This window comes from Kocuria himachalensis (genome assembly GCF_054784195.1).
The window spans coordinates 1-57671 of the sequence record NZ_BAAGPL010000015.1 but is presented as its reverse complement, the minus strand read 5'-3'; the positions used below and the strand labels follow the sequence as shown (position 1 = coordinate 57671).

At 73.2% G+C, this 57671-nt stretch carries 53 protein-coding genes; 44 read left to right on the top strand and 9 right to left on the bottom strand.

What is annotated here, in order from left to right:
* From dapA to miaA, 11 genes are all read left to right on the top strand, one after another.
* Positions 1-957: a 4-hydroxy-tetrahydrodipicolinate synthase gene (dapA, locus tag ACYVM4_RS09525; protein WP_460668364.1), complete on the top strand. Its 957-nt coding sequence runs from the start codon at positions 1-3 to the stop codon at positions 955-957.
* Between the two features lie 13 nt (positions 958-970).
* Positions 971-2662 carry a ribonuclease J gene (locus ACYVM4_RS09520; protein WP_368820651.1) on the top strand — a complete coding sequence of 564 codons (1692 nt, stop codon included), beginning with the start codon at positions 971-973 and terminating at the stop codon, positions 2660-2662.
* A gap of 62 nt (positions 2663-2724) precedes the next feature.
* A complete protein-coding gene (locus ACYVM4_RS09515; RefSeq protein WP_460668363.1) occupies positions 2725-5724 on the top strand; it encodes an FtsK/SpoIIIE family DNA translocase in 3000 nt (999 codons plus the stop codon).
* A 37-nt stretch (positions 5725-5761) separates the two neighbouring features.
* Entirely contained in the window at positions 5762-6367 is a 606-nt protein-coding gene (gene pgsA / locus ACYVM4_RS09510) for a CDP-diacylglycerol--glycerol-3-phosphate 3-phosphatidyltransferase (protein ID WP_368832012.1), read from the top strand.
* The gene (locus ACYVM4_RS09505; RefSeq protein ID WP_460668362.1) at positions 6364-6858 is read left to right on the top strand and encodes a CinA family protein; all 495 of its coding nucleotides are present in this window, start codon (positions 6364-6366) and stop codon (positions 6856-6858) included. Before pgsA ends, ACYVM4_RS09505 begins: the two co-directional genes overlap by 4 nt.
* A 163-nt stretch (positions 6859-7021) precedes the next feature.
* Entirely contained in the window at positions 7022-7453 is a 432-nt protein-coding gene (locus tag ACYVM4_RS09500; protein WP_017832912.1) for a helix-turn-helix domain-containing protein, read from the top strand.
* Positions 7454-7607: 154 nt separating this feature from the next.
* Positions 7608-7829 carry a DUF3046 domain-containing protein gene (locus tag ACYVM4_RS09495; protein WP_368820647.1) on the top strand — a complete coding sequence of 74 codons (222 nt, stop codon included), beginning with the start codon at positions 7608-7610 and terminating at the stop codon, positions 7827-7829.
* A 232-nt stretch (positions 7830-8061) separates the two neighbouring features.
* Positions 8062-9174, top strand: coding sequence for a recombinase RecA (gene recA / locus ACYVM4_RS09490; RefSeq protein ID WP_368820646.1), 1113 nt, complete (start codon positions 8062-8064; stop codon positions 9172-9174).
* Between the two features lie 8 nt (positions 9175-9182).
* Entirely contained in the window at positions 9183-9815 is a 633-nt protein-coding gene (locus ACYVM4_RS09485) for a regulatory protein RecX (protein WP_460668361.1), read from the top strand.
* A gap of 29 nt (positions 9816-9844) precedes the next feature.
* Positions 9845-11368, top strand: coding sequence for a tRNA (N6-isopentenyl adenosine(37)-C2)-methylthiotransferase MiaB (gene miaB, locus ACYVM4_RS09480; protein WP_460668570.1), 1524 nt, complete (start codon positions 9845-9847; stop codon positions 11366-11368).
* Positions 11365-12288, top strand: coding sequence for a tRNA (adenosine(37)-N6)-dimethylallyltransferase MiaA (miaA, locus tag ACYVM4_RS09475; protein WP_460668360.1), 924 nt, complete (start codon positions 11365-11367; stop codon positions 12286-12288). Before miaB ends, miaA begins: the two co-directional genes overlap by 4 nt.
* Before the next feature lie 168 nt (positions 12289-12456).
* Here the strand turns inward: miaA and ACYVM4_RS09470 are convergent, their stop codons facing one another.
* Entirely contained in the window at positions 12457-13236 is a 780-nt protein-coding gene (locus tag ACYVM4_RS09470; RefSeq protein ID WP_460668359.1) for an LssY C-terminal domain-containing protein, read from the bottom strand.
* Positions 13237-13478: 242 nt separating this feature from the next.
* Between ACYVM4_RS09470 and dapF the strand changes: the two genes are divergently transcribed.
* Positions 13479-14447, top strand: coding sequence for a diaminopimelate epimerase (gene dapF, locus ACYVM4_RS09465; protein ID WP_460668358.1), 969 nt, complete (start codon positions 13479-13481; stop codon positions 14445-14447).
* Between the two features lie 60 nt (positions 14448-14507).
* Here dapF and ACYVM4_RS09460 read toward each other — a convergent pair whose 3' ends face one another.
* Positions 14508-15170 carry a class I SAM-dependent methyltransferase gene (locus tag ACYVM4_RS09460; protein WP_460668357.1) on the bottom strand — a complete coding sequence of 221 codons (663 nt, stop codon included), beginning with the start codon at positions 15168-15170 and terminating at the stop codon, positions 14508-14510.
* A 112-nt stretch (positions 15171-15282) separates the two neighbouring features.
* Here ACYVM4_RS09460 and hflX point away from each other — a divergent pair, with 112 nt between their 5' ends.
* A complete protein-coding gene (hflX, locus tag ACYVM4_RS09455) occupies positions 15283-16911 on the top strand; it encodes a GTPase HflX (RefSeq protein ID WP_460668356.1) in 1629 nt (542 codons plus the stop codon).
* 4 nt (positions 16912-16915) lie between these two features.
* Complete coding sequence (locus tag ACYVM4_RS09450) at positions 16916-18994, top strand: ATP-dependent DNA helicase (RefSeq protein ID WP_460668355.1); 2079 nt, start codon at positions 16916-16918, stop codon at positions 18992-18994.
* 97 nt (positions 18995-19091) lie between these two features.
* On the opposite strand, the gene lexA is transcribed toward ACYVM4_RS09450, so the two are convergent.
* Positions 19092-19871 carry a transcriptional repressor LexA gene (lexA, locus tag ACYVM4_RS09445; RefSeq protein WP_438612803.1) on the bottom strand — a complete coding sequence of 260 codons (780 nt, stop codon included), beginning with the start codon at positions 19869-19871 and terminating at the stop codon, positions 19092-19094.
* 344 nt (positions 19872-20215) lie between these two features.
* On the opposite strand from lexA, the gene ACYVM4_RS09440 reads away from it, so the two are divergent.
* From ACYVM4_RS09440 to ACYVM4_RS09410, 7 genes are all read left to right on the top strand, one after another.
* On the top strand, positions 20216-20644 hold the full coding sequence (locus ACYVM4_RS09440) for a LysM peptidoglycan-binding domain-containing protein (protein WP_368820638.1): 429 nt from the start codon (positions 20216-20218) through the stop codon (positions 20642-20644).
* A 114-nt stretch (positions 20645-20758) separates the two neighbouring features.
* Positions 20759-21862, top strand: a complete 1104-nt coding sequence (locus tag ACYVM4_RS09435; protein ID WP_460668354.1) for a histidinol-phosphate transaminase — start codon at positions 20759-20761, stop codon at positions 21860-21862.
* A gap of 137 nt (positions 21863-21999) precedes the next feature.
* Entirely contained in the window at positions 22000-22623 is a 624-nt protein-coding gene (gene hisB, locus ACYVM4_RS09430) for an imidazoleglycerol-phosphate dehydratase HisB (protein WP_368820636.1), read from the top strand.
* Positions 22620-23387: an imidazole glycerol phosphate synthase subunit HisH gene (hisH, locus tag ACYVM4_RS09425; RefSeq protein ID WP_368820635.1), complete on the top strand. Its 768-nt coding sequence runs from the start codon at positions 22620-22622 to the stop codon at positions 23385-23387. Before hisB ends, hisH begins: the two co-directional genes overlap by 4 nt.
* A complete protein-coding gene (locus tag ACYVM4_RS09420) occupies positions 23384-23545 on the top strand; it encodes a hypothetical protein (RefSeq protein ID WP_368820634.1) in 162 nt (53 codons plus the stop codon). The genes hisH and ACYVM4_RS09420 overlap by 4 nt, the downstream gene beginning before the upstream one ends.
* 43 nt (positions 23546-23588) lie before the next feature.
* Positions 23589-24341, top strand: coding sequence for a bifunctional 1-(5-phosphoribosyl)-5-((5-phosphoribosylamino)methylideneamino)imidazole-4-carboxamide isomerase/phosphoribosylanthranilate isomerase PriA (gene priA / locus ACYVM4_RS09415; protein ID WP_368820632.1), 753 nt, complete (start codon positions 23589-23591; stop codon positions 24339-24341).
* Complete coding sequence (locus tag ACYVM4_RS09410; RefSeq protein WP_460668353.1) at positions 24338-25192, top strand: SseB family protein; 855 nt, start codon at positions 24338-24340, stop codon at positions 25190-25192. The genes priA and ACYVM4_RS09410 overlap by 4 nt, the downstream gene beginning before the upstream one ends.
* A gap of 45 nt (positions 25193-25237) precedes the next feature.
* Here the strand turns inward: ACYVM4_RS09410 and ACYVM4_RS09405 are convergent, their stop codons facing one another.
* Positions 25238-25648, bottom strand: coding sequence for a DUF1844 domain-containing protein (locus ACYVM4_RS09405; RefSeq protein ID WP_368820628.1), 411 nt, complete (start codon positions 25646-25648; stop codon positions 25238-25240).
* A 105-nt stretch (positions 25649-25753) separates the two neighbouring features.
* Between ACYVM4_RS09405 and ACYVM4_RS09400 the strand changes: the two genes are divergently transcribed.
* From ACYVM4_RS09400 to ACYVM4_RS09375, 6 genes are all read left to right on the top strand, one after another.
* Positions 25754-26050, top strand: coding sequence for a DUF503 domain-containing protein (locus ACYVM4_RS09400; protein ID WP_368820626.1), 297 nt, complete (start codon positions 25754-25756; stop codon positions 26048-26050).
* A 335-nt stretch (positions 26051-26385) separates the two neighbouring features.
* A complete protein-coding gene (gene infC, locus ACYVM4_RS09395; RefSeq protein WP_460668569.1) occupies positions 26386-27399 on the top strand; it encodes a translation initiation factor IF-3 in 1014 nt (337 codons plus the stop codon).
* Between the two features lie 157 nt (positions 27400-27556).
* On the top strand, positions 27557-27751 hold the full coding sequence (gene rpmI / locus ACYVM4_RS09390) for a 50S ribosomal protein L35 (protein WP_017832891.1): 195 nt from the start codon (positions 27557-27559) through the stop codon (positions 27749-27751).
* Between the two features lie 94 nt (positions 27752-27845).
* Entirely contained in the window at positions 27846-28235 is a 390-nt protein-coding gene (rplT, locus tag ACYVM4_RS09385; protein WP_368820624.1) for a 50S ribosomal protein L20, read from the top strand.
* 14 nt (positions 28236-28249) lie between these two features.
* The gene (locus ACYVM4_RS09380; protein ID WP_460668352.1) at positions 28250-29164 is read left to right on the top strand and encodes a TrmH family RNA methyltransferase; all 915 of its coding nucleotides are present in this window, start codon (positions 28250-28252) and stop codon (positions 29162-29164) included.
* Between the two features lie 4 nt (positions 29165-29168).
* Positions 29169-29630, top strand: a complete 462-nt coding sequence (locus ACYVM4_RS09375; RefSeq protein WP_368820620.1) for a (deoxy)nucleoside triphosphate pyrophosphohydrolase — start codon at positions 29169-29171, stop codon at positions 29628-29630.
* A 52-nt stretch (positions 29631-29682) separates the two neighbouring features.
* On the opposite strand, the gene ACYVM4_RS09370 is transcribed toward ACYVM4_RS09375, so the two are convergent.
* Entirely contained in the window at positions 29683-30123 is a 441-nt protein-coding gene (locus tag ACYVM4_RS09370) for a hypothetical protein (RefSeq protein WP_368820618.1), read from the bottom strand.
* Between the two features lie 288 nt (positions 30124-30411).
* Between ACYVM4_RS09370 and pheS the strand changes: the two genes are divergently transcribed.
* The 3 genes from pheS (at position 30412) to ACYVM4_RS09355 (ending at position 34863) form a co-directional block, all read left to right on the top strand.
* Complete coding sequence (gene pheS / locus ACYVM4_RS09365) at positions 30412-31482, top strand: phenylalanine--tRNA ligase subunit alpha (RefSeq protein WP_460668351.1); 1071 nt, start codon at positions 30412-30414, stop codon at positions 31480-31482.
* A gap of 4 nt (positions 31483-31486) precedes the next feature.
* Positions 31487-34039: a phenylalanine--tRNA ligase subunit beta gene (gene pheT, locus ACYVM4_RS09360; RefSeq protein ID WP_460668350.1), complete on the top strand. Its 2553-nt coding sequence runs from the start codon at positions 31487-31489 to the stop codon at positions 34037-34039.
* Positions 34040-34233: 194 nt separating this feature from the next.
* Complete coding sequence (locus ACYVM4_RS09355) at positions 34234-34863, top strand: hypothetical protein (RefSeq protein ID WP_460668349.1); 630 nt, start codon at positions 34234-34236, stop codon at positions 34861-34863.
* A 90-nt stretch (positions 34864-34953) separates the two neighbouring features.
* Here the strand turns inward: ACYVM4_RS09355 and ACYVM4_RS09350 are convergent, their stop codons facing one another.
* Both ACYVM4_RS09350 and ACYVM4_RS09345 read right to left on the bottom strand, forming a co-directional pair.
* A complete protein-coding gene (locus ACYVM4_RS09350) occupies positions 34954-36321 on the bottom strand; it encodes a M1 family metallopeptidase (RefSeq protein ID WP_460668348.1) in 1368 nt (455 codons plus the stop codon).
* Complete coding sequence (locus ACYVM4_RS09345) at positions 36318-37286, bottom strand: quinone oxidoreductase family protein (RefSeq protein ID WP_460668347.1); 969 nt, start codon at positions 37284-37286, stop codon at positions 36318-36320. The genes ACYVM4_RS09350 and ACYVM4_RS09345 overlap by 4 nt, the downstream gene beginning before the upstream one ends.
* 330 nt (positions 37287-37616) lie before the next feature.
* Between ACYVM4_RS09345 and argC the strand changes: the two genes are divergently transcribed.
* From argC to ACYVM4_RS09310, 7 genes are all read left to right on the top strand, one after another.
* Positions 37617-38666, top strand: a complete 1050-nt coding sequence (gene argC, locus ACYVM4_RS09340) for an N-acetyl-gamma-glutamyl-phosphate reductase (protein WP_368820606.1) — start codon at positions 37617-37619, stop codon at positions 38664-38666.
* On the top strand, positions 38663-39877 hold the full coding sequence (argJ, locus tag ACYVM4_RS09335) for a bifunctional glutamate N-acetyltransferase/amino-acid acetyltransferase ArgJ (protein WP_460668346.1): 1215 nt from the start codon (positions 38663-38665) through the stop codon (positions 39875-39877). Before argC ends, argJ begins: the two co-directional genes overlap by 4 nt.
* A 46-nt stretch (positions 39878-39923) precedes the next feature.
* Positions 39924-40853 (top strand): acetylglutamate kinase, encoded by a 930-nt coding sequence (gene argB / locus ACYVM4_RS09330; protein ID WP_368820603.1) that lies wholly within the window; start codon positions 39924-39926, stop codon positions 40851-40853.
* The gene (locus ACYVM4_RS09325) at positions 40850-42178 is read left to right on the top strand and encodes an acetylornithine transaminase (protein WP_460668345.1); all 1329 of its coding nucleotides are present in this window, start codon (positions 40850-40852) and stop codon (positions 42176-42178) included. The genes argB and ACYVM4_RS09325 overlap by 4 nt, the downstream gene beginning before the upstream one ends.
* A gap of 8 nt (positions 42179-42186) precedes the next feature.
* Positions 42187-43155 (top strand): ornithine carbamoyltransferase, encoded by a 969-nt coding sequence (gene argF / locus ACYVM4_RS09320; protein ID WP_460668344.1) that lies wholly within the window; start codon positions 42187-42189, stop codon positions 43153-43155.
* Positions 43152-43646 carry an arginine repressor gene (locus ACYVM4_RS09315; protein WP_460668343.1) on the top strand — a complete coding sequence of 165 codons (495 nt, stop codon included), beginning with the start codon at positions 43152-43154 and terminating at the stop codon, positions 43644-43646. The genes argF and ACYVM4_RS09315 overlap by 4 nt, the downstream gene beginning before the upstream one ends.
* 108 nt (positions 43647-43754) lie before the next feature.
* Positions 43755-45083: an AMP-binding protein gene (locus tag ACYVM4_RS09310; protein ID WP_460668342.1), complete on the top strand. Its 1329-nt coding sequence runs from the start codon at positions 43755-43757 to the stop codon at positions 45081-45083.
* Between the two features lie 33 nt (positions 45084-45116).
* Here the strand turns inward: ACYVM4_RS09310 and ACYVM4_RS09305 are convergent, their stop codons facing one another.
* Positions 45117-45560 carry an ankyrin repeat domain-containing protein gene (locus ACYVM4_RS09305; RefSeq protein WP_460668341.1) on the bottom strand — a complete coding sequence of 148 codons (444 nt, stop codon included), beginning with the start codon at positions 45558-45560 and terminating at the stop codon, positions 45117-45119.
* Between the two features lie 195 nt (positions 45561-45755).
* Between ACYVM4_RS09305 and ACYVM4_RS09300 the strand changes: the two genes are divergently transcribed.
* Complete coding sequence (locus tag ACYVM4_RS09300) at positions 45756-47276, top strand: long-chain-fatty-acid--CoA ligase (protein ID WP_460668340.1); 1521 nt, start codon at positions 45756-45758, stop codon at positions 47274-47276.
* 129 nt (positions 47277-47405) lie between these two features.
* Here the strand turns inward: ACYVM4_RS09300 and ACYVM4_RS09295 are convergent, their stop codons facing one another.
* Positions 47406-49082, bottom strand: coding sequence for a catalase (locus ACYVM4_RS09295; protein WP_368820591.1), 1677 nt, complete (start codon positions 49080-49082; stop codon positions 47406-47408).
* 353 nt (positions 49083-49435) lie between these two features.
* On the opposite strand from ACYVM4_RS09295, the gene ACYVM4_RS09290 reads away from it, so the two are divergent.
* The 6 genes from ACYVM4_RS09290 to tyrS all read left to right on the top strand — a co-directional run bounded on the left by ACYVM4_RS09290 (position 49436) and on the right by tyrS (position 57216).
* Positions 49436-50647: an argininosuccinate synthase gene (locus ACYVM4_RS09290; RefSeq protein ID WP_460668339.1), complete on the top strand. Its 1212-nt coding sequence runs from the start codon at positions 49436-49438 to the stop codon at positions 50645-50647.
* A gap of 123 nt (positions 50648-50770) precedes the next feature.
* Positions 50771-52219 carry an argininosuccinate lyase gene (argH, locus tag ACYVM4_RS09285; RefSeq protein ID WP_460668338.1) on the top strand — a complete coding sequence of 483 codons (1449 nt, stop codon included), beginning with the start codon at positions 50771-50773 and terminating at the stop codon, positions 52217-52219.
* Positions 52216-52899: a DNA-3-methyladenine glycosylase gene (locus tag ACYVM4_RS09280; RefSeq protein WP_460668337.1), complete on the top strand. Its 684-nt coding sequence runs from the start codon at positions 52216-52218 to the stop codon at positions 52897-52899. The genes argH and ACYVM4_RS09280 overlap by 4 nt, the downstream gene beginning before the upstream one ends.
* Before the next feature lie 54 nt (positions 52900-52953).
* Positions 52954-53460, top strand: coding sequence for an adenine phosphoribosyltransferase (locus ACYVM4_RS09275; protein ID WP_197412660.1), 507 nt, complete (start codon positions 52954-52956; stop codon positions 53458-53460).
* A gap of 119 nt (positions 53461-53579) precedes the next feature.
* Positions 53580-55838, top strand: coding sequence for a HelD family protein (locus tag ACYVM4_RS09270; RefSeq protein ID WP_460668336.1), 2259 nt, complete (start codon positions 53580-53582; stop codon positions 55836-55838).
* A gap of 67 nt (positions 55839-55905) precedes the next feature.
* Positions 55906-57216, top strand: a complete 1311-nt coding sequence (gene tyrS / locus ACYVM4_RS09265) for a tyrosine--tRNA ligase (RefSeq protein WP_460668335.1) — start codon at positions 55906-55908, stop codon at positions 57214-57216.
* The last annotated feature ends 455 nt before the right edge of the window (positions 57217-57671 follow it).

Genomic DNA, 57671 nt, shown 5'->3' with positions numbered 1-57671 from the left:
ATGACTGCCAACGCCTCGCCCTCCTCCGCCGACCTCCCCGCGACCCGGTCCGAGCCCCTGTTCGGGACGCTGCTCACCGCGATGATCACCGTCTTCGCCGAGGACGGCTCCGTGGACCTGGACGCCACCTCGGCCATGGCCGAGCAGCTCGTCGACGACGGCTGCGACGGCCTCGTGGTCTGCGGCACCACGGGCGAGTACTCCACCATGACCGACGAGGAGAACCTCTCCGTGTTCCGCGCCGTCAAGGACGCCGTCGGCTCCCGCGTGCCCCTGCTGGCGGGCACCGGCTCCAACGACACCGAGCACTCCCGCTACCTCTCCCGCGCGGCCGAGAAGCTCGGCATGGACGGGCTGCTCATCGTCACCCCGTACTACAACAAGCCCTCCCAGGCCGGCGTCGAGGCCCACTTCCGCAGCCTCGCCGACTCCGTGGACCTGCCGATCATGCTCTACGACATCCCCGGCCGCGCCGGCATCCCGATCGCCACCGAGACCCTGATCTCCCTGGCTGGGCACCCCAACATCGTGGCCGTCAAGGACGCCAAGGCCGACCTGGTCGCCGCGACCCGGGTGCTGGCCGAGACCGACCTGCTCTACTACTCGGGCGACGACGGCCTGACCCTGCCCTGGATGGCCATCGGCGCCGCCGGGCTCATCGGCGTCACCACCCACGTGGCCACCGCCCGGTACCGCGAGCTCGTCGACGCGATCCGCGCCCAGGACCTCGGCACGGCCCAGCGGATCAACGCGGAGCTCGAGCCCGTGGTCCGCGCCACCATGACCCGCGCCCCCGGCGCCGTCGCGGCGAAGACGATCCTCAGGTGGCAGGGCCGGCTGCCGCACAACACCGTGCGACTCCCGCACGTCCCGCCCACGGAGGCCGAGGCCGCCCTGATCCGCGCGGACCTGCAGGGCTCGGTCATCTCCGACACCCTCCTCGAGACCATAGACTGACGAAAGGGGTCCCATGACCCAGTGGCACACCGACCTGTCGGCTCCCCCCGCCCTCGGCAAGGACGTCCTGCGCGTCGTCCCGCTGGGCGGGCTGGGCGAGGTCGGCCGGAACATGACGGTGTTCGAGATCAACGGGCAGCTGCTCGTGGTCGACTGCGGCGTGCTCTTCCCCGAGGAGACCCAGCCGGGCGTGGACCTCATCCTCCCGGACATCAACCACATCGTCGACCGGCTCGACGACGTCGTGGCCGTGGTGCTGACCCACGGCCACGAGGACCACATCGGCGCCGTCCCGTACCTGCTCAAGCGCCGCCCCGACATCCCCGTGATCGGCTCCCGGCTGACGCTCGCGCTCATCGAGGCGAAGCTCCAGGAGCACCGGATCAAGCCCTACACCATGGCGGTGCGCGAGGGGCAGGTCGAGCGGCTCGGCGAGTTCGAGTGCGAGTTCGTGGCCGTCAACCACTCGATCCCCGACGCCCTCGCGGTGTTCCTGCGCACGAAGGCCGGCACCGTCCTGCACACCGGCGACTTCAAGATGGACCAGCTGCCGCTGGACGGCCGGATCACCGACCTGCGCCACTTCGCCCGGCTGGGCGAGGAGGGCGTGGACCTGTTCCTCACCGACTCCACCAACGCCGAGGTCCCCGGGTTCACCCCCACGGAGAAGCACATCGGCCCCGTCCTCGCGGACGTGATCGGGCGCGCGCCCAAGCGCGTGGTCGTGGCGTCCTTCTCGTCGCACGTCCACCGCGTGCAGCAGGTGCTCGACGCCGCCGCCGAGCACGGGCGCAAGGTCGCGTTCATGGGCCGGTCCATGGTGCGCAACATGACCATCGCCGAGAAACTGGGCTACCTCGAGGTCCCGCCGGACACCCTGGTCGACCAGAAGCGGATCGACGACCACGCGGACTCGCAGCTGGTCATCATGTGCACCGGGTCGCAGGGGGAGCCGATGGCCGCCCTGTCCCGCATGGCCAACGGCGACCACAAGGTCCAGCTCACCGAGGGCGACACCGTGATCCTCGCGTCGTCGCTCATCCCCGGCAACGAGAACTCGGTCTTCCGGATCATCAACGGGCTCATGCGGCTGGGCGCCACCGTGGTCCACAAGGGCACCGCCAAGGTGCACGTCTCCGGGCACGCCGCCGCGGGCGAGCTGCTGTACTGCTACAACATCGTGGAGCCGGGGTACGTCATGCCGGTGCACGGCGAGGTCCGGCACCTCATCGCCAACGGCAAGCTCGCCGAGGAGACCGGCGTGCCCACCGACCACGTGCTCCTGGCCGAGGGCGGCACCGTGGTGGACCTGGCCGACGGCGAGGCGCGGATCACCGGCCAGGTCGAGTGCGGCTACGTCTATGTGGACGGCTCCTCCGTGGGCACCATCACCGACGCCGACCTCAAGGACCGGCTCGTGCTGGCCGAGGAGGGTTTCATCTCCGTCATCACCGTGGTGAACCGGGACACCGGCAAGGTCGTCACCGGCCCGGACGTGCACGCCCGCGGCGTGGCGGAGGACGACAGCGTGTTCGACGAGATCAAGCCGAAGATCACGGCCGCGCTCGAGGACGCCATCAACCACTCCGGCAAGAACCACACCACCCAGCAGCTCCAGCAGGTGGTGCGCCGCACGATCGGCTCGTGGGTCAGCCGCCGGCTGCGCCGCAAGCCCATGATCGTCCCGGTCGTCATCGAGGCCTGAGCACCCGGTCTCCCCCCGTGCGGCACCGCGGACGGGGGGAGGCCGTGGTCTACCCTGGGAGCATGGCGACTCGTACTTCCCCCGCCCGCAAGGGCGCCTCGACGTCGCGTGGCAAGAACAGCACGTCTTCTGCGCGGTCGTCGGGATCCAGCCGGTCCACCTCCACCCGCCGTCCGTCGACCGCCGGACGGGGCCCCTCGGCGCCCGCCGAGAGCTCCCCGCGCGTGCTGCACGGGCTGGGCGCCGCCCTGGCGTGGTGCGCCCGCGCCGTCGGGGGCGTCTGGACGGCCCTCGCCCACGTGGTCGGCGGCGCCGTGCGCCGCATGGGCACCCTGCGCACCGACGTGCCCGCGGAGTCCCTGCGGGACGGCGGCGCCCTGTTCCTGCTGCTGCTCGGCCTGCTCGCCGCGGCCGTCGAGTGGTGGAACCTGCCCGGCGCGTCCGCGCCGTGGCTGGCGGTCCCCGCGTCCGCGGTGCACGAGGTCCTCGCCGGGACCTTCGGCTGGACGGCCCTGGTGCTGCCGCTGCCCCTCGTGGGCTTCGCCCTGCGCCGCTTCCGCCACCCCGAGGACACCTCGGCCAACAACCGCATCGCCATCGGGCTGGGCGCCGCCGTCGTCGCGGGCTCCGGCCTGGCGCACGTGCTCCTCGGTCAGCCGTCCCCGAGCCAGGGCCAGGAGGCGCTGCGGAGCGCCGGCGGCTACGTGGGCTTCCTCGCCGCCGACCCGCTGAGCGCCCTCATCACCCCGGTCGGCGCCGGCGCCATCTTCGTCGCCGCCCTGTTCCTGTCGGTGCTCGTGGTCACCGCGACCCCCGTCAACCTCATCCTGCCCCGCCTGCGGCAGGGCTACTGGCGGCTCATGGGCCAGGACGGCCCGGTCTCCGCGACCGACGTCTCCGCCGCCCGGCACGACCGCTCCTATCTCGACGAGCACTCCGCGCGCGCCGAGGCGGCCAAGACCCGCCGCGAGAAGCGCCGCGAGCGCAAGGCGGCCGAGGCCGAGCGCCGCGCCCTCGACGGCTACCGCGGGGACGAGGCCTTCGAGCGCGCCGTCGTCGACGAGGAGGCCGCCGACGGCCAGGCGCCCACCCGCGTCTTCGACGTCGACTCCGCGCGCGCCGCCCGGCAGCGCGCCGCCGCGGCGCGGACCGCGGCAGGGGCTGCGGCCGGGCCCGCCGATCCTGCCGCCGTCCCGGCCACCGTCGAGGGGGAGGGCAGCGACGTCCTGCGGCCGGGTCAGAAGCGCCCCACCCAGGAGCAGCTCGCCGCCCGCCGGCTCCGCCGGGAGCAGGGTCTCGAGCCGGCCGCGGACACCGCCGCGGGCTCCGGCTCCCCGGCGCTCGAGGACGTGGCCGCCGAGCCCACCGGCTCCACGTCCGTCACCGCCCGCACCCACACCCCCGAGTCGCCCATCCCCGCCCGCGCGGAGCAGCTCAAGCTCGAGGGCGACATCGCCTACTCCCTGCCCGCGCCCGGCGCGCTCGTGCAGGGGCCGCCGCCGAAGGAGCGCTCCGAGGCCAACGACGCCGTGGTCGCCTCCCTGACGAGCGTGCTGGAGCAGTTCAACGTGGACGCCGTGGTCACCGGCTTCTCCCGCGGGCCCACCGTCACCCGGTACGAGATCGAGCTGGGCTCCGGCACCAAGGTCGAGCGCGTCACGGCGCTGTCCAAGAACATCGCCTACGCCGTGGCCTCCGCGGACGTGCGGATCCTCTCGCCGATCCCCGGCCGGTCCGCGATCGGCATCGAGATCCCGAACACCGACCGCGAGACCGTCTCCCTGGGCGACGTCTTGCGCTCGCACAACGCCCGCAAGACGGAGCACCCCATGGTGATGGGCGTGGGCAAGGACGTCGAGGGCGGCTACGTGGTGGCCAACCTCGCGAAGATGCCGCACCTGCTCGTCGCCGGCGCCACTGGAGCGGGCAAGTCGAGCTTCGTGAACTCGATGATCGTCTCGCTCCTGATGCGGGCCACCCCGGACGAGGTGCGGATGGTCATGGTCGACCCCAAGCGGGTCGAGCTCACCGCCTACGAGGGCGTGCCCCACCTGATCACCCCCATCATCACGAACCCCAAGAAGGCGGCCGAGGCGCTGCAGTGGGTCGTGCGGGAGATGGACGCCCGCTACGACGACCTCTCGCACTACGGGTACAAGCACGTCGACGACTTCAACAAGGCCGTGCGCAACGGCAAGGTCCAGCCCGAGCCCGGCTCGAAGCGGGTGATCCGGCCGTACCCGTACCTGCTCGTGATCGTCGACGAGCTCGCGGACCTGATGATGGTCGCCCCGCGCGACGTCGAGGACGCGATCGTGCGGATCACCCAGCTCGCCCGCGCCGCCGGCATCCACCTGGTGCTCGCCACCCAGCGGCCCTCCGTGGACGTGGTCACCGGCCTGATCAAGGCCAACGTGCCCTCCCGGATGGCGTTCGCGACGTCCTCGGTCACCGACTCCCGCGTGGTCCTGGACCAGCCGGGCGCGGAGAAGCTCATCGGCCAGGGCGACGCCCTGTTCCTGCCCATGGGCGCCTCCAAGCCGATGCGCGTGCAGGGCGCGTGGGTGACCGAGTCGGAGATCCACGAGGTCGTCGACCACGTCAAGGGCCAGATGAAGGCACACTACCGCCAGGACGTGGTGCAGGACGCCCCCAAGAAGACCATCGACGAGGACATCGGGGACGACCTCGACGTCCTGCTGCAGGCCACCGAGCTCGTGGTGACCACCCAGTTCGGGTCCACCTCCATGCTCCAGCGCAAGCTGCGCGTCGGCTTCGCCAAGGCCGGCCGGCTCATGGACCTGCTGGAGTCCCGCGGCGTCGTCGGCCCCTCGGAGGGGTCCAAGGCGCGGGACGTGCTCGTCAAGCCCGACGACCTCGCCGCGACCCTCGCCGTGCTCCGGGGCGAGGACCCGCCCGCGCCGCAGGGCGGGTCCGGCGGATCGGTCGACTACGGCGAGGACCCGGTCGAGGCGTCGCTGGCCCGGACCGCGACCGACCACGGCGACGGCGCCGAGGACCCCGAGGGCTCCGAGGACGCCTGGCAGCTGACCGGCCGCTGAGCCGACCCCGTCCCACCCACCAGGAAGTGAGCACCCGATGAGCCCCGCGGAACCGGCGTCCAACCTCAACCTGCCGAACGCGCTGACCGCCCTGCGCATCGTGCTGGTGCCCTTCTTCGTCTGGTTCCTGTGGGCGGGGGGGACCCAGGGGGAGGACTCCCTGGGCATGCGGTGGGCCGCCCTCGCGGTCTTCGCGGTCGCGATGTACACGGACAAGCTCGACGGCGACATCGCCCGGGCGCGCGGGCTGATCACGAGCTTCGGCAAGATCGCCGACCCGATCGCGGACAAGCTGCTGACGGGTGCCGCGTTCGTGGTGCTCTCGATGCTCGGCGAGCTGTGGTGGTGGGTGACCGTGGTGATCCTCGTCCGGGAGTGGGGGATCACGCTCCTGCGCTTCGTCGTCATCCGCTACGGGGTCATGGCCGCCTCGAAGGGCGGCAAGCTCAAGACCGTCCTGCAGACCGTGGCGCTCCTGCTCCTGCTCCTGCCGCTGGTGCCGCTGGTGGGCGCGTGGTGGCCGTGGCTGGGCTGGATCGCGATGGGCGCGGCCCTCGTGGTCACGGTCGTGACCGGCGTGGACTACGTCGTCAAGGCGGTGCAGCTGCGCCGCCGGGCCCTGGCCGAGCGGGACGCGGCGTGACGGGGCCGCAGCCGGCCGCCCGGACGCTCGTCGAGGAGGCCGTCTGCCGGTCGCTCACCGTCGCGACCGCGGAGTCCCTCACGGGGGGCGCCCTGGCCGCCGCCGTCGTCGACGTGCCGGGGGCCTCGGGCTGCTTCGAGGGCGCGGTCGTGTCCTACTCGAACCGGGTCAAGACCGAGGTCCTCGGCGTCCCGGCCCGGCTGCTCGCCGAGCGGGGCTCCGTCGACCCGGACGTCGCGGTCGCCATGGCGGAGGGCGCCCGCCGCCGCCTGGGCACGGACTGGGCCGTCTCCACGACCGGCGTCGCCGGCCCCGAGCCGCACGACGGCAAGCCCGTGGGCACGGTCTACCTGGGCATCGCGGGCCCGGGCGGTTCCACCGTCCACGAGCTGGCCGCGGCGGGGGACCGGGCCGCGATCCGGGCGGCCGCCGTGCACGCCGCTCTGGAGCGGCTCACCGCCGCGCTGGTGCTCCCAGCCAACTCCCAGTGAAAAATCGCCACCTGCGGGGAAGAATGGAACCGTCAGCGGGGTTAGCAATGATCGCAGGCTCGAGTTGAGCCGATCGAAGTCAAGATGTCGACCGGCCGGCGCCGGGACACCGTCCGCAGCAGGCGGTGAAGCTGCCGTACACACGAGGAGACAAGCGATTCACATGACCAAGCAACCCGTGTCCGTCAATGGCGTCGTCCGTTGGAAGGACGTGGGCCTCGACGAGGACGACAGCACCGAGACGAAGGACATGAAGATGGGTGTACTCCGCCAGGAGATCGGTGAGGTTCTGCGCAGCGTCCGCCAGCGCCAGGGACGTACCCTCCGAGAGGTCTCCCACAGCGCCCGCGTCTCCCTCGGCTACCTCAGCGAGGTGGAGCGCGGCCAGAAGGAGGCCTCCTCCGAGCTGCTCGCCTCGATCTGCGCCGCTCTCGACATCCCGATGTCCCAGATGCTGCGCGAGGTCGCGGACCGCCTGGCCTACGCCGAGGGCCTCCTGGTCCCGGACACGGTGCCCAGCGATCTCACCGAGCAGTACTCGCGGGAGTTCGGCCGCGTCAACGGCGGCGAGGCCGCCGCGGCCGGCGCCCGCTGATCCGCCCGGGCGGCCCGCCGCCCGCCCACGACGTCCCGGAGGGCTCGTCGGTCCCAGGACCGCCGGGCCCTCCGGCCTGTGCCGGGCCGGTCGCGCGGATGGCAGGATGGACGGGCACGACCGCCCGCCGGTGGCACGACGAAGGAGGACGCGGATGAGGCTGAGCAGCTTCTGGCAGCTCATGGCCGACGAGTTCGGCGCGGGCTACAGCAAGGTCCTGGCCCGGGACCTGGTGCTCGGCGAGCTCGACCACCGCACGGCCGCCGAGGCCCTCGAGGCCGGCGTCGACCCGCGGGCCGTGTGGTTCGCCCTCTGCCGGGCCCAGGACGTTCCCGAGTCCCGCTGGTGGGGCGCCGACCGCCCGCCCCGGGACTGACGTGCGCCCGATTCCCGGCGTGCCCGTGGACCCGGGGCCGCTTCGAAGGTATATTCGAAGGCGCGGGGCGGACTGCACAGCCCGGCCCGCCCTGGGGCGGTGATCCCCGCTCCTCCCCAGACCCCGAGCGAAGCCTTACGGTGTCCGACCCCGGCGATACCGTGGAACACGAAACGACCAGCAACAACGGTTCCGGCCGCACCGGCGGAACCCCCCGAACACGAGGTGGACCATGGCAGCCAAGGGCAGCAACAAACAGAGCGCCGACCAGCAGTTCGGCAGCGACCGCGAGAAGGCTCTCGAGACCGTCCTCGCGCAGATCGACAAGAACTACGGCAAGGGATCGGTCATGCGCCTGGGCGACCGCCCGGCGACCAAGATCGAGACCATCCCCACCGGCTCCATCGCGATGGACGTCGCGCTGGGCATCGGCGGGTTCCCGCGCGGTCGCGTCGTGGAGATCTACGGCCCGGAGTCCTCCGGCAAGACGACCGTGGCGCTGCACGCGGTGGCCAACGTGCAGAAAGCCGGTGGGATTGCCGCCTTCATCGACGCCGAGCACGCTCTCGACCCCTCCTACGCCGAGAAGCTCGGCGTGGACACCGACAGCCTCCTGGTCTCGCAGCCGGACACCGGTGAGCAGGCCCTGGAGATCATGGACATGCTCGTGGGCTCCGGGTCCATCGACATCATCGTCATCGACTCGGTGGCGGCCCTGGTGCCCAAGGCCGAGATCGAGGGGGAGATGGGCGACAGCCACGTGGGTCTGCAGGCGCGCCTCATGAGCCAGGCGCTGCGCAAGATCACCGGCCGGCTCTCCCACTCGAACACCACCGCGATCTTCATCAACCAGCTGCGCGAGAAGATCGGCGTGTTCTTCGGCAGCCCCGAGACCACCACCGGTGGCAAGGCGCTGAAGTTCTACGCCTCGGTCCGCGTGGACGTGCGCCGCATCGAGACCCTCAAGGACGGGGCCAACCCGGTGGGCAACCGGACCCGGGCCAAGATCGTCAAGAACAAGATGGCCCCGCCCTTCAAGCAGGCCGAGTTCGACATCCTCTACGGAGAGGGCATCTCCACCGAGGGCGGGCTCATCGACATGGGCGTGGAGCACGGCATCGTCAAGAAGTCCGGGGCCTGGTTCACCTACGAGGGAGACCAGCTCGGCCAGGGCAAGGAGAACTCGCGCCGGTTCCTCAAGGACAACCCGGAACTGGCCGAGGAGATCGAGCGCCGGATCCTGGTGAAGCTCGGGGTCGTCGAGGAGCCGGAGACGGCCGAGGAGACCGCGGAGGAGCCGCCCGTGGCCGGGCTGCCCACCGAGGTCGCCGGCCCGGCCTTCTGAGCGGGTCCGTGACCGAGAGCCCGTACGCCAGCCGGCGCCGCCGGTCCTCCGCCCGCCACCGCGGCCCGGAGGGCCCGGCGGCGTCGGCGTCCCCGGCGCAGGACCCCGAACCGGACGCCCGGGAGGTGGCCCGGGCGATCGTCCTGCGCCAGCTCACCGCCTCGGCGAAGAGCCGCAAGCAGCTCGAGGACAAGCTCGCCGACCGCAACGTCCCCGAGGACGTCGCCCGGGAGGTGCTGGACCGGTTCGAGGAGGTCGACCTCGTCGACGACGCCCAGTACGCGGAGCTCTACGTCCGCTCCCGCGCGAGCTCCCGCAAGCTCTCCCGCTCCGCGATCCGGCGGGAGCTCGCCACCCGCGGGGTGACGGGGGAGATCGCCGAGTCGGCCCTGGAGCAGCGGACCGACGAGGACGAACGGGAGGACGCCGCCGAGCTGGTGCGCCGCAAGCTCCTCGCCGGACTGGACCTGACGGACCGCGCCGCGCGGGACAAGGCCGTGCGGCGGCTGGTCGGGATGCTCGGCCGGAAGGGCTACGCACCCGGGCTGGCATTCGCCGTGGTGAAGGAGGAGCTCGAGGCGCGCTCCGGTGCCTCGGTCCAGGACGACGAGACCGGCGAGGAGTACCCGGGGACCCCGTGACCGGGCCCGCCACGTACAATTGACCGGTGATGTCGACCGCTGCAGCCCTCTCCCCGGCCCCGACCGGGTCCTCCGCCGCCCCGCGCTCCTACGAGGTGCGCACGTTCGGGTGCCAGATGAACGTCCACGACTCCGAGCGGATCACCGGCCTGCTCGAGGCCGCCGGCTACGTCCCCGCCGCCGGCGCCGAGCCGGACCTCGTGGTGTTCAACACCTGCGCCGTGCGCGAGAACGCCGACAACAAGCTCTACGGCAACCTCGGCCAGCTCGTGCCCGCCAAGAAGCGCAACAAGGACCTGCAGATCGCCGTCGGCGGCTGCCTCGCGCAAAAGGACCAGGACACGATCCTCGAGCGGGCGCCGTGGGTCGACGTCGTCTTCGGCACGCACAACATCGGCTCCCTGCCCACACTGCTGGAGCGCTCGCGGCACAACGCCGAGGCGCAGCTGGAGATCCTCGACGCCCTCGAGGTCTTCCCCTCGACCCTGCCCACGAAGCGGGACAGCGCCTACTCCGGGTGGGTGTCGATCTCCGTGGGCTGCAACAACACGTGCACGTTCTGCATCGTCCCGTCCCTGCGCGGCAAGGAGAAGGACCGCCGGCCCGGGGAGGTCCTCGCCGAGGTGCAGGCGCTGGTCGACGACGGAGCGGTCGAGGTCACGCTGCTGGGGCAGAACGTGAACTCCTACGGCGTGGAGTTCGGGGACCGCGGCGCGTTCGCGAAGCTGCTGCGCGCGTGCGGGCGGATCGAGGGCCTGGAGCGCGTGCGCTTCACGAGCCCGCACCCGGCCGCGTTCACCGACGACGTCATCGACGCCATGGCGGAGACCCCGAACGTCATGCCGCAGCTGCACATGCCCCTGCAGTCCGGGTCCGACCGGATCCTGAAGGCGATGCGGCGCTCGTACCGCTCGAAGCGGTTCCTCGGCATCTTGGACACCGTCCGCGAGCGCATCCCGGAGGCCGCGATCACCACGGACATCATCGTGGGCTTCCCGGGGGAGACCGAGGAGGACTTCCAGGCCACCCTCGACGTCGTGGCCGCCTCCCGCTTCTCCTCGGCGTACACGTTCCAGTACTCCGTCCGCCCCGGCACCCCCGCGGGGGTGATGGCGGACCAGGTGCCGAAGGCCGTGGTGCAGGAGCGCTTCGAGCGGCTCGTGGCCCTGCAGGACCGGATCGCCGCGGAGGAGAACCGGGCGGTCGTCGGCCGGCGGGTCGAGCTGCTCGTCACCGCGGAAGCCGGCAAGAAGTCCGAGCAGACCCACCGGCTCTCGGGCCGCGCGCGGGACCAGCGGCTCGTGCACTTCTCCGTCCCGGAGGGCGCCGAGGTCCCGCGGCCCGGCGACTTCGTGACGGTCACCGTCACCGGCGCCGCCGCCTACCACCTCGTCGCCGACCCGCGGTCCCCGCAGGACTACGCGCTGCGGCGCTCGCGGGCCGGTGACGCCTGGGACCGCCGTCAGGCCGCGTCCTGCGGTGTTCCCGCTGCCCCGGGTGCCGCCGGGCCCGGGCCCGTGAGCCTGGGCATGCCGGGCCTGCCCGTCCGGTGACCCGCACGGACCTGCCGGTCGTCGCCGTCGTCGGGCCCACGGGCACCGGCAAGACCGCGCTGGGCGTCGAGCTCGCGCTGCGGCTGGGCGGGGAGGTGGTCAACGCCGACTCCATGCAGTTCTACCGCGGGATGGACATCGGCACCGCCAAGGCGACCGCGGAGGAGCGGCGCGGAGTGCCCCACCACCTCCTCGACGTCCTCGACGTCACCGAGGAGGCCTCGGTCGCGGACTTCCAGCGCGCCACCCGGACGTCCTTCGCCCGGATCCGCTCCCGCGGCCGGGTCCCCGTCCTGGTGGGCGGCTCCGGCCTCTACGTGCGCGCGGCCCTCGACGTGCTCGAGCTGCCCGGCACCGACCCCGCGGTGCGGGCGCGGATCGAGGGCGAGCTCGCGCAGCGGGGCCCCGGCGCCCTGCGGGAGCGTCTCCGCCAGGTGGACCCCGGGTCAGCCGCCCGGCTGCAGGACGAGCGGCGGCTGGTGCGCGCCCTGGAGGTGTGGGAGCTCACCGGCCGCCCGTTCACCTCCTTCATGCCCCGCCGCGAGCACGTGGAGCCCACGGTGCAGATCGGCCTGGACGTCGAGCGCGCCGAGCTCCACGACCGGCTCGCCCGGCGGGTCGGGGCCATGGTGGAGGCCGGCCTGGAGGCCGAGGTGCGCGCGCTGGCGGCCCGCGGGCTGCGCGAGGGGCGCACGGCCTCCCGGGCCCTGGGCTACGGGCAGTTCCTCGACGTGGTGGACGGCCGCGCCACCGTGGAGGAGGCGGCCGGGGCCACCGTGGTGGCCACCCGCCGCTTCGCCCGCCGCCAGCTCACCTGGTTCCGCGCGGACCCCCGGGTGCACTGGCTGGACCCGTCCGGGCCCGGGGTCGCCGACCGCGCCGTGCGCCTCGTCGAGACGGCGGCGTCGGCGCGTCCGTGATCCGGTGAGGGCGGTCGGGCCCGCACGGGCCGTGCAGCGAGCCGTCCGCCGTCACCGCGGCGTGCAGCCATCACCGGCCGCGGTGAGGCCGCCCCGCCCCGAGCACTCAGCAGGACCGTGGGCATCGACCGCCGCGCCGAGCGTCGACGACCCTCGAACCGCCTGGCCTCACCGGTCACCGTCCACATCCCCCGCGCGCTCGCCCGGCGCGCACGGGCGCACGTCCACGACGGGCAGGTCCCCGTCCGTCACGATGGCGTCCCCGCCGCCGTTGCGTGCGTGGTAGCCGGTGGCGAAGTGCCGGAGGACGTGCACGTCGGCGCCCGCCGAGCGCAGGTCGGAGACCACGAGGTCGCGCTCCCCGTCCGTGTCCGCGGCGATCTTGTGCGTGACCTGCCACGTGAACAGGGACAGCCCCACCCGCCGGTCGAAGGTCGCGGCGCCGACCAGGTCCACGGCCTGCCCGCCGGGGAGCCTCCATCCCGCCGGGCAGGTCCAGAAGCGGACGTGGTGGCGGCGGGCCGGACTGCCCGCCACCTCCCGCTCGAAGGCGAGCGACTGCTTGCGGCCGAAGGCGAAGAGCGGGCTCACGGGCGCCGCGGGATAGCTGCGGCGCAGCACCGACGCCCGGACGATCCGCCAGCCCGTGACCGGGGTCAGGGGCTCCGCCGCCGTCCAGCCCGCCCCGAGCATCGCGGAGGACAGCCGTGCCGCGGGGCCGACCACCGCGAGGTTGACCGGATCCCCCAGCAGACCGTCCGCGGTGCGGGCGCGCCCGATGAAGTAGTCCGGCACGTAGATCCCGGTGAGCAGGCGGTTCAGCCGGGGCAGCAGCACGTACGCCGAGAGCACCCAGACGGGCAGGAACACCCAGACCAGGCGCCCGTCGTCGTCGACGTCCTCGAGGACCAGGTGGTAGACGCCCCACCCCGCCAGCACACTGGTCACGAGACCGCCCGCGCGCTGGCACCACAGGACCGTGGTGGCCCCCACCGTCCGCGCGCCCCCCGTCGCGGCCCCGCGTCCGGCGGCACCGCGGGCCCTGCTCCGTGCATCCACCTGACGTACCCCGTCCCCACGTCCGCCGCCGGGCCCCACCGGCGTGCCCCCAGGCTAGCGGGACCCCCGACGGCGACGGAAGAACCCGACGGCGACGGAAGAACCCGACGGCGGCCGCGTATTATGACCGGGTGACCTCCGCGCAGCTCCCGACCGCCCGCCCCGCCCCCCTCCCCGAGGACGCCGCCGCCCCCTGGGGGAAGCTCCGAGGCCGCGCCTTCACCAAGGGCCACGGCACGGGCAACGACTTCGTGCTGCTGACGGACCCGCACGCGGAGCTGGCCCTCGACGCCGAGCTGGTGACCCTGGTGTGCGACCGCCACCGCGGCATCGGGGGCGACGGGCTGATCCGCGCCGTGCGCTCCGAGGCGGTCCCCGAGGGACGGGCCGTCCTGGCGGCGGCACCGGACGCCGAGTGGTTCATGGACTACCGCAACAACGACGGCTCCGTCGCCGAGATGTGCGGCAACGGCGTCCGCGTGTTCGTGCACTACCTCCTCCAGCGGGGCCTGGCCGTGGTCCCCGAAGGGGACGTGCTGCGCATCGGCACCCGCGCCGGCGTGAAGACCGTGGCCCGCACCGACTCCGGCTACGCCGTGGACATGGGGCCGTGGACCTTCCTCGACGGGGACGCGGCCCGGTCCCGCGGCTCGGACGCCGTCGTGACGGCCGAGGGGCTGAAGGTGCCCCGCCCCGCCCTGTCGATCGGCATGGGCAACCCGCACACCGTCGTGGCGCTCGCGGAGGGGGAAAAGCTCGACCAGCTCGGGCTGCACACCGCTCCCGTCGTGCGCCCGGAGCCCGCGGACGGGACCAACGTCGAGTTCGTGGTCCCCGCCGACGGCGACGACGACGGCGTGGGCCGGGTGCGGATGCGCGTGCACGAGCGCGGCGTGGGCGAGACCCAGTCCTGCGGGACCGGCGCGTGCGCCGCGGCCGCCGCGACCCGCTTCTGGGGCGGCGCCACGGCGCCCGACCAGTGGCTCGTGCAGGTGCCCGGCGGGATCGTCTCCGTGACGTTCGTCCCGGCGCCCGACGGCGCCGAGCACGTGGTGCTCGCCGGACCGGCCGTGCTGGTGGCCGACGGCACCTTCGTCTGAGGTCCGGTCCCGGCCGCCCGGTCCTGGCCGCCCGGTTCCGGCCGCTCAGCCCCGAGCCGCTCAGTCCCGCCGTGCGACGAGCAGGACCCGGAACCCCTTGTCGGTCGTGTGCCGGGACACCTGGAAGCCGCCGCCCAGCGCGGTGCCGAGCCACTTCTGCAGCGAGTCCGCGCCGAGGTTCTTCTGCACCACCAGCCACGCCGTGCCGCCGTCGGCCAGCCGCGGCAGCCAGCGGAGGAGCAGCTCGTGCAGCTGCTGCTTGCCGATCCGGATGGGCGGATTGGACCAGATGGTGTCGAACCGCCGCCCGGCGGGCACCTGCCCCGGGAGCAGGGCCTCCACGTTGGCCAGGCCCAGGGCCGCGGCGTTGTCCCGGGTGAGCCCCAGCGAGCGCTCGTTGACGTCCACGGCCGTGACCCGGGCCTGCGGGGCGGCCCCGGCCAGGCTCAGGGCGATCGGACCCCAGCCGCAGCCGAGGTCCAGGAGCTCCGCACCGGCGGGGTCGGGAACATTTTCCAGCAGCACGGACGTTCCCTTGTCGAGGCCTCGCGGGCTGAACACCCCGTTGGAGGTCTGCAGCACGACCTCCCGCCCCCGCAGGGTCACGGCCACGGACCGCCGCACCTCGGGTGTCGAGGGGTCCTCGGAGAAGTAGTGCTCGGTCCCCGGGTTCGGGGTCGCCGGGCCGGCCACGGGATCGGGGGAGTCGGGACGCGGTGCCATAGCGCCCCATGCTACCGACACCGCCCACGCACCGGGGACCGGTGTCATCCCGGCCGGGATGTCCGGCTCCGCCACTAGAATGTACTGATCAGCGTCCCGTCCGAAAGGAACCATGACCCACCCCCGTGAAACCCCTGCCGAGCCCCGCGCCGCCGCGGAGCCCGAGAACGGCCTGAGCCGGCAGGACCTGGAGGACGTCGTCGAGCGCGTGCTGTCCCGGGCCCGCGCCCGGGAGGAGGCCGCCGGGCAGGACACCGTGACCGCGGACGACTCCGCCACGCCGGGCCGGTTCTCCGGCCGGGCCCGCGAGCTCGCCGCCCCCGAGGACGGGCACACCGTCCATGACGGCGACCAGCAGGACCTCGAGGAGCGCCGCGCCCTGCGCCGCGTCGTCGGCCTGTCCACCGAGCTCGAGGACGTCACCGAGCTCGAGTACCGCCAGCTGCGCCTGGAGCGCGTGGTGCTGGCCGGGCTGTGGACGGAGGGCACGCTCGCGGAGGCCGAGAACTCCCTGCGCGAACTGGCCGCGCTCGCCGAGACCGCCGGCTCCGAGGTGCTCGACGGCATCGTCCAGCGCCGGGCCAAGCCGGACCCGGCCACGTACCTGGGCTCGGGCAAGGCCAAGGAGCTGAAGGACATCGTCGCCGCGACCGGCGCGGACACCGTCGTCGTCGACTCCGAGCTGGCCCCCTCCCAGCGGCGCGGGCTGGAGGACGTCGTGAAGGTCAAGGTCATCGACCGCACGGGCCTGATCCTCGACATCTTCGCCCAGCACGCCAAGTCGAAGGAGGGCAAGGCCCAGGTCGAACTCGCCCAGCTCGAGTACCTGCTCCCGCGCCTGCGCGGCTGGGGCGAGTCCCTGTCCCGCCAGGCCGGCGGTCGTGCCGCCGCCGGTGAGGGCATCGGCTCCCGCGGCCCCGGTGAGACCAAGATCGAGCTGGACCGCCGCCGCATCCGCACCCGCATGGCCAAGCTGCGGCGCGAGATCGCCGCCATGAAGCCGGCGCGCGAGACCAAGCGGCTCAACCGCCGCCGCCACTCCGTGCCGTCGGTGGCGATCGCCGGCTACACCAACGCGGGCAAGTCCTCGCTGCTGAACCGGCTCACGGACGCCGGGGTGCTCGTGGAGAACGCCCTCTTCGCCACCCTGGACCCCACGGTCCGCCGCACGCAGACGCCGGACGGCATCGGCTACACGCTCTCGGACACGGTCGGCTTCGTCCGGTCGCTGCCCACGCAGCTCGTCGAGGCGTTCCGCTCCACCCTGGAGGAGGTCGCCGACTCCGACCTCATCCTGCACGTGGTGGACGCCTCCCACCCGGACCCGGAGGGCCAGATCCGCGCGGTGCGCCAGGTCTTCACGGACATCGACGCCCAGAACATCCCCGAGATCATCGTCCTGAACAAGGTGGACGCCGCCGACCCGTTCGTGGTCGAGCGGATCAAGCAGCGCGAGCGCAACGTCGTGGTGGTCTCGGCCCGCACGGGGGAGGGCATCGAGGAGCTCCGCCGGCGGATCAGCGAGTCCATCCCGCGCCCCGAGACGGTGCTGGACCTGATGGTGCCGTACCAGCGCGGCGACGTGGTCAGCCGGCTGCACGACTGGGACGCGGAGATCCTGCGCACCGAGCACCTGGCCGAGGGCACCCACCTGCTCGTGAAGGTCCGCGAGGACCTCGCGGCCGAGCTCGCGGAGTTCGCCCCCGAGCACGCTCCCGGCTTCGGCGCCGAGAGCGCCTGAGCGCGTGGCCGCCGCCCTCGTGGACGAGTCCGGGCACGACGTCTCGGGCGTGCGCCCGGAGACCCTGCCCGGAGCCAAGGACGCCCTGGCCCTGCTGGACACCGCCGTGACCGCGATGGGCGGACAGGTCCGGGACGGCCAGCGGCTGATGACCGCCAAGGTCGCCGAGGCCCTGGACCGGGGCCGGCACCTGCTGGTCCAGGCGGGGACCGGCACCGGCAAGTCCCTCGCGTACCTGGCCCCGCTCGTCGAGCACGCCCAGCGCTCGGACAAGCCGGTGGTCGTGGCCACCGCGACGCTGGCGCTGCAGTCGCAGATCGTGGGCCGGGACGTGCCGCGCCTGCTGGCCGCCCTCGAGGGCGAGCTCGAGCGCGACGTGGACGTGGCCCTGCTCAAGGGCCGCAGCAACTACGCCTGCCTGCACAAGATCGAGGGCGGCTACCCGTCCGACGACGACCCCGGCGCGCTCTTCGCGCTGCCCGACGCCGCCCCGCACCCGGGCGCTCCGCAGCCGGAGGCCGCCGAGCACCCCGGGCGGCTGGGCCAGGAGGTCCAGCGCCTGCGGGAGTGGGCCCGCGACACCGGGACCGGCGACCGGGACGAGGTGCTCCCGGGCGTCAGCGACCGCGCCTGGCGCCAGGTGTCGGTCACGGCCAAGGAGTGCCTGGGCCGCAGCTGCCCCCTGTTCGAGGAATGCTTCGCGGAGCTCGCCAAGCAGCGGGCCGGCGAGGCCGACATCGTCATCACCAACCACGCCCTGCTCGCGATCAACGCGTTCGAGGGCATCACCGTGCTGCCCGAGCACGACGTCGTGGTCATCGACGAGGCCCACGAGCTCCAGGACCGGGTGACGGGCGCCGTCACCGGCCAGCTCTCCGCGGCCATGGTGCGCTCGGCCGCCGCGTCCGCGCGCAAGCACACCTCCGCGAGCCCCGACTCCCTCACCGCAGGGGCCGCCAACCTCGAGGCCGCCCTGATGGGCGCTCCCGCCGAGCTGCTGCACCGCGGCCTCGGGGACGCCCAGGCGGCGGCCGTGGCCCAGATCCGGGACGCCGCCCGCACCGTCATGACCGAGTCCAAGGCCGGTCCCGGGGAGAAGGACGGGGATGCCGGCCGGCAGATGGCCCGCTCCCGGGTGAGCGACGTCCTCGACCTGGCCGAGCGGATCCTCGCCGCCGAGGAGCACCGCGAGGTGCTGTGGATCTCCCGGCAGGGCGGCTGGGAGCCCGGCCGCGGCTACGTGGCCGCGGAGGACACCGACCCGGCGACCCTGCACGTGGCGCCGCTCAGCGTGGCCGGCACCCTGCGGGAGGGGCTCTTCGACGGCCGCACCGTGGTCCTCACCTCGGCCACCCTGTCCGTCGGCTCGTCCTTCGACTCCGCCGCCGGTGCCCTCGGCCTGCGGGGCGAGGGCGCCCCGCGCTGGGAGGGCGTGGACGTCGGCAGCCCGTTCGACTACCCGAAGCAGGGCATCCTCTACCTCGCCAAGCACCTGGAGAAGCCCGGCCGCCGGCTCACGGAGGCCCAGCTCGACGAGATGCTGGCCCTGCTGGAGGCCTCCAAGGGCGGGGCCCTGGGGCTGTTCTCCTCCCGCCGGGCGGCGGAGGAGGCGGCCGAGGCCCTGCGCGAGCGCACCGACCTGCCGATCCTGTGCCAGGGGGAGTCCTCGCTCGCGGGACTCGTGCAGGAGTTCACCGACGACCCGTCCACGAGCCTGTTCGGCACGATGAGCCTGTGGCAGGGCGTCGACGTCCCGGGGGCCTCGTGCCGACTCGTGATGATCGACCGGATCCCCTTCCCGCGCCCGGACGACCCGCTGGCCAGCGCCCGCAGCCGCGCCGCGGAGCGGGCCGGCGGCAACGGGTTCATGTCCGTCTCCGCGACGTACGCGGCGATCCGTCTCGCCCAGGGAGCCGGACGGCTCATCCGCGCGGGCGGGGACCGGGGCGTCGTGGCGATCCTGGACTCCCGGATCGCGACCGCCCGCTACGGCGGGTTCCTCCGCGGGTCTTTGCCGCCGCTGTGGACCACCACGGACCGCTCGGTGGTGCTCGGGGCGCTGGAGCGCCTCTCCGTGGGCTGAGCGCGCTCGGGGCCCGTCCCGACCCCGGCCCGGACCCGGACGGCACTCGGGCCCTCCGCCGGCGGGGGAGGGCCCGGGCGCCGGGGCGTGCGGCGGCTCAGAGGCTGCGCAGCACCGAGACGACCTTGCCCATCACGGTGGCGTGGTCACCGAGGATCGGCTCGTAGCGCGTGTTCTGCGGCAACAGCCAGGTGTGGCCGTCCCGCTGGCGGAAGGTCTTGACCGTGGCCTCGTCGTCGAGCAGGGCCGCCACGATGTCACCGTTGTCGGCGGCGCTCTGCCGGCGCACCACCACCCAGTCGCCGTCGCAGATCGCGGCGTCGATCATCGAGTCGCCCTTGACGCGCAGCATGAACAGCTCGCCGTGGCCGACCAGCTGGCGGGGCAGCGCAAGGACGTCCTCGACGGACTGCTCGGCCGTGATCGGCCCGCCGGCGGCGATGTGGCCGACCAGGGGGACCATGGTCACGTCCGCCGAGGTGGACAGCTCGGCCACGGCGTCGTGGGCGGCGGGGCGCGCGGTGCGGCCGGTCGGCGCCGTCGCGACCTCGGGCGACGGTTCGGCGGACTCCGCCCCGGCGGTCCCGCGCAGCTGCAGGGGGGTGAGCACCTCCATGGCCCGCGGGCGCTTGGGGTCGCGGCGCAGGTAGCCCAGCTTCTCCAACTGGGAGAGCTGGTGGGTGACGCTCGAGAGGGAGGCCAGGCCCACGAGGTCCCCGATCTCGCGCATGGACGGCGGATAGCCGTGCTCGGCGATGGAGCGCTGGATGGCCTCGAGGATGGTGCGCTGGCGCACGCTGAGCCCGCGGCTGCGCGAGCGCGCCCCGGGGCGGGCTCCCCGGGTGCGGGGCTCCTCGGGGGTGGGGGGCTGGGCCATGGGAGCGTCGTCCTTTCCCGTCCGGCTGCTGGTGCCGCCGCCGGTCTGCGCGGTCCCGGTTCCGATGTCGGACCCGGGTGGTTCGATGGGTCCCGGTCGGAAGGCGCCGGGGGTTCGCAGCGCGCGCCGGCCGGAGGCCCGAACCTGTCCTCAGCCTAGGCGACACGCCGTGCGTGTTCAAACATATGTACGACCCGGTGTCGACAGGCTTCGCAGACACGTGCTAGACATGGGTCATCGGTATTCGAAAGTATGTTCGATCGAATGAACGCCCGCAGGGGCCGTCGACCGGACCGGTGTTCGAGATCGCCCGCTCTGTGCGGGAACGTCAAGGAGTTCATGTCATGAGTGCCAGTGCCACCCTCAGTGCCGTCGTCGCCCGCCGCCGGGAGCCCGCAGGATCCGACCGTGGCCTCGGCCGCGCGCTCCGGCGCGCCCGCCCTGCGCGCTCCGGCCCCCGCACCCCGCTGACCCTGACCCGCCGCGGCCGCCTGGTGTTCCTGGGACTGCCCGTCCTCGCCGGGTCGGCCGCCCTGGTCGTGCTGGCCGTGATCTTCCTCGTCCCCTCCACGGCCACGGCCACGAGCGAGCCCGTGCCGGGCTCCGGGACCGAGCAGACCACCGTGTTCCCCGGGCAGAGCCTGTGGGAGCTCGCCGTGGCCGCCGACCCGGACCGTGACCCCCGGGACGTCATGGACGAGATCGTGGAGCTCAATGACCTGGACAGCTCCGTGCTCGTGGCCGGCCAGCTCCTCGAGGTCCCGGCCGCCTGAACGGCCCGCCCCGGGCAGGGCGTCCCGGACCGGACGCCGGAGCTGCAGGACGGAGCAGGAAGCCGAACGGGGTCCCTGGGACGGCGCACCGGAGCGGAGCACTAAACTGTTCGGGTGACGCAGAACCTGGACCGACTCAACGCCCTCCCGCTCCGCGACGACCTGCGCGGCAAGACGCCGTACGGCGCCCCGCAGCTCGACGTCGCCGTGGCGCTCAACACCAACGAGAACACCCATCCGGTCCCGGCCGACGTGCACGCGGCGATCGTCCAGGAGGTCACCGAGGCGGCCTGGGCCCTCAACCGGTACCCGGACCGCGAGTTCACCGCCCTGCGCGAGGAGCTCGCCGCGTACCTCGGCCACGGGCTGGGGCCTGGGAACCTCTGGGCGGCCAACGGCTCGAACGAGATCCTGCAGCAGATCCTGCAGGCCTTCGGTGGGCCCGGCCGCACGCTGCTCACCTTCGTCCCCACCTACTCGATGTACCCGCTGCTGGCCTCCGGGACGCACACCGGCTTCGTCGCGGGGGAGCGCGCGGCGGACTTCGGCCTGTCCGCCGGGTCCGCGGCCGAACAGGTGCGCCGGCACCGCCCGGACGTGGTCTTCCTCTGCTCGCCCAACAACCCGACGGGCACGGCGCTGGGCGCGGACGTGGTCACCGCGGTGTACGAGGCGGGGGAGGAGTTCCGCACCGTCGTGGTGGTCGACGAGGCGTACGCCGAGTTCTCCCACGGCGGCACCCCCACCGCGCTCACGCTGCTGGAGGGCCGGCCCCGCCTGATCGTCTCCCGCACCATGAGCAAGGCGTTCGCGCTCGCCGGCGCCCGCCTGGGCTACTTCGCGGCGGCGCCCGAGGTCGCCGACGCCGTGCGCCTCGTCCGGCTGCCGTACCACCTCTCGGCCGTCACCCAGGCCACGGCCCTGGCGGCGCTGCGCCACTCCGGGTCGCTGCTGGCCAACGTGGAGGACATCAAGATGCAGCGCGACCGGATCGTCGACGAGCTCAAGCGGCTCGGGCTCCAGCCCTCCGAGTCGGACTCCAACTTCGTGTTCTTCGGCGGCATGGAGGACTCCCGTGCCATGTGGGAGGCGCTGCTGGCGGACGGGGTGCTCGTGCGGGACGTCGGGATCCCCGGCCACCTGCGCGTCACCGCCGGCACCGCGGAGGAGACCACCGCCTTCCTGGCCAGCATGGAGCGGATCGTCTCCGGCGGCTGAGGGGCCGGGGTCTCCCCGACCCGGATAGCATGGAAGCAGACCACCACCACCGGGCCCGGGGCGCCGCCGCGCGGCCCGGACCGGACCACCCGCGGCCCGCCGACGGCAGTGCCGCGCCCGCGAGGAGTTCCCACCGAATGAGCGACCAGACCACCACCCGTGCGCCCCGCCGCGCCGCCCTGGAGCGGCGCACGAGCGAGTCCACGGTGTCCGTCGAGATCGACCTCGACGGCACCGGCGAGAACGACATCGCCACCTCCGTGCCGTTCTACGACCACATGCTGACCGCGCTGTCCAAGCACTCCCTGATCGACATGCGGATCCGGGCGACCGGGGACACCCACATCGACGTCCACCACACCGTCGAGGACACCGCGATCGTCCTCGGGGACGCCCTGCGCCAGGCGCTGGGCGAGAAGGCCGGGATCCGCCGCTTCGGCGAGGCCACCGTCCCGCTGGACGAGGCCCTGGCCAACGCCGTGGTCGACATCTCCGGCCGGCCCTACGTGGTCCACACCGGTGAGCCCGAGGGGCAGCAGTACCACCTCATCGGCGGGCACTTCACCGGCTCCATGGTCCAGCACGTCTTCGAGTCCCTGGCCCACCACGCCGGCATCTGCCTGCACGTCACGCTGCTGGCGGGCCGGGACCCGCACCACATCGCCGAGGCCCAGTTCAAGGCCGTGGCGCGCGCCCTCCGCCAGGCCGTGGAGCCCGACCCCCGGGTCCGCGGGATCCCGTCCACGAAGGGGGCCCTGTGAGCACCGACGGCACCGCCACGACGGACGGCGGCGCCCGGCCCACCGTCACGGTCCTCGACTACGGCGCCGGCAACGTGCGCTCGGCCGTGCGCGCCCTCGAGGCCGCCGGCGCGGACGTGGTGCTCAGCGCCGACCCCGAGGCGGTGCTCGACGCCGACGGCCTCGTGGTCCCCGGCGTCGGCGCGTTCGCCGCCGTGATGGACGGGCTGCGCTCCGTGGACGGGCTGCGCCTCATCGGCCGCCGCCTGGCCGGCGGCCGCCCCGTGCTGGGCATCTGCGTGGGCCTGCAGGTCCTCTTCGACTCCGGGGTGGAGCACGGCCGGGAGACCGAGGGCATGGGCGAGTGGCCCGGCGTCGTCGAACGGCTGAAGGCCGACGTGGTCCCGCACATGGGCTGGAACACCGTGGAGCCGCCCGAGGGCAGCGTCCTGTTCCGGGGCATCGAGGACCAGCGGTTCTACTTCGTGCACTCCTACGGGGTGCAGGAGTGGGACTTCCCGCAGAGCATCCAGAAGATGCAGCCGCCGCAGGTCACCTGGTCCGACCACGGCGGGCGCTTCATCGCGGCCGTGGAGAACGGGGCCCTGTGCGCCACGCAGTTCCACCCGGAGAAGTCCTCCGAGGCCGGCATCCAGCTGCTGCGCAACTGGCTCGGCACCCTGCCGCGCACCGGACGCCTCGACCACCTGAAGGCCGGTGACCCCCTGGGCGGGGACGCCCTGGCCGGCCGCCCGACCCTCGAGAGCCAGGACGGCCCCGCGTGAGCTACGCCGTCGTCGTCATGGTGTTCGGGGCGTTCGTCGCCGGCGGCGCCATCTCCTTCCACCAGCAGCACAAGCCGCGCTGGACCGTCGTCCTCCTGGCCCTGACTGCCGCGGGCCTGATCGGCTACGGCTGGTACGCCTGGTTCGAGGGCCGCTGAGCCCTCCCGTCCGAGACCCCGAAACCCCGAGAAGAGAGATCCCATGTCCCTGAGCGAGACCCCCCGCCTCCAGCTGCTGCCCGCCGTCGACGTCGCGGACGGCCAGGCCGTCCGCCTGGTCCAGGGCGAGGCCGGCTCCGAGACCGGCTACGGCGACCCGCTCGAGGCCGCCCTCGCGTGGCAGGAGGCCGGCGCCGAGTGGATCCACCTCGTGGACCTCGACGCCGCCTTCGGCCGCGGCGACAACATCGACGTGCTCCGCCGCGTCGCCGCCGAGCTCGAGCTGAAGGTCGAGATGTCCGGCGGCATCCGCGACGACGCCTCGCTGGAGCGGGCGCTGTCCCTGGACCCCGCCCGGATCAACCTGGGCACCGCGGCCCTCGAGAACCCCGAGTGGACGCGGAAGGTCATCGCCGAGCACGGCGACGTCATCGCGGTGGGGCTCGACGTGCGGGGTACAGTCCTCGCCGCCCGCGGCTGGACCGAGGAGGGCGGCGACCTCTGGGAGGTCCTGGACCGCCTCGAGGAGCACGGCTGCGCCCGCTACGTGGTCACCGACGTCACCAAGGACGGCACCCTCAAGGGCCCGAACCTCGAGCTGCTGCAGGAGGTGGCGACCCGCACCGACAAGCCCGTGGTCGCCTCCGGGGGCATCTCCTCCCTCGACGACCTCGCGGCCCTGCGCACCCTCGTGCCCTCCGGCGTCGAGGGCGCGATCGTGGGCAAGGCCCTCTACGCGGGCCGGTTCACCCTCGGGGAGGCCCTCGACGTGGCGGGCCGGCCGGGAGCGCGGTGACGGGGCGGCCCCTCCCGGGGCACATCGCCGCCCAGCTCGCGGGGGCGGGCGGCACGGAGGACACCGGCGGCCAGGCCTGGGCCGGGCGCAACCTGGGGGAGGGCACCAGCCACACCCACCGGTTCCCCGACGACGACGGCGCCGCAGCCCCGGCCGTGCTGCAGGCCCTCCAGGACCTGCGCGCGGGGACGGGGGACGAGGCCTCCGTGGTCGCCGCGCTCGCCGGGACCCGGGTGTTCGTGCCCGTCGTGGCCGAGGTCTCGGCCTCGACCGTGACCGATGCCGGTCTCGTGGCCGATAAGGAGGCCGACATGGCGCTCGTGTCCCTGCGGGCCGCGGACGGGCGGCAGGTGCTGCCGGTCTTCAGCTCCACCGCGGCGCTCGCGGACTGGCACGCCCAGGCGCGGCCGGTGGCCACGGACGTCCGCCGGGCGGCCGTGGCCGCGGTCAAGGACGGCACGCAGCTGCTCGTGCTCGACCCCGGCACGGTCCTCCCGTTCGTCGTGCGCCGCCCGGCGCTCTGGGCGCTGGCCCAGGGCAGGCCGTGGACGCCGTCCTACCGCAGCCCGGCGGTCGAGGCGGCCGTCCGGCGCTGCGCCGCGGAGCTGCCCGGGGTGCTCGGGGTCGGGACGGACCCCGGGGACGGAGTGGCCGTGCGCGCCGCGGACGGAGGGCTCGTCCAGGGCGGCGGAGCGGGCCCCGAGCTCGCCGTCGTGCTGTCCCTGCGGGCCGGGCTCGACCGGGCGCAGCTGGACGACGTCGTCGCCCGCTTCCAGGCCCGGCTGAGCGTCGAACCGGCCCTCGCGGAGGACGTGGACTCGATGCAGCTGCGCCTCACGACGGCGGGCTGACCCGGGGAACCCGGATCAGCCCGCGACGTTCGGGGGTGACGGCCCTCAGTTGACCGGACCCGTGAACCGCTCGCCGGGTCCCTGGCCGGGGGCGTCCGGGAAGCGGGAAGCCTCCCGGAAGGCGAGCTGCAGGGTGCGCAGGCCGTCGCGCAGCGGAGCGGCGTGCTGCGAGCCGATCTCCGGGGCCGCGGCGGTGACGAAGCCGGCCAGCGCGGTGATGAGCTTGCGGGCCTCGTCGAGGTCCTTGAGCTCCTCGGCGTCCTCGCCCGCGGCGAGACCGCACTTCACGGCGGCAGCGCTCATGAGGTGCACGGCCGCGGTCGTGATGACCTCGATGGCCGGGACCTCCGCGATGTCGCGCATCTGCTCGTCGACGGCGCTGACCGTCTCCTGCGGGATCTCCTGGCCGGACCGTGCGGCGTCGTCGTCGAAGCGGAAGGTGTTCTCGGAAGTCATGGCCCAACTCTGCCACACCGCCGTCCGCCGACCGGACCGTCCTGCCGCCGCCGGCACTATCCTGCAGGGGAGGCCGGGCGCCGGCCGGAAGGGGGCGGGGACGCCGTGTGGATCGGGTGGATCGAGTTCGACGTGCTCCTCGGGGACGTCCACTCCCTCAAGGGCAAGCGCTCCGTGGTGCGTCCCCTCGTCGCCGAGCTGCGCCGCCGGTTCCCGGTCACCGCCGCCGAGGTCGGCCACCTCGAGCTCCACCGCCGGGCCCTCGTGGGCACCGCGGTGGTCGCGGCGGACGCCGCCCGGCTCGTGGAGGTCCTGGACGAGGTCGAGCGCTTCGTCGCCGCCCGGCCGGAGACGGAGCTGCTCTCGGCCCGCCGGGCCCTGCACAGCACCGAGGACGAGTGACACCTCGCACGACCTCGTTTCCCGAACCTGTGGCCCATGGGCTAGACTCGTCGGCAGTGTGCAAGTGGAGGAGACTCCCACCCGCGCCGGCCACGGTCCCCGAGCCTCTCGGAGGTCCGGTCCACGGCCGCCGGGTCCGCGACGACATCGTCCGCACGACGGCACGGCCGGGTCCTCCCGCGTCCGCTCCGTCACGCAGCGCGTCACCCCCGGGTGGCGCAGCGATGAGCCTCCGCTTGCCGACCGCAGCGGGGGCTTTTGTCGTTGCGGACCGGACCGAACCATGAGGTCCCCGGAAACCTCCGGGCGACCACGCAGAGCATCAGGAGCACGGCATTAGCGATCCACGTATCAATGACAGAATCCGAGTCCCCGAAGTCCGCCTCGTCGGACCCGCAGGCGAGCAGGTCGGCATCGTCCGCGTCGAGGACGCACTGAGGCTGGCCCGCGAATCGGATCTCGATCTGGTCGAGGTGGCGCCCAACGCCAAGCCGCCGGTGGCCAAGCTCATGGACTTCGGCAAGTACAAGTACGAGGCCGCGGTCAAGGCCCGGGAGTCGCGCAAGAACCAGACGAACACGGTCCTCAAGGAGGTCCGGTTCCGGCTCAAGATCGACACCCACGACTACGAGACCAAGGTCGGCCACGCCAAGCGGTTCCTCGGGGCCGGCGACAAGGTCAAGGCCATGATCCAGTTCCGCGGTCGCGAGCAGCAGCGCCCCGAGATGGGCGTCCGCCTGCTCGAGCGCTTCGCGAACGACGTCGCGGAGGTCGGCGCGGTCGAGTCGAGCCCCCGGGTCGACGGCCGCAACATGGTGATGGTCGTGGGCCCGCTGAAGAACAAGGCCGAGGCCAAGGCCGAGGTGCGCCGCCAGAAGCAGCGCGAGGAGGCCAAGGCCGAGAACGAGCGCAAGGCGAAGGACAAGATCGACACGTCCTCCGCGGCGCCCGTGACCCAGTCGATCGGGGACGCGTTCCCGGCCGAGCTGCGCGAGCGGGCCGTCCAGGCCGAGGAGCCGGTGCAGCAGCCGGCTGCGGAGCCCGAGGTCCAGGAGCCGGCACCGGCCCCCGAGGTCCCGGAGACGGCACAGACCGCCGCCCCCGAGCCCGAGGTCGTGGAGCCCGAGGTCGTCGAGACCCCGGAGCCCGCGGTCGCCGAGGCGCCGACCCCGGAGCCCGAGGCCGTCAAGGCGCCGGAGCCCGAGGTCGTCGAGACCCCGGCGCCGAAGGCCGCCCCGAAGCCGCCGGCGCCCAAGGCTCCGGCCGCGGCGCCCAAGGCCCCGGTCCCGGCGCCGAAGGCCCCCCGGCCCGGTCCCAAGCCGGGCGCCAAGCCCGGACCGCAGGCCTGAGCGGCGCAAGACCTTCCGCGCGAGCGGAGCAGAACTGACAGCGCCCCGCGGCGCGCAGCCGGACCCGGTTGCGCCCAGGGGCACCGTGGAGGTGCGGCGGACGTCGTCGTGCCCTCCGGTGGCCACCACCGGAAGAATCGCAAGGAGAGCGGCCCACATGCCGAAGATGAAGACCCACAGCGGGGCGAAGAAGCGCTTCAAGCTCACCGGTACCGGCAAGGTGAAGCGCCAGCAGGCCAACCGTCGCCACTACCTGGAGCACAAGTCCTCCCGGCTGACCCGTCGCCTGGCCTCCGACCAGATCGTGGCCCCCGGCGACGCCAAGGTCATCAAGAAGATGCTGGGCAAGTAGTCCCCACCGCATCCGTTGGGGAGCCCGTCTCCCCGCCCCGCACAGATTTGACCTCCCGGCCGCACGGCCGGGACCGAAGTGAAGGAGTACACACGTGGCACGTGTGAAGCGGGCGGTCAACGCCCACAAGAAGCGCCGGGTCGTCCTCGAGCAGGCCTCCGGCTACCGCGGCCAGCGCTCGCGCCTGTACCGCAAGGCGAAGGAGCAGGTCACCCACTCGTTCGTCTACAGCTACAACGACCGCCGCAAGCGCAAGGGCGACTTCCGCCGGCTGTGGATCCAGCGCATCAACGCCGCGGCCCGCGCCAACGGCCTGACCTACAACCGCTTCATCCAGGGCCTCAAGGCCGCCGAGGTGGAGGTCGACCGCCGCATGCTCGCCGAGCTGGCCGTCAACGACGAGGCCGCGTTCGCCGGTCTGGTCGAGATCGCGAAGAACGCCCTGCCGGAGGACACCTCCGCGCCGCGCGAAGCTGCCGCCTGAGCCCAGTCGGAGCAGTGAACCTCACGGAGCGCCTGGCCGCCCAGCCGATGTCCAACCCCCGAGCCGATCGGGTGAGGGACGTCGCGGGACTGGCCGGGCGCTCCGCGCGTTCCAAGCGCGGACTGTTCCTGGCCGAGGGCCCGCAGAACGCCCGTGAGGCCCTCGCCCGGCACCTGGAGTCCCCGTGCGTGGACGCCGTCTACGTCACCGAGGACGCCCTGGGCCGCCACCCGGACATCACCGCCCTCCTCGAGCGCGTGGCCGAGGACCGCTCCGTGTTCGTCCGCCTCGTGACGCGCGAGGTCCTCGCCGCCATGAGCGACGCGGTGACCCCACAGGGCGTCGTCGTCGTGTGCCGCCCCCTCGACACGGATCTCGAAACCGTGCTCGCCGCCCGGCCCCGGCTGGTGGCCGTCCTGGCCCGGGTACAGGACCCCGGCAACGCCGGCACCGTGCTGCGCGCGGCGGACGCCGCGGGCGCGGACGCGGTGGTGCTGACCGCCGGCAGCGTGGACGTCTACAACCCCAAGACCGTGCGCTCGACCGCCGGCTCCCTCTTCCACCTCCCCGTGGTCGTGGGCGCCGACCTGCCCGCGCTGCTCGGGGCCGCCCGCGCCGCCGGGTGCGGCGTGCTGGCCGCCGACGGCCACGGGGACGTCGACCTCGACCGGCTCCAGGACGCCTCCGCGGCCCGCGCCGCCGGTGCGGACGGCGTCGACGCCGGGTACGACCTGGCGCGGCCCACCGTGTGGCTCTTCGGCAACGAGGCCCGGGGCCTGTCGGAGGAGGAGAAGGCGCTGGCCGACCACCGCGTCGCCGTGCCCGTGCACGGGCGGGCGGAGTCCCTCAACGTGGGCACCGCCGCCACCGTGTGCCTCTACGCCTCGGCCCGGGCCCAGCGGCGCCCCGGAGCCGGGAACGGGCGCTGACCCGTTGACCGCGCCCCTGCCGGCCGCGTACCGCACCCAGGTGGTCGGCGCCGCCCTCCTCGACGACGCCGACCGTCCCACGGCCTTCCTCGCCGCGCAGCGGGCCTACCCCGAGGCCCTCCGGGGCCTGTGGGAGTTCCCCGGCGGCAAGCAGGAGCCGGACGAGAGCTGCGAGCAGGCCCTGGTGCGGGAGTGCGCCGAGGAGCTCGGCGTGGACGTCCGGCTGGTCGCGGAGGTGCGCGGTCCGCACGCCCAGGGCTGGCCGCTCAAGGACACCGCGGCGATGCGCGTCTGGACGGCCGTGGCGACCGGCGGCGACCCGCGGCCCGTCGTGGGCGAGGACCACCTGGCGGTGCGGTGGCTCCCGCTGGACGACCCCGCCGCCGCGCTCGAGCTCGCCTGGATCCCGGCCGACCTGCCGATCGTGCACGCCCTGCTCGACCACCTCGCCGACCGACCCCGCTGACCACGGCATCCCGTGGCCGGCCGGGGCAATGTGCTCATCCCCGGACCGGTGCTCATCCCCGGACCGGTGCACTGCGGCGGCCGGGCGACCGGTAGCCGCCGTCGGCGAGGCCCGCCCGCACCTCGAAGGGGTTGCGCAGCGCCGGGTGCCCGCAGCGCAGCACCGACCACCCCGCGGCCACGAGGTAGGCGGGCAGGAACGGCAGCCCCAGGCACTGCGCCCACTGGGTCGCGTGGCGGGACTCGTGGGCCACCAGCCGGGGCCGGGCCGCGACGTCCTCGATCCCGGCACGGAACAGGACCACGTTGCCCACGGTGAACGCCCCGGCCCTCGGCAGCCGGGGCCGGTATCCGAACCCGAGGATCAGCCCCTCGGGCCCGCGGACCACCTTCGTCCGGGTGGCCGCCGCGACCAGCAGCCCCAGGGGCGTGGACAGGTTCGCCATGTTCCACACCTGCCGCAGGCGTGCCGACCGGCTCAGGCTCCGCATCATGCCACCAGCCTAGGTCCGCTCCGTGCGCCCGGGTCGCGCGGCACCACGCCGGCGATCGCCAGGACCAGGAGGAGACGGGGACCGGACGGCGCGGTGCTCCGGTCCTGCCGGGTCCGGACGGGCGACGACGTGGTGGGGGAGCGGTGGGCGGCCCGTGAGGCACGTGCCATAGACTGGGTTCCGCCCGCGATCCGTGCCGATCCGGGCTTTCCCGTGGTCCGCGTTCCACGCAGTGTGGAACGGCGTGCCCGGACGACGCCGTCCCCGAGCCGAAGAAGTCGCCAGCTGATGTCTGAACTGCCACCCGAGACCGCCCCGAGCGGCGCGGTCGACCCGACCGACGAGGCCCAGGTCGCCGCCGCCGTCGAGGCGGCCCTGACCGCCGTCGAGAACGCGAAGGACCTGGACGAGCTCAAGGAGGTCCGGCTCGCCCACACGGGGGAGCGGTCCCCCCTGGCGCTGGCCAACCGGCAGATCGGCTCCCTGGACAAGTCGCACAAGGCCGCCGCCGGCAAGCTGATGGGCCAGGCCCGCGGCCGGGTGAACAAGGCGATCGCCGCCCGCACCACGGTGCTGGAGGAGGAACGCGACGCCCGGATCCTCGTCGAGGAGGCCGTGGACGTCACCGCCGCCGGCCGGCGCCGGCGCCTGGGCGGCCGGCACCCGCTGACCAACCTGATGGAGCGCATCGGCGAGACGTTCGTGGCCATGGGGTGGGAGGTCGCCGACGGCCCCGAGGTCGAGTCCGAGTGGTACAACTTCGACTCCCTCAACTTCAAGCCGGACCACCCCGCCCGGGAGCTGCAGGACACGTTCTTCGTGGACCCGCCCGAGGCGCACCTCGTGCTGCGCACGCACACCTCGCCGGTGCAGATGCGCACGCTGCTGAGCCGCGAGCTGCCCGTCTACGTCGTCGTCCCGGGGCGCACCTACCGCACCGACGAGCTGGACGCCACGCACACCCCCGTCTTCCACCAGGTCGAGGGTCTGGCCGTGGACAAGGGGCTGTCGATGGCCGACCTCAAGGGCACGCTCGAGCACTTCGCCAGGCAGATGTTCGGACCCGGCGCGAAGATCCGGCTGCGGCCCAACTACTTCCCGTTCACCGAGCCGTCGGCCGAGCTGGACGTGTGGCACCCGAACGCCAAGGGCGGGCCGCAGTGGATCGAGTGGGGCGGCTGCGGCATGGTCCACCCCAACGTGCTGCGCGCCGCCGGCATCGACCCCGAGGTCCACTCCGGCTTCGCGTTCGGCATGGGCATCGAGCGGACCCTGATGTTCCGCAACAACGTCCCGGACATGCACGACATGGTCGAGGGCGACATCCGCTTCAGCGAGCACTTCGGGATGGAGATCTAGAGACATGCGAGTTCCCCTGTCATGGCTGCGCGAGCACGCCCCCGTCCCCGCGGACGCGACCGCCGAGGACGTCCTGGCCGCCCTGGTCCGCGTCGGCCTCGAGGAGGAGGACGTGCACCGCCCCACGGACCACCTGAAGGGTCCGGTGGTGGTGGGCCAGGTGCTGTCCAAGGAGCCGGAGACCCACTCCAACGGCAAGACCGTCAACTGGTGCACCGTCCGCGTGGTCCCCGAGGGCCAGGAGCAGACCCTGACCGGTGAGGGCATCGACCCGTCCGGCGTGCAGGGCGTGATCTGCGGGGCGCACAACTTCGAGGTCGGGGACAAGGTCGTGGTGACCCTGCCCGGCGCCGTGCTGCCCGGCAACTTCAGGATCTCGGCGCGGCAGACCTACGGCCACACCTCCGCCGGGATGATCGCCTCGGTGCGCGAGCTCGGCATCGGAGAGGACCACGACGGCATCCTGGTGCTCTCGACCCTCGGCCTGGACCCGGAACTCGGGACGGACGCCCTGGAGCTGCTCGGCCTCCACGACGAGGCCGCGGAGATCAACGTGACCCCGGACCGCGGCTACGCGTTCTCCATCCGCGGCGTGGCCCGCGAGTACTGCCACGCCGTGCACCAGCCCTTCACCGACCCGGCCGAGGCCGTGGCCGCCCGGGTGCCCGCCCCCACCGCGGGCGGGTTCCCCGTGGCCGTCGACGACGACGCCCCCATCCACGGCAGGCCCGGGTGCACCCGCTTCGTCGCCCGCACGGTGACCGGCATCGACGCGACCGCCCCCACGCCCCCGTGGCTGTCGGCGCGGCTGCGCCTGGCCGGGATCCGCTCCATCTCCCTGCCGGTGGACGTCTCCAACTACGTGATGCTCGAGTTCGGCCAGCCGCTGCACTTCTACGACCTCGGGAAGCTGAGCGGGGGCATCACCGTGCGCCGGGCCGCCCCGGGCGAGACGCTGACCACCCTGGACGGCAAGCAGCGCACCGCCGACCCCGAGGACCTGCTCATCACGGACGGCTCCGGGCCGATCGGCCTGGCCGGGGTCATGGGCGGGGCGAGCACCGAGGTCTCGGACGGCACCGCCGACGTGCTCGTGGAGGCGGCCCGCTTCGACGAGATCTCGATCGCCCGCACCACCCGCCGGCACAGGCTCCCCTCGGAGGCGTCCAAGCGCTTCGAGCGCGGCGTGGACCCGCGGATCGCCCCGGTGGCCGCCCAGCGCGCCGTGGAGCTGCTCGTGGAGCTGGCCGGCGGCACGGCCGGCCCCGAGGTCACCGACGTGGACGACACCACCGTCCCCGCGCCCATCGAGCTGCCCTGGGACCACCCGGGCCGCCGCACGGGCGTGGACTACACGGCGGAGCAGGTCGTCTCGACCCTCACCGAGCTCGGCGCGCAGGTCGAGGCCACCGACGACGGCTGGCGCGTCGTGCCCCCGTCGTGGCGCACCGACCTGGTCGAGAAGGAGGACCTGGTCGAGGAGATCGCCCGCCTCGTGGGCTACGACACGATCCCCTCGCGGCTGCCGGTCGCGCCTCCCGGGCGCGGTCTGACCGCCGAGCAGCAGGCCCGCAAGCGGGTCGCCGACTCGCTCGCGGCCGCCGGGCTGACCGAGGTGCTCGCCTACCCCTTCGTCTCGCAGGCGGACAACGAGCTGTGGGGCGCCCCGGAGCCCGGGGTCCCCGTGCCGTCGGTGAAGCTGGCCAACCCGATCAGCGAGGCCCAGGGGATGCTGCGCGTGTCCCTGCTCCCGGGTCTGCTGGAGGTGCTGCGGCGCAACACCTCCCGCGGCTTCCGGGACCTGGCGCTCTACGAGGTCGGGCGGGTCTTCCGCCCCGGCGAGCAGCTCGGCAGCGCGAGCATCCCCCCGCTGGGGGCGCACCCGGGCCGGGCGGTGCTCGAGGAGATCGAGGCCGGCATTCCCGTCCAGCCGCGCCACCTCGCCGCGGTCCTGGCCGGGAGGGACACGGCCGAGGGCCCGTGGACCGCACCCCGGGCGTACGACTGGCAGGACGCCCTCGACGCGGCCCGGCTGGCCGCCGAGGTCCTGGGGGTCGAGCTCACCGTCCGCCAGGGCACCCACCAGGCGTTCCACCCGGGCCGCACCGCGGTGCTGGCCACCGCCGACGGCACCCCGCTGGGCTACGCCGGCGAGCTGCACCCGCAGCTGGTGGCCGCGCAGGACCTGCCCGAGCGGACGGTGGCGATGGAGCTGAACCTCAGCTCGCTCACCGACGCCGAGGTCGAGGTCGTGCAGGCACGCCCGATCTCCGGCTACCCGGCCGCCACGCAGGACGTCGCGCTCGTGGTGGACGCCGCCGTGCCGGCCGCCGAGCTGCGGGCCGCGCTGGAGGAGGGCGCCGGGGAGCTGCTCGAGGACCTCCGCGTCTTCGACGTCTACCAGGGGCCCGGCGTCGAGGAGGGCCGCAAGTCCGTCGCCTTCGCGCTGCGCTTCCGGGCCCCGGACCGCACCCTGACCGCGGACGAGGCCTCCGCCGCCCGCGAGGCGGCCGTCGCCGTGGCCGCCGAGCGCCACGGCGCCGTGCTCCGCGGCTGAACGACCCCGCCCCGACGGCCCGCCCCTCCCGGGGGCGGGCCGTCGGTCGTCCCCGCACCGCCCTCCGCCCCTGGTAACACTCGCGAACGCCGGGGCGCGCACCGGCATCTTCGGTACTGTGGCACCGGGTCCCCGGCCGCGGCCCGGCGTTCGCGACCGACCCCCCTTCCCCGACCCCGTTCCAGGAGCGCAGCATGACCGAGGAGACCACCGACCGCCAGGACACCTTCTTCGCCTTCGACGACGAGCAGGACGAGCCGGACGAGCGCGACAGCGGGCGCGCCCGGCGCTCGATCGCCTGGAAGCCGACGGCCGTGGGGCTGCTGGGGCTGCTTCTGGGACTGGTCCTGGCGGTGAGCGCGGCCCTCGCCTGGGACGACTCCCGGAGGCTGGCCGGCTACGCGGACCGGTCGTGGGTGATCTCCGGGCAGTACCAGGACCTCACCAACGACCTGCAGACCAAGACCTACAACCCCATCTACCGCGGGGTGCTGCCCGCGGACGAGGCGGTCACCGAGCAGCCCTTCGACTCGGGCCTCGCCGACCCGCGGGTCCCGGAGGCGGGGGAGGAGATCGTCTTCCGCGGCACGCAGACGGGCTCCGGCGAGGGCGACTTCCACCAGGAGTCCGACGCCCTGCTCGCCGTCGAGGAGGGCACCCTCCAGGTGGTCGAGACCGCCGCGGCGGGGGAGTTCGGGGACGGGGTCACCGCGGGCACCATCACGTGGCAGCGCGTCCAGGCGGGCCTGCTGCTGCTCGCCGGCCTCGGCGCGGCCGGGGGCGGGGTCTGGTTCGCCCGCCGGCTCTACCGCCGGGAGAGCTGACACCGCCGCCCGCGCGGCGGAACGGGCCCTGCCGGACGCACAGCGTCCGGCAGGGCCCGTTCTCGTCGGTGCCCGGGGCTCCGGCGCCGATCAGGGCAGGGCGGGCAGCTCCCGCCGGAGCAGCCACGCGTCGAGCAGGCCGTCGACCTCCGCCCACCGGTGCTGGGGCACGAAGCCGCGCAGGTGCTCCCGGAAGCCCTCCGTGCTCACCCACCCGTCCCGGTTGGCGGTGGCCCAGCCGCGCAATAGGGCGCGGAAGGCGTCCTCGCCCACGGTCTCCCGGATCGCGTGGACGGTGAGGGCGCCCCGGACGTACACCACGTCGTCGAAGAGCCGCACCTGCCCGGGGTCCCCGATCACCAGGTCCTGGCGCATCCTGGACAGGGTCCGATGGGCCTTCTCCGCGTGCCAGCGGGCCGGCCTGTCGCCGGAGGCCTCGGACCAGATCCACTCGGAGTAGGACGCGAACCCCTCGTTGAGCCAGATGTCCTGCCACGAGGAGAGGACCAGGCTGTTGCCGAACCACTGGTGGGCCAGCTCGTGCGCCACGAGCCGCTGCTCCTCCCAGTCGGTGCCCAGCTGGTTCTTGCCGAACACGGAGCACGCGTAGCACTCGAACGGGTCCTCCAGCGACTCGTCCACGACCACCACGGTGTAGCTCGGGAACGGGTACGGGCCGAACCAGTCGCTGAACACCTCGATCATCCGGCCCTGCTCCGCGAACGTCTTCTCCGCCTTCTTGCGCCGCTTCTTCGAGCACACCAGGTACTGGGGGACGCGGGAGCCCGTGAGCTCCCGCCGCTCGTACGGGCCGATCTGCACGGTCGCCAGGTAGGGCGGCAGCGGCACCCGGGACGTGTACACCCAGTGGCGCTCGCCGTCGCGCTCCACCACGGACTCCAGCTCGCCGTGGACCACCACCTCGTAGTCGGCGTCCGCGTGCACGGCGACCCGGTAGGTCGCCCTGTGGGAGGGGTGGTCGACGCACGGGAACCAGGTGGACGACCCGGTGGGCTGGCCGGCGACGAGCACGCCGTCGTCTAGCTCAGCCCACCCGATCTCGCCCCAGGGCCCGTCCAGGGACTCGGGGTACCCCTCGTAGGCCACGGTGAGCGTGAACGCCTCCCCGGCGGGGACGACGCGGGGCAGGGTCAGCACGAGGCGGCTCCCGCGGTGGTCCGCGTGGACCTTGCGGCCGCCGAGCAGACCGCTGAGCCCGCCGGTGCCGAACCGGACGTCGGTGACGGCCAGCTCGGTGAGGTCCAGCTCGATCCGGTCCGTGTCGTGCAGCGCGCGACAGGCCAGGGTGGCGCGCGCCTCGAGGCCGTTGTCGTCGACGTCGTAGTCGAGGTCCAGGTCGTAGTGCTCCACGGTGGCCGCGCAGCACCCGACGGACGGGGTGTACGGGTCCCGCGCGCCGTCCGCGCCGAGGAAGCGGTGCATCGGTGCCGGGCTCACGGGACCAGCAGCAGCTTGCCCTGGGCGGCGCGGGACTGGAGCAGCTCGTGCGCCTGCCGTGCCTGGGCGAGCGGGAACGTCTCGGCGACGCGGACGGTCAGCGATCCGTCGAGCACCGCGTCGAACAGCTCGCCCGCGCGCCAGTTCCGCTCCTTCTCGTCGAGCAGGTAGTCGTTGAGGGTGGGCCGGGTGAGGTACAGGGACCCGTGCTGGGCGAGCCGCTGCGGGTCGAGCGGGGGGACCTGGCCGGAGGAGCCGCCGAAGAGCACGAGCATCCCGCGCTTGCGCAGCGCCCGGAGCGACTCGTCGAAGGTGTTCCTGCCGACCGAGTCGTAGACGACGTCGGCGCCGCGGCCGCCGGTGAGCTCCCGGACGTGCTCGGCGAAGCCCTCGTAGCCCACCAGGGCGAAGTCGGCGCCCAGCGAGCGCGCGGTCTCCGCCTTGGCCTGGGAGCCCACCAGGGCGATCACGGTGGCCCCGAGCGACTTCAGCAGCTGCACGGCGAGGCCTCCGACCCCACCCGCGCCCGCGGTGACGACGGCGACGTCGCCCTCCTGGACGGGGTACGTCGAGCGGACCAGGTAGTGCGCGGTGAGGCCCTGCAGGGGCACGGCCGCGGCGACCTCGTCGGGAACGCCGGTGGGCACGCGCAGGGCCTTGTCGGCGTCCACGAGGAACGCGTCGGCGTAGGTGCGGGAGGCCTGGGACGTGGTGATCCGGTCGCCCAGGGCGAAGTGCTGCACCTCGGAGCCCACGCCCGTCACCACGCCCATGCCCTCGGAGCCCGGCGTGAAGGGGTGCTCGACGGGGTAGACGCCCTCGCGCTGGTAGACCTCGATGAAGTTCACCCCCGCCGCCCGGGTCTCGACGAGCAGCTGGTGCGGGCCGGGCTCGAGGTCCGGGCGCTCGCCGAGGGTCAGGACCTCGGGGCCTCCGGCTCGCTCGACCATGACGCAACGGACCATGACGGGTACCTCCTGGACAACGCGGACGGGAACTCTGCCATGGTAGGCGGCCGGCCCCGCCGCGCCCTCCCTGCGGGGGGCGCCGAGGGGTAGCGTGTGCACAAGAGGGGGCAGGAAGATGCCCCGTAATCATCGAGATTTGCACATGGGAAGCGTAGATTCGGGTGCAGAGCCGTTCCGGGGGGACGTGTGAGCGGCCGTGGCCGATCCGAACGGGGGATCCTGACGTGCTCCGACGCCCGCGCACCCGCGCTCCCGCTCGGTCGGTCCCCTCCCGTAGCGTGCATAAATATTGAAGACCATGCATAACTTTGAGCTAGAGTGGGCCTTATGACGTTCAGCGCAGCAGTTTCGGGGGCATCCGGCTACGCCGGTGGCGAGGTCCTGAGGATCCTCGCCGGTCACCCGCAGATCGAGATCGGGGCCGTGGGGGCCCATTCCAACGCGGGCCAGCGGCTGGGGGAGCTGCAGCCGCACCTGCACTCCCTCGCCGACCGGGTGCTCGTCGACACCACGGTCGAGAACCTCACCGGCCACGACGTCGTCTTCCTCGCCCTGCCGCACGGCGCCTCGGCCGCGATCGCCGCGCAGCTGCCGCCGGAGACCGTGGTGATCGACGCCGGCGCCGACCACCGGCTCGACTCCGCCGAGGAGTGGGACCAGTTCTACGGCTCCCCGCACGCCGGGACGTGGCCGTACGGGCTGCCCGAGCTCGTCGTGGACGCCGAGGGCACCCGCCAGCGCGAGCAGCTCCGCGGCGCCACGCGCATCGCGGTGCCGGGGTGCTACCCGACCAGCGCCCTGCTCGCCCTCGGCCCCGGCTTCGCCGCCGGTCTCCTGGAGCCCGAGGACGTCGTGATCGTCGCGGCCTCGGGCACGTCCGGGGCCGGCAAGGCCGTCAAGGCGCACCTGCTGGGCTCGGAGGTCATGGGCTCGATGAGCCCGTACGGCGTGGGCGGTGCCCACCGGCACACCCCCGAGATCGAGCAGGGCCTCTCGAAGGCCGCGGGGCGCCCCGTGCGGATCTCCTTCACCCCGACGCTGGCCCCCATGCCCCGGGGCATACTCACGACCGCCACCGCGCGGGTCGCCGAGGGCGTGACCACCGCGCAGCTGCGGGAGGCCTGGGAGGCCGCCTACGCGGCCGAGCCGTTCGTCACCGTCCTGCCCGAGGGCCGGTGGCCCTCGACGAAGTCGGTGGCCGGCTCCAACCACGCCCAGCTCCAGCTCGCCCACGACGCCCGGGCGGGGCGCGTCATCGTCACCTGCGTGATCGACAACCTCGTCAAGGGCACCGCGGGCGGGGCCGTCCAGTCCATGAACCTCGCCCTCGGCCTGCCGGAGGACACCGGCCTGAATCTCCAAGGAGTCGCACCGTGAGAACGTACCCCTCCCAGCAGCCGGCCGGCACCCTGCGGGTCGACACCGCCCGCGGCGTGGCCGCCGCCCAGGGCTTCCGCGCGGCCGGCACCGAGGCCGGCTTCAAGGACTCCGGCGGACCGGACCTCGCCCTCGTGGTCAACGACGGGCCCCAGCACCACGTGGGTGCCGTGTACACGACCAACCGGATCACCGCCGCGCCCATCCAGTGGTCCAAGGCCGCGACCGCGGACGGCAGCGCCGCCGCCGTGGTCCTCAACTCCGGCGGGGCGAACGCCTGCACCGGGCCGCAGGGGTTCCAGGCCTCCCACCGGACCGCGGAGCTCGTCGGCGAGGCGCTCGGGATCGGGGCGGGCGACGTGGTGGTCTGCTCCACCGGCCTGATCGGCGTCCAGCTGCCCATGGACGTCATGGAGCGGGGTCTCCCCGGGGTCGTGGCGGCCCTCGGGGACGACGACGCCGCCGGGGCCGCCGCGGCCCGGGCCATCATGACCACCGACTCCGTCTCCAAGCAGGCCGCCTACGTCCGGGACGGCTGGACGGTCGGCGGCATGGCCAAGGGCGCGGGCATGCTCGCCCCCGGCCTGGCCACGATGCTCGTGGTGCTCACGACCGACGCCGAGCTCTCCTCCGACGCCCTGCAGTGGGCGCTCGAGGACGCGGTCAAGGTCACGTTCAACCGCACCGACTCCGACGGCTGCATGTCGACCAACGACACCGTGGTCCTGCTCGGCTCGGGCGCCTCCGGGATCACCCCCGACGAGTTCGAGTTCAGCCAGGCCGTGACCGCCGTGTGCCACTCGCTGGCCCAGCAGCTCATCACGGACGCCGAGGGCGCGTCCCACGACATCGAGATCACCACGGTCAACGCCGTGACCGAGAAGCAGGCCGAGGACGTGAGCCGCTCCGTGGCCCGCTCCAACCTCTTCAAGGCCGCGATCTTCGGCAACGACCCGAACTGGGGCCGGGTCCTGTCCGCGGTCGGCACCACCGACGCCGCGTTCGACCCCGACCAGCTCGACGTCACCATCAACGGGGTCGTGGTCTGCCGCAACGGCATGATCGGGGATCCGCGCGAGGGCGTGGACCTGGCCGTCGACCGCAGGGTCACCGTCCTGGTCGACCTCAAGGCCGGGGACGCCGACGCCACCGTCTGGACCAACGACCTCACCCACGACTACGTCGAGGAGAACAGCGCCTACTCCAGCTGACCAGCCCGCCCACCAGCACAGCACCGACCCACGGCGCAGGAGAACCATGACCGACCCCAGTGACCCGACCCGCTACGAGACCGCCCAGCTGAAGGCGGGCACCCTGATGGAGGCCCTGCCATGGATCCAGCGCTACTCCGGGTCCGTGATGGTCTTCAAGTACGGCGGCAACGCCATGGTGTCCGAGCCGCTGCGGCAGGCCTTCGCGGAGGACATGGTGTTCCTGCGCCACGTCGGGATCAAACCGGTCGTGGTGCACGGCGGCGGGCCCCAGATCAACCGCATGCTGGAGCGGCTGGGGATCGAGTCGGAGTTCCGCGGCGGGCTGCGGGTCACGTCCAAGGAGGCCGTGGACGCCATCCGGATGGTGCTCACCGGGCAGGTCCAGCGCGAGCTCGTCTCCCTGCTCAACGCCACCGGCCCGTACGCCGTCGGGCTCTCGGGGGAGGACGCCGAGCTGTTCCGCGCGGTCCGCCGGGGCACCGTCGTGGACGGCGAGGAGGTGGACCTCGGTCACGTGGGCGAGGTCGTCGGCGTCAACCCCGAGCCCGTCACCCAGCTCCTCGAGGCCGGGCGGATCCCCGTCATCTCCTCCGTGGCGCCGGAGGTCGACGCGCACGGCCGCCCCACGGGGGAGATCCTCAACGTCAACGCGGACACCGCGGCCGCCGCGGTGGCCGTGGCCCTGCGCGCCGAGAAGTTCGTGGCCCTCACCGACGTCGAGGGCCTCTACGCGGACTGGCCCGACAAGGACTCGCTCATCGCGTCCCTCTCCGCCTCGGAGCTGCGCGCGATGCTCCCGGGCCTGCAGGCCGGCATGATCCCCAAGATGGAGGCGGCCCTGCGGGCCGTGGAGGGCGGGGCGCGCCGGGCGTCCATCGTCGACGGGCGCAGCCCGCACTCGTGCCTGCTCGAGATCTTCACCGACACCGGCATCGGCACCCAGCTCGTCCCCGACCACGGAGCATCGACATGACCGCCCAGCACACCGCCGCCCAGCACACCGCTTCCCGCTACTCCGCCCAGACCGCCCTGCTCGGCGAGTACGCCGACTCGCTGCTCGGCGTCTTCGGCAGCCCGTCGCTCGTGCTCACCCACGGCAAGGGCGCCGTGGTCACCGACGCCGACGGCCGGGACTACCTCGACCTGCTCGCGGGCATCGCCGTCAACGCCCTCGGCCACGCCCACCCGCGCTGGGTGGAGATCGTCTCCCGCCAGCTCGCTACCCTCGGCCACGTCTCCAACTTCTTCACCTCCCCCCAGCAGATCGCCCTCGCCGGGAAGCTGCTGTCCCTGGCCGGCGCGCCCGCGGGCTCCCACGTCTTCTTCGCGAACTCCGGGACCGAGGCCAACGAGGCCGCGTTCAAGCTCGCCCGCCGCCACGGCCACGAGCACCCCGGCCCGGACGGCCGGCCCCGCGGCACCGTCCTCGCCCTCGAGTCCGCCTTCCACGGCCGCACCATGGGCGCGCTCGCCCTGACCGCCAAGGAGGCCTACCGGGCGCCCTTCGAGCCCCTCCCGGGCGGGGTGCGGCACATCCCCGCGACGGTCGAGGCCCTCGAGGAGCACCTCGACGGGACCGTGGCCGCGCTGATCGTGGAGCCCGTCCAGGGCGAGGCCGGCGTGCGCGAGCTGCCGGAGGGCTACCTCCGGCGCGCCCGGGAGCTGACCCGCCGGCACGGCGCGCTGCTCGTCGTGGACGAGGTGCAGACCGGGATGGGCCGCACCGGCCGCTGGTTCGCCTCCTCCGCCGAGCTCACCGGCGACGACCTGCCGGACGCGATCACCCTGGCCAAGGGGCTCGGCGGCGGCTTCCCCATCGGTGCGATGCTGACCGTCGGCGCCGAGGTCTCCGCGCTGCTCGGCGCCGGCCAGCACGGCACCACGTTCGGCGGCAACCCGCCGGCCACCGCCGCGGGCCTCGCGACCGTCACCGTGATCGAGGAGGACGGCCTGCTGGAGCACGCCCGCACCGTGGGCGCCGTGCTCGGCGAGGGTCTGCGCGCGGTCCCCGGGATCGGCGACGTGCGCCAGCGCGGACTGCTCATCGGCGCCGACCTCGAGGTCCCCGAGGGGGCCACCGCGCCGTTCGGCCCCGCCGTGGTCGAGGCGGCCCGGGACGCCGGGTTCATCGTCAACGCGACCGGCCCCGGGACCCTGCGCCTGGCCCCGCCCCTGATCCTGACCGCCGAGCAGGCGCGCACCTTCCTCGACGCGCTCCCCGAGATCCTGCGCGCCGCCACCGCCGCCGTCACGGCCCCCGCCGCGACCGCGGCCGACACCCCGCCGAAAGAAGCATGAACCCGTCCATGACCCCCCGCCACTTCCTCGTCGACACCGACCTCTCGCAGCAGGAGCAGGCCGAGGTGCTCGAGCTCGCCGCCCGCCTCAAGGCCGACCGCTGGGCCCACCGGCCCTACGCGGGGCCGCAGACCGTGGCGGTGATCTTCGACAAGACGTCGACCCGCACCCGGGTCTCCTTCTCCGCCGGGATCGCCGACCTCGGCGGCAATCCACTGATGATCAACCCGGGGGAGTCGCAGCTGGGCAAGGAGAGCGTGGCGGACACCGCGCGCGTCTTCTCCCGCATGGTCTCGACCATCGTGTGGCGCACCTACGCCCAGTCCGGCCTGGAGGAGATGGCCGCGGCCTCGACCGTGCCCGTCGTCAACGGGCTCTCCGACGACTACCACCCGTGCCAGATCCTCGCGGACCTGCTCACGGTCCGGGAGCACCGGGGGAGCCTCGCCGGGCTCACCTTCGCCTATCTCGGGGACGCCGCCAACAACATGGCCCACTCCTACCTGCTGGGCGGGGCCACCGCCGGCATGCACGTGCGCGTCGCCGGCCCGGAGAGCCACCTCCCGGACCCGGCGGTGGTGCGGGCCGCCGAGGAGCGCGCCGAGCAGACCGGCGGGTCTGTGCGCGTGACCACCGACCCGGCCGAGGCGCTCGCCGGCGCGGACGTGGTCTGCACCGACACCTGGGTGTCCATGGGGCGGGAGGCGGAGACCGAGGCCCGGGCCCAGGTCTTCCGGGAGTACTCCGTGGACGCGGCGGCGATGGCCCGGGCCGCGCCCGGGGCGCTGTTCCTGCACTGCCTGCCCGCGTTCCGGGGCTCGGAGGTCGCGGCCGAGGTCATCGACGGCCCGCAGTCCGTCGTGTGGGACGAGGCGGAGAACCGGCTGCACGCCCAGAAGGCACTCCTCGTGTGGCTCATGGCCCGCTCCGGACGGTACGACCTGGACGCCGCCGACGCCCCCGCCGTCCCGGCATGAGCATCCCCGCCACCAAGACCGCGCGGCAGGCCCGGATCGTGGCCCTCGTGACCGGCGGGTCGATCCACTCCCAGGCCGAGCTGGCCAACCGGCTGGCCGAGGACGGCGTGCAGGTCACCCAGGCCACGCTCTCCCGCGACCTCGTGGAGCTCGGAGCGGTCCGGGTGCGCGACGGCTCCGGCGCCCTCGTCTACGCCGTTCCGCAGGCCGGGGCCGACCGCTCACCCGCCTCGGGGATCACCCAAGAGGTGCTCGACGCGCGCCTGGCCAGCCTGTGCCGCGAGCTGCTGGTGACCGCCGAGGCGAGCGCGAACCTCGTGGTGCTGCGCACCCCGCCGGGGGCCGCCCAGTACTTCGCGTCGGCCATCGACACGTCGGTGCTCCCCGCCGTCCTCGGCACCATCGCCGGCGACGACACGATCATGGTCGTGTGCCGGGAGGTCGACGGCGGCCACGCCGTGGCCCGCCGCCTCCTGGAGCTCGCCGAGTGAGGACCGGGCCCGGGCCCGCGGCCTGACCCCGGGCCGGGCACGGCCGGCCGCCGGGAGGCGGTGTGGTGCAATGTTCCCCACACGGTCCGCCCCGGTAGGAGCACCTTCATGCCGAACCTGGCGTCCCTGCTCGTCGACACGGCCGCCCGGCACCCCCGGCGCCCCACCGTGGTGCTCGACGACACCGTCCTCGGCTACGCCGAGCTCGACAACCTCTCGGCGCGGGCCGGAACCCTGCTGCGGAGCGCCGGCGTCCGTCCCGGCGACCGGGTCGCGCTCATCGCGCCGAACGTCCCGCACATGCCGATCGCCTACTACGGCATCCTGCGGGCCGGGTCCGTCGTGGTCCCGCTCAACCCGCTGCTGACGCCCCGCGAGCTCGCGCACCACTTCCAGGACGCCGAGGTCTCCGCGGTGGTGGTGTGGGAGACCATGGCCGGGGCCTGCCGCGAGGCGCTCGAGCGGCTGGGCCTCGAGGTGCCCGTGGTCGAGCTGTCGGCCGCCGGCACCCTCCAGCAGCTCGCGGGCGTGGAGCCGCTGCCCGGGCTCGAGCAGCGCGCGGCGCAGGACATGGCGGTGCGGCTCTACACGTCCGGCACCACGGGACGGCCCAAGGGGGTGATGCTCACCCACGACAACCTCCTCGGCAACGCCGAGATGGTCGTGGACCTCTTCCGGATCGTCCCCGAGGACGTGTTCTTCGGCGGCCTGCCCTTCTTCCACGTCTTCGGCCAGACCGTGGCGCTCAACGCGGTGGTCGCCGCCGGCGCCGCCGTGACCCTGCTCCCGCGCTTCGAGGACGTGTTCGCGGTCCGCCTCTACGAGGGCTACGGGCTGTCGGAGACGTCCCCGGTGGTCAGCTGCAACCAGCTCGACGGACCCGTCCGGCCGGGCTCCCTCGGCACGGCCGTCCCCGGTGCCCGGCTGCGCGTCCTCGACGACACGGAGGCGGAGGTCCCCACGGGGGAGGTGGGGGAGCTGGCCGTGGCGGGTCGCTACGTGATGGCCGGCTACTGGCGCCACCCGGAGGCCACGGCCGAGGTGGTCCGGGACGGCTGGTTCCGCACCGGGGACCTCGCCCGCATCGGCGACGTCGGCTGCGTCGTCATCGTGGACCGCAAGAAGGACATGATCCTGCGCGGCGGCTGCAACGTGTACCCCCGGGAGGTCGAGGAGGCGCTGTACGAGCACCCCGCGGTCGCCGAGGTCGCCGTGGTCGGGATCCCGGACGACGTGCAGGGCCAGGAGGTCGCGGCGTTCGTGGTGCTGACGGCCGAGGCCACCCCGGACGGAGAGCGCCTGGTGCCCGAGCTCCGGTCCTGGGTGCGCGAGCACGTGTCCTCCTACAAGCGTCCGCGGCTCTACCGGGTGGTGGACGCGCTGCCCCAGGGGCCCACCGGCAAGGTCCTCAAGCGCGAGGTGGAGCACCTCGCCTGAGCGGCGGGCAGGCCGGGGTCGCGCCCCGCGGACTCAGCGGGCCGCGTACTCCTCGAGGACGGGGACGAGGTCCGTGCGCTCGAAGACCCGGGCGAAGTCGAGGGCGGAGTGGGCGCCGGCCGTCTGCGAGGCCCCGGCCTCGAGCAGCGTCCGGACGATCGTCTCGTTGCCCCGGAAGACCGCGCTCATCAGGGCCGTCTGCCCGTTGTCGTTGACCCGGTCCGGGTCCGCCCCGGCCTCGAGCAGCGCCGCGACGGTCTTCTCGCGCTGGTGGTAGGCCGCGAGGACCAGCAGGGTGTCGCCCTTGCTGTTGGTGAGGTTCGCCGGGACGCCCGCGCGCACGGCCGGTAGGAGGTGCTCCGTGTCCCCCGTCCGTGCCATCTCGAACAGGGAGAGCACGTAGGCCATCTCCTCCTCGGTCAGCTGGGGGGTCGCCCGGTCCTGGGGCTCGGCGGGCTGCTGGGGGTTCTCGGTCACGGGTGGTCCTTCGCGCTCGGTCGGATGGTGCTCCTGCCGGCCAGTTTATCGGGGGGCGGGAGCCGCGACACGCGCCGCTCCGGAAGTACCCGGGTCTTGACGTTGCAGTAACCGACTGGCACGCTCGTGTGACACAGCTCACCCCTGCCCGTTCCTCGCGCCGGTGCCCGTGCACCGGGGATCCGGAGTGCCCCCATGACCAATCTCGCCACCCTGCTCACCGACACGGCCGCGGCCTCGCCGGAGTCCCGGGCCGTGGTCCTCGACGACAAGGTCCTGACCTACGGCGCCCTCGACGACCTGTCCGCGCGGGTCGCGTCGATGCTCGCCGCCACCGGCGTCGGACCGGGGGACCGGGTGGCCATGATCCTGCCGAACGTCACCCACATGCCGATCGCCTACTACGGGATCCTGCGCACGGGCGGCGTGGTCGTGCCCCTCAACCCCCTCCTCAGCCCCCGCGAGCTGGCGTACCACTTCGAGAACGCCGAGGTGTCACTGGTGCTCGTCTGGGAGGCCATGGCCGAGGCCACCCGCGCCGCGGTCACGGAACTGGACCGGGACGTCCGGGTGGTCGAGGTCTCGGCCGCCGGGACGCTGCAGGCCCTCGGGGAGGTCCCGCCGCGGCCCGACGTCGCGGACCGCGACGACGACGAGCCCGCCGTGCTGCTCTACACCTCCGGGACCACGGGCCGGCCCAAGGGTGCCGTCCTGACGCACCACAACCTGCGGACCAACGCGGAGCTGACCGCGAGCCTCTTCGACCTGGCACCCGGGGACGTCATGTTCGGGGCCCTGCCGTTCTTCCACGTGTTCGGCCAGACCGTCGCGCTCAACGGCGTCGTCCAGGCGGGGGCGACCGTCACGCTGCTGCCGCGCTTCGACCCCGCCAAGGCCCTGGAGATCCTGGTGCGGGACGAGGTCACGGTGTTCGCCGGGGTGCCGAGCATGTACGTCGCGCTGCTCGCCGCGGCGGACGGGGGCCCGGTCGAGCTGCCGCACCTGCGGGCCGGGGTCTCGGGCGGGTCCCCGCTGCCGGTCGAGGTCCTGGAGCGCTTCGAGAAGGTGTTCGGCGCGCCGATCTACGAGGGCTACGGCCTGTCCGAGACCTCCCCGGTGGTGTGCTTCAACCAGAAGGACCGGGGGCGCCGGCCGGGGTCGATCGGCACCGTGGTGCGGGGCGCGCAGCTGAAGGTCGTGGACGACCTCGGCGAGGAGGTCCCCGTCGGGGAGGTCGGCGAGCTCGTCGTGGCCGGGGAGTACGTGATGGCCGGCTACTGGCGCAACCCCGAGGCCACCGAGGCCGCGATCCGCGACGGCTGGTTCTCCACGGGGGATCTCGCCCGGGTGGACGAGGACGGCTTCTACTACATCGTGGACCGCAAGAAGGACATGGTCCTGCGCGGCGGCTACAACGTCTACCCCCGCGAGGTCGAGGAAGTGATCTACCAGTTCCCCGGCATCGCCGAGGCCGCGGTGGTCGGAGTGCCGGACGAGGCGATGGGCGAGGAGGTCGCCGCCGTCGTCGCCTTCCGCGACGTGCCCGAGGCGGAGCAGGACGCGAAGGTCGAGGAGCTGGACGCCTTCGTCCGCGAGCGCGTGGCCAGGTACAAGCACCCGCGCTACTACAAGGTGGTCGACGAGCTGCCGAAGGGCCCGACCGGCAAGATCCTCAAGCGCTCGCTCGACCTCGAGGGCGCCGGGCGCCGCGGCTGAGCCCGGACGCCCAGCACGCGCGAAGGGCCGGCCGCGGATCGCGGCCGGCCCTTCGCCGTCGTGCCGGCCAGTGAGGTGCCGGGCCCGCACGGGCTCCCGGGGGCCCGTGCGGGCCCCCGGGAGCTGCTGTCAGTTGGACATCATCGCGGGGCTCGCCTGCTGGGGCTCGCGCTCCACGGCCACGTGCTCGTTGGGCACGCAGTGGGTCATGGTGAGACCCTCCACGTCCCGCGGGCCGTTGTTGCCGAGGTTGGCCACGCGCTGCAGCTCCTCCTCGGACAGGCGCTGGGTGGGCAGCGGTCCCAGGTCGCGCACGTCCTCGAGGGAGACGCCGATGCCGTCGCCCACGCGGCGGCCCATCTCGTCGTCGACCATGAAGAAGTGCCAGACCATGCGCTCCTGGATCGGGCGGTCACACTGGGACAGGGCGCCGACCAGGTTGGCGATCAGCTCCTCCTTCTCCCAGTCCTCCTGGAGCTGGAAGCGCTCGCCGGCCTGCTTGTAGTCGTTGGTCCGCTCGATCCGCGCCTGGGTGAGGCGGCCGTTGATCTCGGGGCCGACCGACGAGTGGAAGCCCTCGTCCTTCGGGGTCTCCTGCACGCCGCCGGTGATGGACGGCTCGTAGTTCACGTGCGGGTTCTGGCCCGGGGCGTGGTCCACGTGGTACGCCATTTGGCCGTCGCGCTGGTTGGTGGCGACCTTGGCCTTCGGCGCGTTGACCGGCAGCTGCAGGTAGTTCGGGCCCACGCGGTAGCGCTGGGTGTCCGAGTAGGAAAAGGTGCGGCCCACGAGCATCTTGTCGTCGGAGAACTCCAGGCCGTCCACCAGCACGCCGGTGCCGAAGGCGATCTGCTCGTTCTCCGCGAAGAAGTTCTCCGGGTTGCGGTTCAGCACCATGCGCCCGACCGGCTTCGGCGGGAACAGCTCCTCCGGCCACACCTTGGTGTCGTCCAGCGGGTCGAAGTCCAGCTCGGGGTGGTCGTGGTCCTCCATGACCTGGACCTGCAGCTCCCACTCGGGGTAGTCGCCGGCCTCGATCGCGTCGTAGAGGTCCTTGGTGTGCGAGCCCAGGGTCTGGGCCTGGATGTTCGCCGCGTCCTCGGAGGTCAGTGACTTCACGCCCTGCTTCGGGATCCAGTGGTACTTCACGAGCACGGACTCACCGGCCGTGTTGACCCACTTGTAGGTGTTCACGCCGAAGCCCTGCTGGTGGCGGTAGTCCGCCGGGATCCCGCGCGGGGAGAACAGGATCGTGATCATGTGCATCGCCTCGGGCGACTGGCTCCAGAAGTCGAAGGCGCGGTTGGCGACCCCTGCCTCGAAGTTCACGGGGTCCGGCTTCTGGGAGTGGATGAAGTCCGGGAACTTGATGGCGTCACGGATGAAGAAGACGCCGAGGTTGTTGCCGACGAGGTCCCAGTTGCCGTCCTCGGTGTAGAACTTCACGGCGAAGCCGCGCGGGTCGCGGGCGACCTCGGAGGAGTCGCGGCCGCCGGCCACGGTGGAGAAGCGCAGGGCGACGTCGGTGCGCTTGCCGGCCTCCTGGAAGAGCTTGGCGCGGGTGTACTTGGCGATGGGCTCGTCGCCGTACGCGCCGTAGGCCTCGAAGTAGCCGAACGCGGTGGTGCCGCGGGCGTGGACCACGCGCTCGGGGATGCGCTCGCGGTCGAAGTGGCTCATCTTCTCGAGGAACGCGTAGTTCTCGAGGGTCGCGGGGCCGCGCGAGCCGATGGTGCGGGTGTTCTGGTTGTCGTAGACCGGGTGGCCCTGGCGCGTGGTGAGGGTCTGTTCGGGAACGTTCGTCATGGGGTTCCTCTCGGGATAGGGACCGGGTGTGCAGGACGGCCGGGACGCGTGGCCCCCGCCGTTCCGGGTGTGGTCGTTCGGTACGGATCACACCCGGCCCCAGTATGTCGGAAGGGGCGTGCTATTGCTAGCTATTCATAATTGAGGAGTGGCGCACCGTGCCGGCGCAGGTCGGGGGCGGGTCGGGGTGCTGCTGCGGAGGCGCGCTCCCGGTCGACCGCCGTGCGCGGCGGCGTCGGAGCCGTCCTCGGGGTGGTCCGCGCGGTATGCATAAATACAAGTAAGCGTGTATAGTCATGCACAGAAGGCGGGGCCACGTCGTGGCGCCCGGACCACCGACGAAGGAGAACACCGTGACCGAGCGTGTTGTGCTGGCCTACTCCGGAGGACTCGACACCTCCGTGGCCATCGGCTGGATCGGCGAGGCGACGGGGGCCGAGGTCATCGCCGTGGCCGTCGACGTCGGGCAGGGCGGGGAGGACCTGGAGACCATCCGGCAGCGCGCCCTGGACTGCGGCGCCGTCGAGGCCTACGTGGCCGACGCCCGCGACGAGTTCGCCGCGGAGTACTGCATGCCGGCACTGCAGGCGAACGCGCTGTACATGGACGCCTATCCCGTGGTCTCCGCGCTGTCCCGCCCGGTGATCGTCAAGCACCTCGTGGCCGCCGCCAAGCGGTTCGGCGCCTCCACCGTGGCCCACGGCTGCACGGGCAAGGGCAACGACCAGGTCCGCTTCGAGGTGGGCATCCAGACGCTGGGCCCCGAGCTCAAGTGCATCGCCCCGGTCCGCGACCTCGCCCTGACCCGCGACAAGGCCATCAACTACGCCGAGAAGCACCACCTGCCGATCGCCACGACCAAGAAGAACCCCTTCTCGATCGACCAGAACGTGTGGGGCCGTGCCGTGGAGACCGGGTTCCTCGAGGACATCTGGAACGCCCCCACCAAGGACGTCTACGACTACACGGACGACCCCACGTTCCCGCCGCCGGCCGACGAGGTCGTGATCAGCTTCAAGGGCGGCATCCCCGTGGCCCTCGACGGCCAGCCCGTCACGCCGCTGCAGGCGATCCAGGAGATGAACCGGCGCGCCGGGGCCCAGGGCGTGGGCCGGATCGACATCGTCGAGGACCGGCTCGTGGGCATCAAGTCCCGCGAGGTCTACGAGGCCCCCGGCGCCATGGCCCTCATCGCCGCGCACCGGGAGCTGGAGAACGTGACGGTCGAGCGCGAGCAGGCCCGCTTCAAGCGGATGGCCACCCAGCGGTGGACCGAGCTCGTCTACGACGGCCAGTGGTTCTCCCCGCTCAAGCAGTCCCTCGACGCGTTCATCCAGGACACCCAGAAGTACGTGGACGGCGACATCCGGATGACCCTGCACGCCGGACAGGCCACGGTCACCGGCCGCCGCTCGAACACCTCCCTGTACGACTTCAACCTCGCCACCTACGACGAGGGCGACGAGTTCGACCAGTCCCAGGCCCGCGGGTTCATCGAGCTGTTCGGCATGTCCTCGAAGGTCGCGGCGTCCCGCGAGCAGCGGCTCGCGGCCGGGGGCAACTAGCCCCGGAGCACGTAGGCTCGTCCGCAGCAGGAACGGGCACGACGGCGGAGGGCCCCATCCCGGCGGTGGGGCCCTCCGCCCACGCCCGGCCGACCGACCCCGACGGACCCCACGAGGAGAGACATGGCGCAGCAGGACAAGCACGGGACCAACGAGGGCGCGCTCTGGGGCGGGCGCTTCGCCGGGAGACCGGCCGACGCCCTCGCGGCCCTCAGCAAGTCGACGGACTTCGACTGGCGGCTGGCCCCCTACGACATCGCGGGCTCCCGCGCGCACGCCCGGGTGCTGCACGCGGCGGGACTGCTGAGCGCCGACGAGCTGGAGGGCATGATCACGGCCCTCGACCGGCTCGAGGCCGACGTGCGCTCCGGCGCCTACGCCCCCGCGCCCTCGGACGAGGACGTCCACGGCTCCCTCGAGAAGGGCCTCATCGAGCGGGCCGGACCCGAGCTCGGCGGCAAGCTCCGCGCCGGACGGTCCCGCAACGACCAGATCGCGACCCTCGGGCGGATGTACCTGCGCGACCACGCCGCGATCATCGCCCGCAACGTGCTCGACGTCGTGCGGGCCCTCCTGGAGCAGGCGAAGGCCCACCCGGAGGCCCCGATGCCCGGGCGCACCCACCTCCAGCACGCCCAGCCGGTGCTGCTGTCCCACCACCTGCTCGCCCACGCCTGGGCGATGCTGCGGGACGTCCAGCGCCTCGTCGACTGGGACGCCCGCGCGGCGGTCTCCCCGTACGGCTCGGGGGCGCTCGCCGGGTCCTCGCTCGGCCTGGACCCCGCCGCCGTCGCCGCCGAGCTGGGCTTCGACTCCGCCGTGCACAACTCCATCGACGGCACCGCGGCCCGGGACGTCTACGCCGAGTTCTCCTGGGTGACCGCGATGATCGCCGTGGACATGTCCCGGATCTCCGAGGAGATCACGACGTGGGCCACCAAGGAGTTCTCGTTCGTCACCCTCGACGACGCCTTCTCCACCGGGTCCTCGATCATGCCGCAGAAGAAGAACCCGGACATCGCCGAGCTCGCCCGCGGCAAGGCCGGCCGGCTGATCGGCGACCTCACCGGGCTGCTGGCCACCCTCAAGGGCCTGCCGCTGGCCTACAACCGGGACCTCCAGGAGGACAAGGAGCCCGTCTTCGACGCGATCGACCAGCTCGAGGTGCTGCTGCCCGCGGTCGCGGGGATGATCGCCACCCTCGACTTCAACACGGAGCGCATGGCCGAGCTCGCTCCGCAGGGCTTCGCCCTCGCCACGGACGTCGCCGAGTGGCTCGTGCGCCAGGGCGTGCCCTTCCGGGACGCGCACGAGGTCGCCGGGGACGCGGTGCGGGTCTGCGAGCAGCGCGGGATCGAGCTGTGGGACCTCTCCGACGAGGACTTCGCCGCGATCTCCGACCGGCTCACCCCCGGCGTGCGCGAGGTGCTCACCGTGGCGGGCTCGCTGGCCTCGCGCAGCGCCCAGGGCGGCACGGCGCCGTCGGCCGTGGCCGCGCAGATCGGCGAGCTCGAGCGCCAGGTGGCCGAGGCCGCAGAGTTCTCGCGGCGGGCCCCGGTCGTCGCCGGATGAGCGGGGGCGGGCCCGTCACCGGGCCGGCGCTGCGCGAGCTGCTCTCCCGGCCGGCTCCCGAGGTCGCCCCGCGGCTGCTCGGCGGCCTGTTCGGCCACCGGACCGGTGAGGGCACCGTGGTCCTGCGGATCACGGAGGTCGAGGCCTACGGCGGGCCGGACGGCTCCGACCTGCCGGACCCCGGGGCGCACACGTGGCGCGGGCGGACGGCGCGCAACGCCTCGATGTTCGGACCGCCGGGCCACGTCTACGTGTACTTCACGTACGGGATGCACCACGCGGTGAACCTGGTCTGCCGCCCCGAGGGGACCGCCGGCGGATGCCTGCTCCGCGCCGGCGAGGTCGTCGAGGGCGTGGAACTGGCCCGCGCCCGCCGGGCCGCGGGCCGGGCCGGCCCGGTGCCCGACGCCGCGCTGGCCCGGGGACCGGGCAACCTCGCCAAGGCCCTGGGCCTCGACCTGACCCACGACGGCGCCCCGCTCGCCGCGGGGCAGGCCGCCGCGGCACCGGGCTTCTTCCTGCGGCTGGACGGACCGGGGAGCGGCGCGGACGCCGGTCGCGGCCCGCGCACCGGGGTGTCCGGGCCCGGCGGGACCCCCGAGTTCCCCTGGCGGTGGTGGCTCCCCGGTGAGCCCTCCGTCTCCCCGTACCGCCCGGCCGCCCCGCGCCGGCGCCGCTGAGCCCGCGAGGTCCGGGCGGATAGCATGAGCGACGTGACTGAATCCGTTGAGCAGATGATCGAGCGCCTGTGCGTGAAGATCCCCGACTACCCGGAGCCGGGGGTCCTCTTCCGCGACCTGACGCCCCTGTTCGCGGACGGCGCCGGCTTCCGGCGGACCGTCGACGCCCTGGCCGACGCCTTCCGCGGCCAGTTCGACTACGTGGCCGGCATCGAGGCCCGCGGCTTCCTCATGGCCGGGGCCGTGGCCTACGCGACGGGCGTGGGCCTCATCCCGGTGCGCAAGGCCGGGAAGCTGCCGCGGGAGACCTTCCGCGAGGAGTACGTCCTGGAGTACGGCTCGGCGGTGCTGGAGATCCACACCGACGACGTCCCCCGCGGCGCCCGCGTGCTCGTGCTCGACGACATCCTCGCGACCGGCGGCACCCTCGGGGCCACGGCGCAGCTGCTGCACCGGGCCGGGCTGCACGTCGCCGGGTTCGGGCTGATCATGGAGCTCACCGACCTGCGCGGCCGCAGCCAGCTCGGCGGCCACCGTGTCCGGGCCCTGTACCGCGTCTGACCTGCCACGTCGTCCCGGGCGTTGCTCCTGTTACGCAACGCACGGCCGCGCGACCGTGGGATCGCGGTCCGTACCGGTAGAATCGATGGTCTGTTCGATCCGGAACGAGGTGTCCACCCATGGCAGAGACCGTCGCCACGATGGCGGCTGAGCAACTGGCTGTCGAGCGCGCGTACGTCGCGATGCTCTACGACCGGCTCGACGAGCTCCGGGCCGAGAAGACCGCGGAGCTCGCGGCCGTACGGCGCAGCGAGTCGTTCGGCAACCACCAGAACCGCGCGGAGCGGGACGCGTTCGCGTCCCACTACGAGGACCGGCTCGCCCAGCTCGAGGCCGTCGACCACCGGCTCGTCTTCGGCCGCCTGGACGGCCAGGACGGCGACCGCCGCTACGTCGGGCGCATCGGCCTGGCCACCGCGGACCACCAGCGGCTGATGGTGGACTGGCGCGCCCGCGAGGCCGCCGCCTTCTACCAGGCCACCGCGCAGAACCCCATGGGCATCCGGCGCCGCCGCCACCTCATCCTCGAGGGCCGCGACGTCGCCGCCCTCGAGGACGACGTCCTGGACCCGGACATGCTCGAGGACGAGGGCGTGCTCCACGGGGAGGGCGCCCTGCTCGCGGCCCTGAACCAGAAGCGCACCGGGCGGATGTCGGACATCGTGGCGACCATCCAGGCCGAGCAGGACAAGATCATCCGCGCCCCGCTGCCGGGCGTGCGCGTGGTGCAGGGCGGGCCCGGCACCGGCAAGACCGCCGTGGCGCTGCACCGGGCGGCGTACCTGCTCTACGAGCACCGGGAACGGCTGCGCAAGGCCGGGGTGCTGATCGTCGGTCCGTCGTCGTCGTTCATGTGGTACATCGAGCGGGTGCTGCCGGCGCTCGGGGAGACCGGCGTGGTGATGTCGTCCCTGTCTGAGCTGTTCCCGGGCGTGGTGGCGGTCCCCGAACGCGATCCGCAGACGGCCCGGCTCAAGTCCGGCCTCGACATGGCCGAGGTCGTCGCCCGCGCCGTGCGGGACCGGCAGAAGGTCCCGGCGGCGGACCAGGTCCTGCGCGTCGACACCCACCGCGTGACCCTGACCCCGCGCACGGTCAAGCGCGCCCGGGACAAGGCCCGCGCCACCGGGAAGCCGCACAACGAGGCGCGCAACACCTTCGTGAAGATCGCGCTGCGGGAGCTCACCGAGCAGCTGGGCGAGCACCTCAACACCACCAGCGGCAACGTCATGGACCGCTCCTACCTCGCGGAGGACATCCGGCAGTCCCGGGACGTGCGGATCGCGCTCAACCTCGCGTGGATGCCGATGTCGCCCCAGAGCCTCGTCGGCCAGCTGTTCAGCAAGCGGCACTACCTCGAGTCCGCCGCCCCGCACCTGGACGCCGCGCAGGTCGACGCCCTGCTGCGCCCGGCCGACGCCCCGTTCACCGTGGCGGACGTGCCGCTGCTGGACGAGGCCGCCGAGCTGCTGGGCGACCTCGACGAGGCCGGGGTGCGCCGGCGGGCCGAGGCGGACCGGGAGCACCGCAAGGCCACGGACAACGCCGAGCACGCGCTGGTGAACATGCACCAGAGCCTCGAGGACGTCGGGGCGGACGGCATCGTGACCGCCGCCCAGCTCACGGACTTCAACGCGGTGACCCAGCACCGGATGACCGCCGCGGAGGCCGCGACCGCGGACCGCACCTGGGCCTACGGGCACGTCGTCGTCGACGAGGCCCAGGAGCTCTCGCCGATGCAGTGGCGCGTGCTCATGCGCCGGTGCCCCATGAAGTCGTTCACCGTGGTCGGCGACATCGCCCAGGCGGGCTCGGCCACCGCCGCCCGCAGCTGGCAGGACGCCCTCGACCCCTTCGTGGGGGAGCGGTTCGTCCTCGACGAGCTCACGGTCAACTACCGCACCCCCGCCGAGATCGCCGAAGCCGCGGTCGACGTCGCCCGGGCCGCCGGCCTGGACATCTCCGCCCCGCGGGCCGTCCGCGAGGGCGAGCCGCCGATCGTGCAGCGCGTGGCCGCCGAGGACGTGGTCGAGGGCGTCCTCGACCAGGTGCGCACCGAGCTCGAGCTCGTCAACGGCGGGCTCGTGGCCGTGATCGTGCCCGAGGACCGCGTGCAGGAGATCGGCACGGCGCTCGCCCGAGCCCTGCCCGGGCTCGTGGGCGCGGGAGTCCGCCGGCTGGACCGGCAGGTCGTGGTGCTCTCCGCGTGGGACGCCAAGGGTCTGGAGTTCGACTCGGTGGTGGTCGTCGAACCGCAGGCGCTCGTCGAGGAGGTCGGCGGCGGGGTGGGCAACCTCTACGTGGCCATGACCCGGCCCACCCAGCGGTTGCGCGTCGTCGCGGCCCGGCCGCTTCCGACGGGCCTCGACCGGTTCTGAGACCGGGGCACCGGAGGCACCGGGACGCGGAGGAGGAACCCCTCCGCGTCCTGGTACCTTGGAATCCGTGTCGAACGCAATAGACCTGGACTCCCAGCACAACGATCCGTCCTTCGCCACCGTGTGGCAGGAGCTGCAGTGGCGCGGCCTCGTGCACGTGTCGACCGACGAGGCGGCCCTCGAGAGGTCGCTCGCGGAGGAGAAGGTCACCTACTACTGCGGGTTCGACCCCACGGCGGCGTCCCTGCACCTCGGGCACCTGGTGCAGCTGCTGCTCATGCGCCGGCTCCAGCTCGCCGGTCACCACCCGATCGGGCTCGTGGGCGGGTCCACCGGTCTGATCGGGGACCCCCGGCAGACCTCCGAGCGGGTCCTGAACTCCCGGGAGACCGTCGCGCAGTGGGTCGGGCTGCTGCGCGCCCAGGTCGAGCGGTTCCTCTCCTTCGAGGGCGAGAACCGGGCCGTCATGGTCAACAACCTGGACTGGACCTCCCAGTTGTCGGCCATCGACTTCCTGCGCGACATCGGCAAGCACTTCCGCGTCGGCACGATGATCAAGAAGGACATCGTGGCCAAGCGGCTGAACTCGGAGGAGGGGATCTCCTACACCGAGTTCAGCTACCAGATCCTGCAGGGCCTGGACTACCTGAACCTCTACCGCGACCACGGGTGCACCCTGCAGACCGGCGGCTCGGACCAGTGGGGGAACCTGACCTCCGGAACCGACCTGATCCGCAAGGTCGAGGGGGTGTCCGTGCACGCCGTGGGCACCCCGCTGATCACCAACTCGGACGGCACGAAGTTCGGCAAGTCCGAGGGCAACGCCGTGTGGCTGGACCCGGAGCTCACCTCGCCGTACGCCTTCTACCAGTTCTGGCTCAACACGGCCGACGCGGACGTGGTCGACCGGCTCAAGGTCTTCACCTTCCTCACCCGCGACGAGATCGAGGAGCTGGCGCGCTCGGTCGAGGAGGAGCCCTACAAGAGGCAGGCCCAGAAGGTGCTCGCCTGGGAGGTCAACTCTCTGGTGCACGGGATCGAGGCGACCGAGAAGGCGATCGCGGCCTCGGCCGCCGTCTTCGGTCGGGGCGAGCTCACGGAGCTCGACGAGCAGACCCTGGACTCGGTGGCCCGCGAGCTGCCCGGCGCCAGCGTGGCCTCCGGCCCGCTGCAGGTCGCCGACCTCCTCGTGGCCACCGGGCTGTCCGAGTCGAAGTCCGCCGCGCGCCGGACCCTCAAGGAGGGCGGTGCCTACGTCAACAACGAGAAGGTTGTCGGCGAGGACGCAGAGCTCGGCCCCGACCAGCTCCTGCACGGTCGGTGGGCGCTGCTGCGCCGGGGCAAGAAGCACCTCGCCGCCGTGACCGTGGAGGCCTGATCCGAGGGTCGATCCGCCCACCACCCCCGTCCGGGAACCTGGCTTGCAGGCCCCTGGGCGGGGGTGTAGTGTTCATCGAGTCGTCAGGCAGGGCCGAGAGGCCGGCGGACGACAACACCGCAAAGAGCAGCAGGACCGACAGGTGCTGCCTAGTTCATGCGGGAGCGACCGTTCAGATCGGTCCGGACTCGGGACAACGCAAGTTGACACGCCGAGAACGGACTGCGTAGGATGGTCGAGCTGCCTGAGGCGGGGAACGAAGTTCCGACGCAGAGGGCACTGAAAATTTCCAACACGGTTTCCGGGTGTGGTGCCTGGTTGCTGGTCTGTTGTTTGAGAACTCAATAGTGTGCCATGTTTGTTGATACCGGATGTTTTATTCGGTTGATTGGTTGTCGTCGCCTCGCCTCCGTGGGGTGGTGGCAGCATTTTCAGCCGGGGTTCGATGTTTTCGT

Coding starts and splice junctions, on each gene's coding strand:
- dapA (WP_460668364.1), top strand. CDS start 1: ATGACTGCCAACGCCTCGCCCTCCTCCGCCGACCTCCCCGCGACCCGG.
- ACYVM4_RS09520 (WP_368820651.1), top strand. CDS start 971: ATGACCCAGTGGCACACCGACCTGTCGGCTCCCCCCGCCCTCGGCAAG.
- ACYVM4_RS09515 (WP_460668363.1), top strand. CDS start 2,725: ATGGCGACTCGTACTTCCCCCGCCCGCAAGGGCGCCTCGACGTCGCGT.
- pgsA (WP_368832012.1), top strand. CDS start 5,762: ATGAGCCCCGCGGAACCGGCGTCCAACCTCAACCTGCCGAACGCGCTG.
- ACYVM4_RS09500 (WP_017832912.1), top strand. CDS start 7,022: ATGACCAAGCAACCCGTGTCCGTCAATGGCGTCGTCCGTTGGAAGGAC.
- ACYVM4_RS09495 (WP_368820647.1), top strand. CDS start 7,608: ATGAGGCTGAGCAGCTTCTGGCAGCTCATGGCCGACGAGTTCGGCGCG.
- recA (WP_368820646.1), top strand. CDS start 8,062: ATGGCAGCCAAGGGCAGCAACAAACAGAGCGCCGACCAGCAGTTCGGC.
- miaB (WP_460668570.1), top strand. CDS start 9,845: ATGTCGACCGCTGCAGCCCTCTCCCCGGCCCCGACCGGGTCCTCCGCC.
- ACYVM4_RS09460 (WP_460668357.1), bottom strand. CDS start 15,170: ATGGCACCGCGTCCCGACTCCCCCGATCCCGTGGCCGGCCCGGCGACC.
- hflX (WP_460668356.1), top strand. CDS start 15,283: ATGACCCACCCCCGTGAAACCCCTGCCGAGCCCCGCGCCGCCGCGGAG.
- lexA (WP_438612803.1), bottom strand. CDS start 19,871: ATGGCCCAGCCCCCCACCCCCGAGGAGCCCCGCACCCGGGGAGCCCGC.
- ACYVM4_RS09440 (WP_368820638.1), top strand. CDS start 20,216: ATGAGTGCCAGTGCCACCCTCAGTGCCGTCGTCGCCCGCCGCCGGGAG.
- hisB (WP_368820636.1), top strand. CDS start 22,000: ATGAGCGACCAGACCACCACCCGTGCGCCCCGCCGCGCCGCCCTGGAG.
- priA (WP_368820632.1), top strand. CDS start 23,589: ATGTCCCTGAGCGAGACCCCCCGCCTCCAGCTGCTGCCCGCCGTCGAC.
- ACYVM4_RS09405 (WP_368820628.1), bottom strand. CDS start 25,648: ATGACTTCCGAGAACACCTTCCGCTTCGACGACGACGCCGCACGGTCC.
- rpmI (WP_017832891.1), top strand. CDS start 27,557: ATGCCGAAGATGAAGACCCACAGCGGGGCGAAGAAGCGCTTCAAGCTC.
- ACYVM4_RS09370 (WP_368820618.1), bottom strand. CDS start 30,123: ATGATGCGGAGCCTGAGCCGGTCGGCACGCCTGCGGCAGGTGTGGAAC.
- pheS (WP_460668351.1), top strand. CDS start 30,412: ATGTCTGAACTGCCACCCGAGACCGCCCCGAGCGGCGCGGTCGACCCG.
- pheT (WP_460668350.1), top strand. CDS start 31,487: ATGCGAGTTCCCCTGTCATGGCTGCGCGAGCACGCCCCCGTCCCCGCG.
- ACYVM4_RS09355 (WP_460668349.1), top strand. CDS start 34,234: ATGACCGAGGAGACCACCGACCGCCAGGACACCTTCTTCGCCTTCGAC.
- ACYVM4_RS09345 (WP_460668347.1), bottom strand. CDS start 37,286: ATGGTCCGTTGCGTCATGGTCGAGCGAGCCGGAGGCCCCGAGGTCCTG.
- argC (WP_368820606.1), top strand. CDS start 37,617: ATGACGTTCAGCGCAGCAGTTTCGGGGGCATCCGGCTACGCCGGTGGC.
- argB (WP_368820603.1), top strand. CDS start 39,924: ATGACCGACCCCAGTGACCCGACCCGCTACGAGACCGCCCAGCTGAAG.
- ACYVM4_RS09325 (WP_460668345.1), top strand. CDS start 40,850: ATGACCGCCCAGCACACCGCCGCCCAGCACACCGCTTCCCGCTACTCC.
- argF (WP_460668344.1), top strand. CDS start 42,187: ATGACCCCCCGCCACTTCCTCGTCGACACCGACCTCTCGCAGCAGGAG.
- ACYVM4_RS09315 (WP_460668343.1), top strand. CDS start 43,152: ATGAGCATCCCCGCCACCAAGACCGCGCGGCAGGCCCGGATCGTGGCC.
- ACYVM4_RS09310 (WP_460668342.1), top strand. CDS start 43,755: ATGCCGAACCTGGCGTCCCTGCTCGTCGACACGGCCGCCCGGCACCCC.
- ACYVM4_RS09300 (WP_460668340.1), top strand. CDS start 45,756: ATGACCAATCTCGCCACCCTGCTCACCGACACGGCCGCGGCCTCGCCG.
- ACYVM4_RS09295 (WP_368820591.1), bottom strand. CDS start 49,082: ATGACGAACGTTCCCGAACAGACCCTCACCACGCGCCAGGGCCACCCG.
- argH (WP_460668338.1), top strand. CDS start 50,771: ATGGCGCAGCAGGACAAGCACGGGACCAACGAGGGCGCGCTCTGGGGC.
- ACYVM4_RS09280 (WP_460668337.1), top strand. CDS start 52,216: ATGAGCGGGGGCGGGCCCGTCACCGGGCCGGCGCTGCGCGAGCTGCTC.
- ACYVM4_RS09275 (WP_197412660.1), top strand. CDS start 52,954: ATGATCGAGCGCCTGTGCGTGAAGATCCCCGACTACCCGGAGCCGGGG.
- ACYVM4_RS09270 (WP_460668336.1), top strand. CDS start 53,580: ATGGCAGAGACCGTCGCCACGATGGCGGCTGAGCAACTGGCTGTCGAG.